Genomic DNA, 55665 nt, shown 5'->3' on the forward strand with positions numbered 1-55665 from the left:
GGGGTAAAAACAAGTTTTTCTTTTTTTATTTTTCTGCCGGTTTAGGAGCAGCTTTAATACATACAGGAGTAAATTATTATTATTTTAATGAGGGTATTCAAGCCTTAATGAGTGCCGGGATATCTGAAAACGAAATTTTTTCACTTTTAGAGCAAGGAAAATTTAACAGGGCTTGGTATAGTGTTGTAGATCCGGAGGTTATAGATAATTTTTTAAGCGCTTACATTACACCGGCAGTCGGAGCATCTGGTGCCATTTATGGTATATTGGTCGCTTTTGGGATGATGTTTCCTAATGCTGAGTTATTTTTAATTTTCTTCCCGATACCTATTAAAGCTAAATACTTTATACCTATTTTAATTGCATTAGACTTGTTTTCTGGTGTAACCGGATATTCTATATTTGGTTCGGGGATAGCGCATTTTGCGCACGTAGGAGGAGCATTATTTGGGTTTATAATGATGTGGTACTGGAAAAGAAATCAGTTTAATCAAAACCGATGGGATTCATGAGTAGTACAAGCTTACGATATAAATACTCGCTTTTAAATATTGCAGAAAAGCTAATTGTATTAAATGTTGCAGTATACATATTGCATGCACTGCTGGTTTTTTTATTTCAGCTTAACCCATCTACACTTATAATGCAATGGTTTGAGCTACCTAAGGCATTTTCAAATTTTATCACTCAGCCGTGGTCTATAATTACCTATTCTTTTTTTCATGGAGGCTTTTTTCATCTTTTTTGGAACATGCTTTTACTTTATTATGTAGGACGTATATTTTTAAACTTGTTTGATGGAAGGCGATTTCTAAATGTATATTTTTTAGGAGCAATAGCAGGCGGATTATTTTTTTTAATTAGTTACAATATTTTTCCGGTTTTTTTAGGAATTCAAACGGCATTGATTGGCGCTTCTGCAGCTGTAATGGCTGTATTAATTTTTATATGTACTTATATACCTAATCAAGAAGTTAGAATTATTTTCTTTACGGTTAAACTATGGTATATAGGTGCTTTTTTTGTTTTATTAGATTTAATACAGATTCCAATTAATAATCCCGGAGGGCATATTGCACATTTAGGCGGAGCATTTTTGGGCTATGTATATGCCAAACAATTATTTAATGGTAAAGATATAGGAGCTTGGTTTGCTAAGCTTATGGATACATTAGTTACTTTTTTTAAATTTAAAAAGAAATCGCCTTTAAAAGCGGTTCATAAAAGTAAAACAAAACATACCAGACAACAAAAGGTGCAAAAAAAATCTGAGCAGCAACAGCGTATAGATGAAATACTCGATAAAATAAGTAAGTCTGGATACGACAGTTTAACCAAAGAAGAAAAAGATTTCTTGTTTAAAGCTGGTAAAGATTAGCTTTTTAATTTTTTATGTTTTCTAAACTCCTTTTTTTACTTAATACTATATGCAGTGCAATACTTTTGGTGCTTTATGCATTACAACATTTTTATGTTAAAGGTTTAGTTGTTACCACATTACTTACTCCTATTTTCATTGTCATTAACATATGTTTTTTAGTGTATTGGTTAGTAAAACTAAACAGGAATGTAGTATTACCGTTTTTGGTGTTACTATTAGGCTATAATCAGGTAGTTAATAGTTATCGTTTTTTTGGAGTTACAGAACAGTTAAACGAGCCTACTTCTTTCAAAGTTATGTCATATAATGTAATGATGTTTGATAGATACGGTTTTATTGTAAACGATGATGGAAAACAACTCATTGAGCTTATAAAGAAAGAAAATCCGGATATTATTGCTATGCAAGAGTTTAGATACCAGAAATACCCTGAATTTAAACAATATTCTTATAAATATATTATAGACAAGGGCTCATCGGTTTCAAATAATCAGGTTTTTTTTTCTAGGTTTCCTATTATTAATCAGGGTAAATTAGGTTTTGAACATCATAATAATAATGCTGTTTTTATAGATGTAGCAATACACTCTGATACACTTAGGCTGTACAATATTCATTTAGAATCTTTTAGGATTATACCCAGCAAACAGGAGCTTAATCCGGAAAACTCAGATAGGTTATTTAAACGAATGACAACTACCTTAGATAAGCAAAAACACCAAATAGAAATTGTAAAAAAACACCAAAAACAGTCGCCTTATAAAACTATTATTATGGGCGATTTTAACACTACTCAATACTCATATATATACAGACAACTTTCAAAAAACATGAAAGATACTTTTAATGAGAAAGGAAAAGGATTTGGAAGAACACATCGTTTTAGATTTTTTCCATTACGAATAGATCATATTCTAGTTGATGAGAGCATTAATGTGCTTTCGCATAAAAACTATTCGCAATTATATTCAGATCATTTTCCGATCATGGCGCAACTTTCTTTACAATCTCATTAATATACAATCTGCTGTGTCTGCCAGAATATGAATAAGTAATCCAATGCCAATAAGCCTTGTCTTTTTAGGTATTAGCATAAAAAAATAGACGGCTATAGCCCAATAAGTATGTAAAAAATGATAGTTTATACTGCACCGGTTAGCATCAAAAATTGGTGTTGCAAGTAAATGATCAATATCTATTATAATTGCTGAAAGTAATATTAAAGTACTTTGCTTAAATTTTTTTCTGTAAAATAAATACGCTATAAGAACAGGTACTAAAAAATGTATACCATAATGAACAAAAAAGCGGAGCATAATGTTAAAGTGTATGCTGTTGCAAATAGTTAAGCGAGTTGGTGCCCTCGTTAAAGAGTAAATCTAAAATGCTAAGGTTGCTTATGTAGCCGTGCTTATTACTAAATACCTGAATGTATTCTTTAAAGCTAAAAGGTTTTTCTTGTTTAGCATTTACCAAAAATCTAAAATCAGAGTATTGGCTCAAATCTTTCTCGAATGACTCAGTAAATTTTAAAGCTGTTTCTAAACCAATGCAATCAGCAACAATTTCAATCGTTTTTAAGTTTAAATCGAATAAAAATTTTGGTTTATCTTGAAAAAGTGGTGAAAATTCATCTTCGTAAAATTCAAAAAAAGGCGAGGTTCTGTAGGCTGTTTCTAACGTTTTCCAATGTTGTTTTTGCCAATTAAAACTATAATCTATTTGAACATCTTTATACAATTGGTGTCCATCTTTACCGGTATGTTTTATAGGTATAGAAAGCATTTGCTTGCCATTGGGGCTATATAAATACATACGGTTTCTGTAGGTTTGTTTTTGGTAATTATCGTGTGATTCAAAAACAACATCGTTGTTTGCCATAACAACAAAATGTGCTATGGTAGGAAAATAAGTTGGATGAATAACTACCGTATTCATGAGGTTATTTGCTTGCTTTTTTTCGTTTCCTGATAAAATCAAAAATTAACCAACCAAATAGAATAATTAAAAAGTATTTAAAGTAAGAAACGGGTTTGCCGTTTCCACCAACTGTAGTAAATAAACGCTCCCATCTAATTTTATTCATAATCCCGGAAGCATTACTGTCCCAACTCATCCAAATAAAAACAGGCTTCCCAACTACGTGATTAAATGGTACAAATCCCCAAACTCTTGCATCTTCAGAATTATGACGATTATCACCCATCATCCAGTAATAATCTTGTTTAAAAGTGTAAGACTGTGTGGGAGTATTGTTAATATAAATTTGATTGTTTTTTACTTCTAACGTGTTGCCTTCGTACTCCTTAATTACTCGTTTGTATAGCGGTAAATTTTGTAAGTTTAATTGAATTGTTTCACCTGCTTTTGGAATATAAATCGGACCAAAATTATCTTGATTCCAGTTATAATTTGGATGCTGTGGAAAAATATTAGGGTTTCTAACACCTTTAGGCTCAATATTTTTACCGAGCCATGCTACATTAGGGTTGTGTTTTAACCTTTCAGCAGCTTCTTCTGTAACGGCAGTAAATAGCACTGTGTCTCTGTGTATTAAACCAACAGGATCTGTAATATCATAACGGTTTGCTAATAGCTGGCGTGTGAGGCCGCTACCTTTTAGGGTTGCTTTATAACTAAACTGTAATTTAGCTCTATCGGGTAAATTATTTTGTTTGCCATTAATAAAAACATAACCATTTTTAATCTCTAATGTATCACCCGGAATACCAACGCAACGTTTTACGTAATTTGATTTTTTATCTATTGGTTTAATTATTTTTTTGTCGGGGGTTTTAAAAAACTGTTGAACAGTATCTACCGGCCAATTAAATACCACAATATCGTTACGTTTTATTTTTTGAAAACCGGGTAATCTAAAATAAGGCAGTTGTGGCCATTTTAAATACGATTTAGTTTTAACAACCGGGATTGTATCATGAACCATAGGCATTGCCACTGTGGTCATTGGTGCTCTTGCTCCGTAGTGAAACTTACTAACAAATAAAAAGTCGCCAACTAGTAAAGTTTTTTCTAAAGATGAGGTAGGGATAACATATGGTTGAATAAAATATGTATGAACTAAAGTGGCAGCTACAACTGCAAATAATATAGAGCTAACCCATTCTCCTAAAGCCGATTTTGGTTTTAAGCTTCTATCGGATATGTAGGCAACATCTAATGCGTAATTCAGATAAAAAATATAAAAACCTAACGTAGCAACTACTAAAAGGGTGTCTAAGCGACTGTTTTTTCCAAAACTGCGAATGGTTTCTACCCAAATAACCGGAAACATTATTAAGTTTATTATCGGAATAAATAGCAATATTACCCACCATTTAGGTCTGTTTATAATTTGCATAAGCACAATGGCATTATAAACAGGTATAATTGCTTCCCATGGTTTTCGTCCGGCTTTTTTATAGAGTTTCCAGGTTCCTAAAAAGTGAATTATTTGAACAGCAATAAAAAACAATAACCATTGTGTTATGTTCATAATTAAAAATGTTTTTTGTTTTTAGTGTTTATACAACCAATAATGTTACGTGTTTAACCAATGTTTAACACATCTCTCATAGTGAAAACGCCTGTTTTACCAATTAACCATTCTGCAGCTATAATTGCTCCTAAAGCAAATCCGTCACGATTATGAGCTGTGTGTTGTATGTTTATAGAATCTACGTCGCTTTGGTAACTAACCGTGTGTGTTCCGGGAACATTCTCTATTCTTTTAGCCGTTATAGGAATTGTATTTTCTCCGGTATCCGTTAAGCTCCACTTTTCTTTATTTGTGTGTTTAATGATGCCTTCTGCTAAGGTAATTGCTGTACCACTTGGTGCATCTAGTTTTTGTGTATGATGAATTTCTTCTATAGCTACATTGTATTGTGATTGATTTTTTAATAGTGTTGCTAATCGTTCATTTAATTCAAAAAAAACATTTACACCTAAACTAAAATTAGAAGCATAAATAAAAGCACCGTTATGTTTTTCACAAAGAGCTACAGCATCATTATATTTATCTAACCACCCGGTAGTACCAGATACAACCGGAATGTTGTTTTTTAGGCAGTAACTAATGTTGTTAAAAGCAGCATCAGGCACAGAAAAATCTATGGCAACATCGGTATTTGTTAAGGAATGCTCAGTAATGTTATTTGTTATTTTGTGTGATATGGTATGACCACGATCTGCTGCTAATCGTTCAATGGTTTTTCCCATTTTACCATAACCTAACAACGCAATTTTCATAGCTAAAAATTAAAAGTTAACTGCATGCCGTAATGTACACGGGCGTCTATTTGATTTTGGTAAAGATACGGTTTAAATGTAAGGTCCGGATTAACATTATATTGCCTTAAATGCGCATCTACATTGGCATCTATAATGTTAAGCACATAAAGACCTATGGTAATAAGTAGCGAAAGGTCTCTATTACGCTGGTAAAATTCTTGAGCATCTCTTAGTGCGTCGTCACTTACATCTGGATTGCCTACAACAACACCAGAGTTATTAATATCGTAAAACTCATCGTCTGTATAACCGGCTAACCTTCTTTTATAGGCAGTTCTGTAGCGGTCGTATTGGTCTGCATTTTTTTTGTAAAAATAAACTCCTGTGCCTATGGCACCATAAACAATAGGTATTTTCCAGTATTTTTTGTTGTATGCTTGTCCTAAACCGGGCAATACAGCCGAATAAAATGCTGCTCTACTTGGGGCGAGCGGGTCTATAGAATGTTTTTTAATAATACGTTCTGTTGCAGTAGTAACTGTGCTATCTGTTTGCTGTTCTTGAGCAAAAGTTACAACTGTAACCCATAAAAAAAATACTGTTGCAAATTGTTTAATTCTCACCTGAGATTAGCTTTTTTAGGCGTTTAAAATCTTCTTCTGATTGAAAAGGAATGGTAAGTTTACCTTTTCCGTTCGAAGAAAACTTTACTGCAACCTTAGTGCCAAAATAGTTAGATAAAGCTTCTATGTCTTTCTTTACGTTTTCCGGAATTTGGGTTTTAGTAGTATTTTTTGATTGGTTTGAAGATGAGCCGTTTTGAAGGTTTCTAACCAACTCTTCGGTTTCTCTAACAGAAAGTTTTTGCGCTATTATTTTTTCGTAAATATCCAGCTGTTGGTTTCTGTTTTCAATATTAATTAAAGCTCTGCCATGTCCCATAGATATAAAACCATCACGCATTCCGGTTTGAATAATAGGGTCTAACTTTAATAATCTTAAGTAATTGGTAATGGTAGAACGTTTTTTACCAACGCGTTCACTTAGCTGCTCTTGTGTTAGCTGAATTTCATCAATCAATCGTTCGTAAGAAAGTGCAATTTCTATAGGGTCTAAATCTTGGCGTTGAATGTTTTCAACCAAAGCCATTTCTAACGATTCTTGATCGTTAGCAATCCTAATATAAGCAGGTATAGTTTTTAATCCGGCTATTTTAGATGCGCGCAAACGGCGCTCCCCAGAAACTAATTGGTATTTGTTAAAACCAATTTTTCTAACGGTTATGGGTTGTATTACTCCTAACTCTTTTATAGAAGTAGCAAGTTCGCTAAGAGCTTCTTCGTTAAAGCTGGTTCTGGGCTGATAAGGGTTAACATCAATTGCATCTAACTCGAGCTCTACAATGTTTCCAACAACCTTATCGGCATTTTTATCTGATGCAGATTTAATATCGTTATTTGGGTCTTTTAACAAAGCCGATAACCCTCTTCCTAGTGCTTGCTTTTTCGTTGCTTTTGCCATCTATACGGTTTGCTTGTTTTTTTCTAAAATCTCGTGCGCTAAGTTTAAGTAATTTGCAGCACCTTTACTGCTGGCATCATAATTAATTATACTTTCACCGAAACTTGGGGCTTCACTTAAGCGAACATTTCGTTGTATAATGGTTTCAAAAACCATTCCGCTAAAATGTTTTTGTACTTCTTCTACAACCTGATTAGATAATCGTAAACGAGAATCGTACATGGTTAATAAAAGCCCTTCAATATCTAAATCAGGGTTGTGAATTGTTTGAACACTTTTAATGGTGTTAAGTAGTTTGCCCAAACCTTCTAACGCAAAATACTCACACTGAATTGGTATAATTACTGAGTTTGCAGCTGTTAATGCATTTAGAGTTAATAAGCCTAAAGAAGGGGCGCAATCTATTAAAATATAATCATATTCTTCTTTTAGATTACCAATAGCTTCTTTAAGCATATATTCTCTATTGTCTTTATCTACCAATTCTATTTCTATAGCAACAAGATCTATATGAGACGGTATGAGGTCTACATTAGGAGAACTTGTTTTAATAATAGTTTCTTTGGCGTCTAGGGTGTGTTCTAACAGTTGATAAGTGCCAGACTCTACCGTTTCTACATCAATTCCTAATCCGGAAGTGGCGTTTGCTTGGGGGTCGGCATCAATTAACAAAACTTTCTTTTCTAATACACCCAAGGAAGCAGCTAAATTAACGGTTGTTGTAGTTTTACCTACGCCTCCTTTTTGGTTTGCAATAGCAATGATTTTGCCCATGTTTTGTAATAGATTTGTAAGAGGTAAAAATACAATTATTTATGGGTTAAAAAAATGTAATTTATTAACAGAAAGTGAATAAAAAATGTAATAATTACTTATTCTTTTTAGCTCTAATCATTGCTTCGAGCATATCCCACATTTGTTCAGGAACTTGCTCTAGTAGGTTAAATTGCCCAGCACCTTTTAACCATTCGCCTCCATCTATAGTTATCACTTCTCCGTTTATATATGCTGCAAAATCAGATACCAAATAGGCTGCTAAATTGGCAAGTTCTTGATGTTCTCCTACACGTTTTAACGGTACTTTTTTAGCTAAATCAAATTTCTCTTTTAAATCGCCCGGAAGTAGTCTATCCCATGCTCCTTTAGTAGGGAATGGTCCGGGAGCTATTGCATTAAAGCGCATACCGTATTTAGCCCATTCTACTGCAAGACTACGTGTCATAGCCAAAACTCCGGCCTTTGCTGTTGCACTTGGTACTACATACGCAGAGCCTGTCCAAGCATAGGTAGTAACAATATTTAAAACATTGGTGTTTTTTTGTTTGGTGTCTATCCAATGTTTACCGAAAGCTAATGTACAATTTTTAGTTCCTTTTAAAACAATATCTATTATTGTATCAAAAGCGTTAGCCGATAAACGTTCTGTAGGAGATATAAAATTACCGGCAGCATTGTTAAGCAATACATCAACTTTACCAAATGCATCTATAACTTGCTTGTGCATGGCTTCTACTTGATCATAATGCCTAACGTCACACTGTACGGGTAAACAAGTACCTCCGGTTTCTGCCTCAAAATCTTTAGCGGTTTGAGTTAATTTCTCTAAGTTTCTAGATGTAATAGCAACGTTGGCTCCTAACTCTAAAAAGTATTTAGTCATTGCTTTGCCAAGACCGCTTCCGCCACCGGTTACTACAATATTTTTTCCTTTTAATGCATCTTCACGAAGCATTTTTTGTGCATACATCATAGGTAATTGATTTTAGTTTTGATAAAAGTACACATAAAACCTAAAATAATATGCATGCATAATAAAAATTATGCTAGTCTAATAAAATTTCTAAAATGGTAATGGCTGCATCACTAATTTTTGTCCCCGGACCAAATACAGCAACAGCACCGGCATTAAACAAAAACTCATAATCTTGTTGTGGGATAACACCGCCAACAACAACCATTATATCATCACGATCATATTTTTTAAGTTCTTCTATAACCTGAGGAACAAGTGTTTTATGCCCACCGGCCAATGACGATACTCCTAAAACATGAACATCGTTTTCTACTGCCTGCTTTGCAGCTTCTGCTGGAGTTTGAAAAAGCGGACCGATATCTACATCAAAACCTACATCGGCATAGCCCGTTGCAACAACTTTTGCTCCTCTGTCGTGTCCATCTTGCCCCATTTTAGCAATCATAATACGGGGTCTTCTACCTTCTTGCTCTGCAAAGGTGTTGGCTAACTGTTTTGCTCTTTCAAAACTATCGTCTTGTTTAATTTCTTTCGAATACACTCCACTAAATGATTGAATGTTTGCTTTATACCTGCCAAATACAGTTTCTAGAGCACTGCTAATCTCACCTAAAGTTGCTCTCTCTTTAGCTGCTTCTATTGCTAAAGCTAATAAATTTTTATTGCCTGTTTTAGCTGCATCTGTAAGTTTTTGCAAGGCAGCCGATACTTTTTCTGAGTTTCTTTCTCTTTTTATTTTCTGTAAACGCTCTATTTGTTGCTGTCTAACAACATTGTTATCTACTTCGAGAATTTGAAGTGGGTCTTCTTTTGCAAGTCTGTATTTGTTTACTCCAACTATTATGTCTTGCCCACTATCTATTCTGGCTTGTTTTCTTGCGGCAGCTTCTTCAATTCGCATTTTAGGAATACCGGCTTCGATAGCTTTGGTCATTCCGCCTAAATCTTCAATCTCTTGAATAAGTTTCCAAGCTTTATGCGCTATTTCATGTGTTAAAGATTCTACATAATAGCTTCCTGCCCAAGGGTCTACGGTTTTAGTAATTTTAGTCTCCTCTTGAAGATAAAGCTGAGTATTTCTGGCTATTCTGGCCGAAAAATCTGTTGGCAATGCAATTGCCTCATCTAATGCATTGGTATGTAAAGATTGTGTGCCACCAAATGCAGCTGCAGCAGCTTCAATACAAGTTCTTGCTACGTTGTTAAATGGGTCTTGTTCTGTTAAGCTCCATCCACTAGTTTGGCAGTGTGTTCTTAAGGCTAATGATTTTGGGTTTTTAGGATTAAATTGCTTAACCAGTTTTGCCCACAACATTCTTGCAGCTCTCATTTTAGCAATTTCCATAAAATGATTCATCCCGATAGCCCAGAAAAAAGATAATCGTGGAGCAAAATCATCTATATCCATCCCGGCTTTTATCCCGGTTCTAATGTATTCTAAACCGTCTGCAAGTGTGTATGCCAACTCAATATCTGCAGTAGCACCAGCCTCCTGCATATGGTATCCAGAGATACTAATGCTGTTAAATTTGGGCATGTATTTACTGGTGTACTCGAATATATCGGCAATAATTTTCATTGATGGAGTAGGAGGGTAAATGTAAGTGTTACGCACCATAAACTCCTTTAAAATATCGTTCTGAATGGTACCAGAAAGTTGCTCAGGCTTAACGCCCTGTTCTTGGGCTGCAACTATATAGAAAGCCATTATAGGCAAAACGGCACCGTTCATAGTCATAGAAACCGACATTTTATCGAGCGGAATTTGGTCGAAGAGTATTTTTATGTCTTCAACCGAGTCTATAGCTACTCCGGCTTTACCCACATCGCCCACTACGCGTTCATGATCACTGTCGTAACCTCTATGTGTAGCCAAATCAAAAGCAACAGAGAGACCTTTTTGGCCGGCAGCTAAGTTTCTTCTGTAAAATGCATTACTTTCTTCTGCTGTAGAAAATCCTGCATACTGCCTAATTGTCCATGGTCTTCTAACATACATTGTACTGTATGGGCCACGTAAATAAGGAGGTATCCCGGCAGCAAAGCGCAAGTGCTCTGCTTCTTCAAGATTATTTACAGTATAAACCGATTTAATTGATATGCCTTCTGCTGTTATAAAGTCTTCTCCATTAGAAGCAACATTTTTAGCAGCTGTATTATCATTAGCTAAGGTAATATGTTGAATTTCTTTTCTACTCATTTTCTAAACGTTCTTGCTCTAACGCTTCGGCTAAGCGTTTTTCAATGATGGGTTCAACAATAGTTTTTCGAGTGTTCTTTTTAACAAATGGATGTAACTCTAATTCGTGTTTCATCCTATCATTTTCATTAGGATATTTATTAGTTCCTATTAACACTTCTTTTTTAGTATTGAAAGCTTCTTGTTCTGTTTTAGCACTTTCTTTTATTTTTTGTTGAATGGTATGTTCTTTAAGCTGATTTATAAATCCGCCTCCGGCTTCTATCTGCTTAAATATTTCTAAGGCTTTTTGAGCTAGTTGTTGTGTTAAACTTTCAATGTAATAGCTTCCGTCTGCCGGATTATTTACTTTATTAAAATAGCTTTCATGTTTTAATATTAGTAATTGGTTTCTGGCAATGCGCTCACCAAATTCATTGCTTTTGTGGTAAAGAGCATCGTAAGGCAAATTGTAAACCATATTAGCACCACCTAAAACAGCACTCATACATTCTGTTGTAGTACGAAGCATATTAACATTGTAATCGTAAAGCGTTTTATTGCGTTTAGAAGGTGTTGCAATTATTGTACAGTTTGCAGAGCAATTGTATTCTTTGGCAATAGTTTGCCACAACAAGCGCAAGGCTCTGAGTTTTGCAATTTCAAAAAAGTAATTGCTCCCAACGGCAACATGAAAAGTAATAAGATTGTTTTTATTATTTGATAGCAACGACGCATTATTTAGCATATTTAAGTACTCGTTTGCATGTGCAATACTGTATGCTAACTGCTGTACTATTGTAGCACCGGCGTTTTGATAAAGTGCAGCGTTTACAGATAAAAAAGTTGCGTTTTTTATATTTTTAGTGCCGGATAAAATATTTTTTAGTACTGTAAAGTCTTCCTTTAAATTGGCATGCCAGTTGCCTGTTTTGGCTAAATTGCCAACTACATCTTGTAATATATGATAGGTAGCGTTAGAGTGATTTTTGCTGAAGTAATTAGTGATTTTTGAAACATATTCTTCAGATAAAAATTCTAATTGAATATAGGTAGGATATTTAGTTAAATCTATACCGTTAAATAGTGTACTTAAATTAGTTTCTGCAGTTGGAATGGTAACTAAAATACTTTCTGCACCACGCTGTAAAGCATCTTTTATTTGATTATTGGTTGCATTGGCATCAGAGGCATAAAAAAACTGACCAACGAGCCAATTGATTGCTTTTGTTTGAATGTTTACAGCATTTTGGCCGTCTTCATCAGGATGATAAAATGGTTTTACATTTATACCTTCGGGAGTTTTCCAGATTAAAGTTTCATTATAATCTGCTCCTTTAAGGTCTACCTGAATTTTTTGTTTCCATTGTTTAGCCGAAACCGGCTCAAACTCATTAAATAGCAAATCACTCATTTTGCTGGTTTTTAATACTGTCTTTGTATTCTATTAAGTAAATCTCTTCGTTATCTTTTTTTAAATAATATTTTTCTCTTGCAAAATGTTCAATCCCTTCAGGATCTTTTAGTTTTTTAATGGTGGCTTTGTCTTTTTCTATTTCTTTTTGCAAGAAATCTATTTGTTTTTCTAGCTTGTTTATTTCTTTTTCTAATTCTCTGTGTGTTAAATAAGAATTTGTATCAAAAAAAAGCATCCAAACAATAAAAACAGCACTTACAATAACATATATATTGCTGGCTACAGCAAACCATTTTTTTGATTTAAGTGCTTTAAAATTCACGTTTAGTTAGTTTATTGATTATGATAATCTTTCGTTTATAATGGTTCTAACAATATCTATTGCAACAGTATTGTATTTGTTGTTTGGAATAATAATATCTGCATATTCTTTCATAGGTTCTATAAACTGCTCGTGCATGGGTTTTAGGGTAGTTTGGTAACGTGTTAAAACCTCTTCTATATCTCTGCCACGCTCACTTATATCTCGTTTTATGCGTCTTATTAATCGTTCGTCAGAATCGGCATGAACAAAAATTTTAATATCGAACATGTCTCTTAGTTTTGCCTTAGACATGATTAAGATTCCCTCTACAATCATTACTTTTCTGGGATGTGTTAAAATAGTTTCTTTTGTACGATTATGTTCTACAAAAGAATATACAGGTTGCTCTATTGGGTTGCCGTTTCTGAGTTCGGTTAAATGTTTTTTTAAGAGTTTAAAATCTATAGCTCTTGGATGATCAAAATTTATCTTAGTACGCTCTTCGTAAGTAAGGTGCGAGGTGTCTTTGTAATAAGAGTCTTGAGAGATTACTCCAACTTCATTTTCAGGCAAGGAGTTAATTATTTGATTAACAACAGTAGTTTTACCACATCCGGTACCTCCGGTTATTCCAATTATCAGCATAATACGTTTTGTTTTTGCAAATTTAAGAATTCAAAATACTTATGACGGATAAAAGATAACTCCACTTGAAGAATCTTTTTTAGCACCGGTAACAGATTTTAAACAATTAGTTTTGCCCTCTACACGTAAAACTCCCATAAAAGCAAATACAAGAGCCTCTTTATAGTTTATTAAAGTGTTATCTGGTACTATTACAATGCAGTTTTTAGGAAGTTTGCTTTTAAGCGTATTTATTAAAAAGGTATTGTAAGTACCGCCACCTGTAATCAATATTTTATTTTCTTTAGCTGGGTTTGCATGTAAGCTTATGGTATTGGCAAGCTGCGAGGCAATATGTAAAACTAAGGTGTTTAAAATATTATTGTGAGTGTCTGAGGTGCTGTTTAAAACAGGCATTATATTTTCTTGAAACCACTCAAAACCTAAAGATTTAGGGTGTTTTTTTTGATAAAAAGGCAAACTGTTTAATGTGTTTAATAGCTGGTTGTTGCAAATTCCGGTTGCTGCTATTTTCCCTTCATCATCATATGGTAAATTTATTTGTTCTGTAATGTAGCTTAACATCATATTTACCGGACAAACATCAAAAGCTATACGATTACCTTTTTCTGTGAAAGAAATATTAGCAATTCCGCCAAGGTTTAAGCAGAAATCGTACTCAGAAAACAGCTCCTTATCTCCAATTGGCACTAATGGTGCTCCTTGCCCTCCCAGTGCTACATCGAGCGTTCTAAAATCGCACACAACTTTTAACTCGCTTGCATTGGCAAGATGTTGCCCTGAGCCTATTTGGAAGGTTATGCCTTTTTGGGGTTGATGAAACACAGTATGACCGTGGCTGGCAATAAAATCTGCCTCAAGATTATGTTTTACAATAAATTCTTTAGTACGCTTTCCTAACCAGATGCCATAAAAATTATGCAACGCTAGCAAATCCGGTGCATTAACGTGTATGGCATTAGCCAAACTTTCTTTTAACTTGTTTGGATAAGGTATGGTAGTTGCTTTATTTATAGTAAAATTCCATTGTTTACCCGAATAAGTAAAACTACAGTGAGCAATATCTAAACCATCTAACGAGGTTCCAGACATAAGCCCTATAACATTGTATATTTTAGTACTCATTTAATTGAGAGATTTTATATGATGTATCACCTCTTTGGGGTGTTCTTTTTAATAAAACAACATTGCTTTCTTCTCTGTAAACATCTACCACAGAGAATGCAATGTATTTAAATTTTTTAATAGCTTTTTTTAAAATTGTAGCAGTAACAGTATTGTTTTGTACAGGTATTTTAGTAATTAAATATTGTACGTTTTTTTTTCTAATTTTTTTTTCAGAATTACTTACGTAAAATAACAGACTTCTAATCTTACTGCTATCATTTATTTTAAAAGTAAAGTTTATAGCTTTAGGTAAGTTTTTAATTGATATTAATTTAGGTTTGCTTGGTGGTTTTGTTTGAGTAAGTAAAGGAGATTTTGGAGTAAGAGATTGGCTGTAATATACTTTGCGTTTTATAAGATTAGTTACTTTTTGGTGTTTGTTATATAACGATTTAGCACTAAAAAATATATTACCTTTTACCTGTTTGTTTTCTCTTGCTAAGTTTAATTGTTTAGGCAACTGATATTTTTTATTCCAATCTTTATGATTTGCCGTTTTAACTCTGTATGCAGCATTGCCAATATATAAATTTGTGTTTTGAGTGTTTTTACTCCACCAGTCTATTAGTAAACTATGAGAAACTTTAGGATGTTTTATTCTCCAGTAAAGTTGAGGTGCTAAATAATCTATCCAACCGTTTTTCATCCATGTTAAAGGGTCTGCATATAAATCGTCGTAATTTGTTTGTCCGGCTTGTGTGTTAGAGCCACGCTCATCAACAGAAGCATTTCTCCAAACTCCAAACGGACTTATACCAAATTGAACATAGGGCTTGCTGCTCTTTATGGTTTTATGAATGTTGTAAATAAGCGAATCTACATTTGCGCGACGCCAATCTTCTATTGATTGATTTGGCAAGGCATAAAGCTTGTACGAAGTTGTATCGTTAAAAAATTCATCTTTAATTTTATACGGATAAAAATAATCATCAAAATGAATTGCATCTACATCGTAACGTTCTACAACTTCTTTAACAATAGCTGTTAAGTGTTTCTGCACTTGGGGTAAGCCGGGATTGTAATAATACCTGTTACCGTATTTAACCATCCAATCTCTGTGCACATAAAAATCGTGATTAGTACTAAGTTTAGTCGTATCTAAGCTCATGGTAGCTCTATATGGGTTTAACCATGCATGAAACTCTAAACCGCGCTTATGACTTTCTGTAATCATCCACTTTAACGGATCGTAAAATGGAGTAGGAGGGTTTCCCTGTTCTCCGGTAAGGTATTCAGACCAAGGCGCAAGTTTAGATGGGTAAAAAGCATCGCCGGCAGTCCTAACCTGAACAATTACAGCATTAAAATGCAAGCTCTTGTAATATTCTAATAATGCTATAAAGTCTTGCTGCTGTTTGCTTACCGCATCGGTTTTGTGTTTGGGCCAATCAATATTTACAACGGTAGCAATCCAGACCCCTCTAAATTCTCTTTTTGGGGTGTTTATTTTAGTTATTCCACAAGATAATAAGCTAAAGCATAAAAATAAGATAACAATGTTATGAATGCGCATAGAAGATTTATATAAAAAAACGGTAGTCACTTTTCAAATTTATACTTTTGTAACCAAAATAACTGTATATTAACCCCAATATGAGCAACTTTAAAAAAATAACAGAGCAACCTTCTCTTTACAACAATCTTGAAAAAATGTCTACAGAAGAGTTGTTGCTTTGTATGAATAAAGAAGATCAAAAAGTTGCATTAGCTGTTAAAAAAGTAATTCCGGCTGTCACAAAATTAGTGGATGCCTTAACCGAACGATTTAATGCAGGAGGAAGGCTTTTTTATATTGGAGCCGGAACTAGTGGTAGGCTTGGTATTTTAGATGCATCAGAGATACCACCAACTTACGGTATGCCACCTGATAGAGTTATAGGAATAATTGCAGGAGGTGATACTGCAATTAGAAAAGCTGTAGAGTTTGCCGAAGATGATACTAAACAGGCTTGGTTAGATTTAACAGCTTACGGAATTAATAAAAATGATGTGGTGGTAGGTATTGCAGCATCCGGCACAACCCCGTATGTTGTTGGAGGAATAAAAGATGCCAACAAGCATGGAATTTTAACAGCTGCAATTACCAATAATCCGGGGTCTCCTTTGGCTTTAGAAGCTAATATACCTATAGAAATTGTTGTTGGCCCGGAGTTTGTAACCGGAAGTACACGAATGAAAAGTGGAACTTCGCAAAAGCTTGTTTTAAATATGATTTCTACGGCTTTAATGATTAAAATAGGTAGGGTTAAGGGTAATAAAATGGTAAATATGCAGCTTAATAATAATAAGCTGGTAGACAGAGGAGTTAGATTTTTAATAGAAGAGTTGCAAATTACCCGAGAGCAAGCCCAGAAATTGTTAGATAAACACGGCTCTGTAAAACAAGCGCTAATAGCTTTTGATGAAGGTAAAAATTAACTTTTCACAATTCTAAAAATACCTTTACCTTCTACAGCTATGTAAATATAACCATCCGGTGCTTGAACTACATTTCTAACTCGCCCAATATCTTCAAATAATTTTTCGCGTTTATCAACTTTGTTATTGTTAATTACTAAACGTTCTAAATACTGAAAAGATAGCGAGCCTACCAGTAAACTCCCTTTCCAGTCTGAATAATAATCAGAAGTAACAAAAGTCATCCCACATGGTGCAATAGAAGGGGTCCAGTAATAAATAGGTTGCTCCATACCGGGCATTTCGGTGTTTTCTGTAATTATAGAGCCATCATAATTAACACCATATGTAATTACAGGCCATCCGTAGTTTTTACCTTTTTCTATAATATTAATTTCATCACCACCTTTTGGGCCGTGCTCGTGTGACCAAATTTTACCGGTTTCCGGGTGTACTGTTAAACCTTGCGGATTTCTGTGTCCGTAGCTAAAAACTGCATGTTTAGCTTCAGGATCACTAACAAAAGGATTATCAGATGGAATACTTCCATCATCATGTAACCTGTAAATTTTTCCTCCGTCTCTGTTAATATTTTGCGGGTTAACATCACGATTTCCTCTGTCTCCAACTGAAAAATACACATAGTTATTCGCATCAAACGCTATTCTAGAACCAAAATGTACACCGGCAGTTGTATTGGGCGTGGCCTTATATAAAACTTCTAAATTAGTTAAACTGCTACCCGAAAGTTTAGCACGTGCTAATGCTGTGTTACCACCAGAACCACCACCTTCTACAGAGGCATAAGTAAAGTAAATCCAACCATTGTTTTCGTAATCCGGATGAAGAGCAATGTCCAGCAATCCACCTTGTCCGTTAACATGAATATCTGGAAGTCCTGTAATAGTTGTTTTTGTATTGTTTTTATAATGAATTAATGTGCCGCTTCTTTCTGTTATTAGCATACTGCCATCAGGTAAAAAAGCTAATCCCCATGGGCTCATTAAATTAGTAACAACCTCTTCTAATGTATAATTTATTGTTTTAGGAGTCTCTATATTAGAGTCTTCTTTTCCGTTGCAAGAAACAAATAAATGCAATGTAGCAACAAAAAAAAGGGCGTGTAATTTCATGGCTTTTAAAATTTTAGGTTGAAGTTACAAAGACCACTCTAAAATTCCGAAATATTAGCATTTTTTTAATACATAAATTCTATATTTGCATCCTCAAAATTATGAGACTACAATTCGGGGTGTAGCGTAGCCCGGTTATCGCGCTTGGTTTGGGACCAAGAGGTCGCAGGTTCGAATCCTGCCACCCCGACAGAGTTTAATTTAAAAAACAAGATTAATTTAAAATCTTACTATAAAATTATTTAAACCAAGGCGCTAATGTTTTCATTAGCGCTTTGGTTTTTTAAGCAGATATTAGCTACTATATAATTTATCAAAATTGTATATTTGTCCGCCAGAAAAACAATGTACTTTTCTTAAAGGTTTTAACTTACTTTTTTTCGGGATGTGGCGCAGTTGGTAGCGTACACGCATGGGGTGCGTGTGGTCGCTGGTTCGAGTCCAGTCATCCCGACTTTTACAAATGAACCCTCGCACATGAGGGTTCTTCTTTTAAATAATTCTCTGCAGTATTTTTCACTAAATAAATTGTATCTTAGCTAAGAGCAGTTTGTTTATCCTGTTGAAAACTCTTAACAAAAATAGCGTAAAAGTCTGTTTTTCAGTACATAAATAGTTTATCTTTACCATAAGTTAAACCATAAAAATGTACTAAAATGAAAAAATTAGCTTATTTGATTATTGCCGCTTTTGTATTGAGTTTTTATTCTTGGAATGCACAATCTCCTATTGATGAAAAACAATTAACAGATCAGTATGCAACAGACAAAGACAAGACTTCAAGCCCCGGAGATAAAGACGGAAGCGGACATCCGCACAAGCCACACGAAGTGGAGAATTAAAAATATTGTTTATATACTGGCAACGGCTGCAATAGCCGTTGCCTTTTTAACACACATTTATCTTCCGGTACATGAACCCGAAGTTGTAGAAGCTTCCCAGAAAATTGGTAACAATAATCTTTTAATTACCAAACACAGGGACAGCCTGGTAGACTTAACTATGGCCTACAAAGAAGGCAAAATGAGTCAGGAAATATTTTTCTTAGAAATAGACAAGCATATAGGGCTTTTAAAAATTTTAGAAGCTAATAAAAAAACCCTCGAACTTTCATATAGCCAAGTTTATAGTAATGCTTCTGTTTTTGGCTTTCCTTCACGCCATAAATTTATCTGGAATTTTGGGATTGCTCTAATTATTTGTGCTTTAGCGATAGAAATATTGGTAAGTGCTAATGCCATAAATGTGCCTAACGGTATAAAAAAAGCCAAAACCTTTTTTGGTATAACAGCAGGAACTATAGGCGGATATTTTATGACATGGATATTTTTTCCGCAAACAGATTTACCACATTACACATACATTTACATAATGATAGCCATTGGATTTTTGGCATCGCTTTCTGCATATTACTTTATTAAACTAAAAGCAGATAACTTAAATAAAATGCGTAATTATGTTAAATATCTTACAGACATAGTTGTGGTAAAAGCCAGGCAACATGCTAAAGATGACGATACATATGTTAGAGAGGTAATAATACCTACTGTTGATAAGCTAGACGAACAAACGTAGCAATTAATCTAACCTTTTATAATTTTCAGAAAAGGTTCGGTTACCGTTTTCATCTACTGTTATTTGTCTAAAGTAATTTTTACCAAGTTCTAACTTAAACTTAAATACACGCATTGTATCAATAATTTTCATCATAGAAGCAGAACCATACTCTAATGTTTCAACAAGGGTAGAATCTGTAGCTTCGTAAGAACCATATCCAAACCACTCTACAGAATCTTTCGGTACATAACGAGTCCACATTACCTTACCATTATTAAACATTTTAATTTGTCTGTAACCATAAGTTGGTTTTATAGTGTCAGAAACTTCGTTGTTGGTATATAGGTAGTGGCCAACCAATTCCCAAGTACCATCTAAAGATACTTGTTGAGTGTCTTTTTGTGTTTTAATAGGAAATACGATGAGAAATAATAAAACAAAAGCAGGGAGAAAAGTTTTCATAATGTATTGATTTTGCGTGTTGTTATCATTAAAGTTACAAAAAAAATTAACACTTTTTAACAGTTCATAAATACGCAGAGTAATTAAAATAAGGTCTGTTTATGCAGTCATAATAACTTTTGATAAATTGGCGGTAAGCTTTTGGCTAAAAAAACTACATTTGTTGTGTAGTAAATACAATTTAAAGATTAACAATACTATGTCAGAAAAAATAGAACATGTAAAATGCCTTATAATAGGATCTGGTCCGGCAGGTTATACTGCAGCAATATATGCATCTAGAGCTAATATGAACCCGGTTTTATATCAAGGGTCTCAACCTGGAGGGCAATTAACTACTACAAACGAAGTAGAGAATTTTCCCGGATATCCGGATGGTATTACCGGCCCTCAAATGATGGAAGAATTTAGAAAGCAAGCCGAGCGTTTTGGTACAGATGTTAGAGATGGTTGGGTTACAAAAGTAGACTTTACCGGTCCGATTCATAAAGTATGGATAAACGATACAAAAGAAATTCATTGCGATACCGTAATTATTGCAACAGGAGCTTCTGCTAAATATTTAGGAATACCATCTGAGCAAAAATATTTAAAGCTAGGAGGTGGAGTTTCTGCTTGTGCCGTTTGTGATGGTTTCTTTTACAGAGGTCAAGAAGTAGTTATTGTTGGTGGAGGTGATTCTGCTTGCGAAGAGGCTCATTACCTTTCTAAATTATGTAAAAAAGTAACTATGTTGGTAAGGAGAGACCAATTTAGAGCCTCTAAAATAATGGAAGAGCGTGTACGCAATACACCAAACATAGAAATCTTATTAAATACAGAAACGGTAGAAGTTTTAGGAGACGGACAAGTAGTTACCGGAGTTCGTGCTAAAAACAATGTAACCGGAGAGGAGTTTGATATTCCTGCTACTGGTTTCTTTGTAGCAATTGGTCATAAACCAAACACAGATATTTTTAAAGATTACTTAGAGTTAGACGAAACCGGTTACATTAAAAATATTCCCGGTACTACTAAAACAAATGTAGAAGGCGTATTTGTTTCTGGTGATGCTGCCGACCATGTTTACCGTCAGGCTGTAACAGCAGCCGGCACAGGTTGTATGGCAGCTTTAGATGCAGAACGTTATTTAGCATCTATAGAAAACGTAGCAAAAGTATAAGCATACAAAATCCCGCTTTTAAGCCACCTTTTTAGGTGGTTTTTTTAATTTTTAACGTTTCTTAAATAAATTTTTTGGTATTAATTGCGTTAACTTTAACCCAACCTTAAAAGAGGCTAGTTCTACAATGAAAAAAGGCTTATTATTAGTAGCATTATTTGTGATTAACACTTTGTCGGCTCAAATTTTAAAACCGGTAAACTGGGAAACTTCTGTAGAAAAAATTTCTGATTCAGAATATGTTTTAATCACCAATGCCTACATTGATGCCGGATGGCATTTATATGCACAAGATGTGCCGGAAAATGGGCCAATACCTACTTCTTTTATATATGAAGAAACCAAAGATTACTCGTTAGTAGGAAAAACAGAAGAAAAAGACGGGAAAATTATAGATGATCCTGTTTTTGGAATGAAAATTAAGTTTTTTAAGGATAAGGCTACTTTTAAACAAAAAATCAAATTAAATAACACAAAGCTTTCTACCATAAAGGCAGAAGTAGAGTATATGGTTTGTGATGATGAACGATGCCTTCCACCCGATGTAGAACAATTAACTTTTATACTTAATAAAGAAGCCGCTTTACAAAACAAAGAGACAACAGTTACACTTACAGAAAATGATATTAAAAAGAGTGAAGCATTAAACTTAAATATTACAGGATGGAGTGAGTATGAAAAAGAAACAGTAAGTAAAAAAAGTAACTTTTCTATTTTTATATTGGGCTTTGTAGGTGGTTTAATAGCCTTACTTACTCCGTGTGTTTTCCCGATGATTCCTTTAACGGTTTCCTTTTTCACAAAAGGAAACGATACTAAGAAAAAAAGAGGTGCCTCTAGGGCAATTTTATACGGGTTCTTTATTTTTTTAATCTATGTACTATTAAGCATTCCTTTTCATTTAATAGATTCTTTAGATCCTGAAATCTTAAATAATATTTCTACTAATGTAGTTTTAAATATTATTTTCTTTTTGGTGTTTTTGTTTTTTGCATTCTCCTTTTTTGGTTATTACGAGCTTACATTACCGGCTTCCTGGAGCACAGCATTAGACAATAAAGCATCTAAAGTAGGAGGGGTAGTTGGCGTGTTTTTAATGGCACTAACCTTAGCGATAGTATCTTTTTCATGTACCGGACCAATTTTAGGAGGTTTATTAGGAAGTACAACATTAGCCACAGGAAACATTGCTACAAAATTAAGTATGGGAATGGCAGGTTTTGGTTTGGCTCTTGCCTTACCTTTTTCTGTATTTGCAATGTTCCCAAATTGGTTAAACTCACTGCCAAAATCGGGAGGGTGGTTAAATACTGTAAAAGTAGTTTTAGGGTTTATAGAATTAGCATTAGCATTTAAATTCTTATCTAATGCAGATTTAGTAGAACACTGGGGAATATTAAAACGTGAAATTTTTATAGCCATTTGGGTAATAATCACGTTACTAACAGCTATATATCTTTTTGGAAAAATCAAATTCCCGCACGATAGTCCTATTCAAAAATTAAGTAAGGGGCGTATTGGTTTTACTCTACTTTTTGTTGCAATTACTGTGTACTTAATACCCGGTTTAACTAATACTAAATATGCAAACCTAAAACTTTTAAGTGGTATAGCTCCACCAATGTTTTATAGTATTTACAATAAACCATCAGACTGTCCTTTAGGGCTAACTTGTTATAAAGATTTAGACGAAGGGCTTGCAGCAGCCAAAAAACTTAATAAACCTATTATTTTAGATTTTACGGGGTGGGCCTGTGTAAATTGTAGAAAGATGGAAGAACATGTGTGGAGCACAAGTACAGTATATAAAAAGTTAAGTAACGACTTTGTTTTAATATCATTATATGTAGATGATAGGAAAGAGCTTCCGGAAAACGAGCAGTTTAAATATTTAAAACCCGGAGGAAAAGTAAAAACCATCAAAACCATTGGTGATAAGTGGTCTACCTTACAAACCATAAATTTTAACAATAATTCGCAACCGTATTATGTGTTGCTAGACCATAACATGAAGCTACTAAATCATCCAATAGCATATACACCGGATGCCAATGAATATGCTACTTGGCTTACTAATGGATTACGCAACTTTAAAAAATTAAGTCTTAATAAAAAAACCGATTAATTAATTGGGCTAACATTTTGCAATCGTTTGGATTGTGATGAGCACTTATCACAATGCGTTGTACTGTTTTTTCTGTATCATTGGGGTAGTTAAAATTGGTAATTACAACCTTGTTTTTTTCCAGATAAGTAGTTAGCTCTTCATTGTTAAATGAAAAAGCAGGATAGTTTTTCATGTATGTAAATAAATCAGCTTTGTTAAGTTCCTTTAAAAAAACGGAAATATTTTCTTGTAGTTTTTCTTGTTGAAGTTTGTAAAGTGATTGTGCATAAACAAAAGTTTGCATTGCAGCAGGAGTAGCAGGACTTGAGGCAGCAAACATTTTACTTTCTTTTAGCTTGTTAATGATACTTTCTGCTCCGGCAACAACACCGGCTTGTATACCAAATCCTTTGCCTAAGGAGCCACAGATTATTATTTCTTTGGGATTAAAAGCTTGTAAAGTATTATGAATTTCACCGCTTTCAACTACTCCTATTCCATGCGAATCGTCTGCAACAAGGATAACATTTTCTAGCGAAACATCTTTTAACCACCTATAATCCGGATAGTTTTTTCCGGAAAAATCTATAGTGTCTAAAAATAAGACTACTTGTTTTTGTTGTCCTAATGCAGTATTAATATCGGCAATAACGTTGGTATAGGTTAAATGGTTTTTAGTATTATAACCATGAAACGCCACATGTGTATTGGGAGCAAATACACAATGATATTTTTTAGCAGTAAAATAATTGTAGATTAATTGACAACTTAAAAACCCGGACGAAAGCGTAAAACAAGATTTGGTAGTAATAAAATCTGCTAATAATTTCTCTGCTTCTTCATAAACTGAAAACCGTACATTTGCTATTCTAGATGCACCATAATTTGTGCCATATTTACAAATGCTTTTTTTAAAGAGCTCCTGAAAGGTTTTGTTAGTTTGTAATCCCAAATAAGCTGTTCCGCCAAAATAAAAATACTCTTGGCCTTTGTAACTAAAAGTTCTTCCCGGGAAAGCATCAATTATATACATAACTACAATAAAGTTACACCGCTTCCCGGAATCTCAGGAAATTTTAACTCGCCATTTTCTTTAATTTTTATGCCATCTGCAATGTCGTGTTTTAACAGCATAGCACCATCCATATCTACATAATCCAGCGTAGGAGCAATTTGTGCAATTGCTGATATACCAACGGTAGATTCTGTCATGCAACCCACCATTACTTGTAAGCCTAATTGTTTTGCCTCGGTAATCATTCTTCTTGCCGGCGTTAGCCCTCCGCATTTAACAAGTTTAATGTTTATACCATGAAAATGGTTGGCGCATTTTGCAACATCATCTTCTACAATACAACTCTCGTCTGCAATTACAGGTAGGGCACTTTTTTTATACACCTCTTTCATTCCATCCCAATTATCTGCTTTAAGAGGCTGTTCTATAAATTCTACTCCAAGATTTTTTAGTTTTTTAGAGTTTTCTATGGTTTCATCTACACTCCAAGCACAATTAGCATCTACTCTAAATGTAGCACTAGTAATTTCTCTGAGCGCTTTAACAATTTCTACATCATGATCGGTACCTAATTTTATTTTATAAAGGGGCCAGGGTTTCTCGGAAATTTTGGCCTTCATTTTTTCTATTGTATCTATACCGATTGTGTAGTTTGTAATAGGATAATTTTTAGGGTTGTATCCCCAAATTTTATAAAGAGGCTTACCGATTATTTTTCCGTATAAATCATTTGCTGCTAAATCTAAAGCACAAGTAGCAAAAGAGGTAAGCTTTAAAGTACTTAAAAAAGCATGAAAATTTTCCGGAGTAGTAAAATCAAACGACTCTATATCTAATTTTACCCGCTCAATTTCGTTGCGCATTGAATTTAAAGAGACGTTGTAATAAGGGTTTGCGGTAGCTTCACCATAACCTGTTTGGTTTTTGTGATGTAGTGCAACTATTAAACTGTCTTGCACATCATGAGATTCTCTTGAAATTGTAAACGTATGAGCCAGTTGCAATTTGTACTCGTGTAGTTGTATTTTCATGTACTTTTTTATTTAATCAACTAAGGTAAACAAAAGGTTGAAGTAAAAAAATAGGGCACTTAAATTTAAGTGCCCTTGGTTGGTTAGTTTAGTTTAAAATTAATTTTTTCTGACGCTTCCTGATGATGATTTATTTGTGTTTACAACCGGATTTCCGGTATATTTTATGTCGGCACCACTACTGGCATCTGCCGTAAGTTTATCGGTAACATTAACCGAAATATCTGCTCCGCTACTGGCGTCTGCGTTACATTCTTTAACCTCTAAATTTCTGGCTTTAATATCACTTCCGCTACTGGCGTCTGCTTCTAAAAAATTTGCTTTACCAGATAGTTTTATATCGGCACCACTTGAGGTTTCTGCTACTACATAGTTGGCTTCTATTTTAGCCTCTATATCAGAACCGCTGGTAGCCTCTAAGGTAATTTTGTCTGATGTAACTACACCGTTAGTGTATAAATCTGCACCACTTGAGCTTTTTAAAGCAGTGATGTTTGGAAGACTTACATAGATGTTTTTTGTAGCTCTTCCTATATTTTTTTCTGTATGAATTACTAGAACATCGTTTTTAACTTCGGTTACTATTAAATCTATTACATTTTCATCGGCTTCAACTCTAATAGAGGTTTTATCGTCTTGTGTTACAAAAACGTCTAATCCTTCTGTGGCCTTAACTGCTGTAAAGTCTTGACCAACATTTCTGTTCTCAGAAACTACATTTCCGTTTCCTTTTTTGCCCTCAAAACTCATATCAAACATGCACGAGGCAAATAATAATGAGCTTAAAAGAGCTACTACTAATTTTGTTACTGTATTCATAGCTGTACAATTTTGTATAAGGTGTTATTAAATAATTTTAATTAATTGGTTTTTACACGGATACCATCGCTGTTAATTTGCATTTTAAATTCATCTCCGTCTTCGTCTTTAACATCTATGTCTATACCGTCTTCGTCTATTTTAATTTTACCTGACTCTAAGTCTACATCATTATCATCAAAACAATTTAAGCATTTAAGCTCGCCGTCCTTGCCCATTTTCCAGGTATATTTTACAATGCCACTTCGGTAAAAACCCTTATCGTTAGCAATTCTTCTGCCAACATGACCATATGTAGAGTCATCAAACTTAACTACAGTTCCTTCCGGAATGTAAATAGTAGCCATGACTTCTAGGTCTCTATATTTGTTCTTTATAGGTGTGGTTAAAAACTCATCTAATAATAATGTGTTACCGCTTAGTGTATAGTTATATGCAATTTGTTCTGCTCTGTTTTTGGCTTCTTTAGGCGATCTGCCGTTAGCATCTTTCCTTATTTTCACAGAAATTAAAGAATCATTTGCTAAAGCAATGCTAAAACGTACGTCTCTAGAATAAATAGTTTCTTGGTCATTGTCATCTACAAAAATATTTACCCCAAAATCTGAATGATACCTATAGTTTTCTAATTCTTTTTCGTTCATTTTAATTAGTAGTGTATCTGTACTAAATGTTACAAGTTGTTCTGTTTTACTAATGCTTCCGGTATAGGCATGTTCTGCTGCCTGACGTGCTGCTAGTACAATTATACCTGTAACAGATAATAACCAGACTGCTATTAGTGTGTATTTAGCAACTTTGCCGATAGATTTTAGATTGCTAACCAATATTTTCAGTCCTAATAAGAACAAGAAAAAGAAAGGGATACCAATGGCAAAGAATAATAAAATAGACATTACCCATAATGGTGCGCCAGAGGTGTTAACCATATCTACAAAATCTATTCCCGGAAAATGTACAGCATCTACAATGCCAACAGTAAATAGTCCTACAAATAAGCCAATTAGGGTAGAGGCACCTATTATAAGTAATATTATACCTATAAATTTTGCGAATACTTTAAATATGAATAGAATGATATCTCCTAAAGTGTCAAAAAAAGTTTTTGAGCTGGATTTAACTTTGTTGCCAACCTTATCGTAATCTACGTTTTTTACTTTTTCGGCAACTTCATCAATACCTTCTTTTACTTTTTTTTCGATATTACTAATATTAACAGGCTCTCCGGTCATGTCTAACTTTTGAGCCGTTGTAACAGCCTCCGGAGCTAAAATCCAGAAAAGAATGTAGGCTACAATACCAAATCCGCTAAAAATACCAAATAGCAAGAATAGCAACCTTACCCATACAGCGTCTATACCCAGATAATGACCCAATCCGGCACAAACACCACCAATGTATTTGTTGTCTATATCTCTGTAAAGTTTTTTACCGGTTTTTTTGTGTGATTTTTGTTTGGGAGCATCTCCAAAAATTTCTTCATCTACCAAATAATCTTCCGGTTGCCCCATTATGGTAATAACTTCGTCTACTTCTTTAATAGAAATTACTTGTCGTTCGTGCTGCATGCGTTCAGTGAAAAGCTCAGCAATTCTCGCTTCTATATCGGCTATAATTTCGTCTCTTCCTTGCGAATTTGTAAACGAGCGTTTTATAGCGTCTAAATAGCGTTGAAGTTTATTATAAGCCTCTTCGTCTATATGAAAAAACGTGTTGGCTAAATTTATGTTTATAGTTTTATTCATGGTTAGTTATTTTTTCTTTGTAACTAAATTAACTGCATTTTGTAGATCGCTCCAGGTTTTATGAAGCTCTTTTAAGAATATTTTACCCGTTTCTGTTAGGGTGTAATATTTCCGTGGCGGTCCAGAGGTTGATTCTTCCCAACGGTAGTTAAGCAACCCCGCATTTTTTAATCGAGTAAGTAATGGGTAAATAGTACCCTCTACTACTAGCATCTTGGCGTCTTTTAGCGTATCGAGTATTTCTGATGCATACTTGTCTTCTCCATCAAGAATAGACAATATGCAGTACTCGAGTACTCCTTTACGCATTTGTGCTTTTGTGTTTTCTATATTCATGGGTTCATAGTGCTTTAAATGTTAATTAAACTGTTCGTTTTTTGATTGATTTTATTTTGATTGATGATGATTTTTTAGTGGTTAACAAAAACCACAAAAGCTTAAAAATGTTAGTACTACAAACAAAATAGTTTTGGCTAGGCTAATCATGATTACTTTATAAATTTTAATGTTACAGGATATTTATAGTAATCACCTTCGTTGGTTTTTAAAGCTCCTTGTATGGTGCAATAAATGTCTAAAGCAAATAAACAAAGTCCTAATAAACCAGAGATTCCTAAGAATATCCATCCTTTAGAGAATTTAAAAAAATCGTTAACGGTAATGTGTACACTATGTGTATTGTGTTCTATAATATCGTACCACCCAATAAAATCCCAGGCAGAAACAAAAAAGAAAGGAACGGTAATGATACCTATAACTATACTATACAGCAATAAACTTATTTGAAAGTTTAAAACTTGTTTACCGTTATAATCTACAAAGTCCGATTGATTTTTGTTAGATACCCATAATATTAAGGGTACTATAAAGTTGCCAAAAGGAACAAAGTATTTAGAGAACGTTGCAATGTGAATGATTGCGCTTAAATTTTTTTCGTGTTTTGTGATTGATGAATCCATTGCATATTATTTTCTTATGCAAATATATATCTAAAAAAAGGTATTATGCAATACAAAGTACTAAATATTAACAAATATTTAACATTTATAACTAATCAAACTAACCAAAAAAAATGGCTAACTTGGTCAGGAAAATTATAATAACTATGCAGATAACACCCAGAAAACTCAACCTATTTACGCTCTTTAAGTTACCTTTAGTTTGGTTTAGTGGTATAAGAGTGGTTTATATAGATAACCAGAGGTGCTTGGCTACTGTTTCGCACCGATGGATAAACCAAAATCCATTTAAATCTATGTTTTGGGCAGTACAAGGAATGGCTGCAGAGCTTACAACCGGAGCATTAGTTATGAAAGAAATTAAAGAAAGTGGCAAAAACATCTCTATGCTTGTGGCTAATAATAAAGCTAATTTTTCTAAAAAAGCCACCGGAAAAATCACCTTTACTTGCACAGATGGAGCTAAAATTAAAGAGGCTATTACTGCAACAGTTGCAACAGGAGAGGGGCAAACTTTTTGGATGGAATCTGTTGGTATAGATGAGGCAGGAGATATAGTTTCTACATTTAATTTTGAGTGGACTGTAAAATTAAAAGCCTAAACACCGTTTATAAAAAGGGTGGTGTATAGCTATACATCACCCTTTTGATACTACATTTTTTTAAATACTTCTTCAGAATAGATTTCAGAACTGTTACCAGACTTACAATCGTCTTCACTTCTTAAAACTACGGTGTTGTTATTATCTTTAAACTCAACTATATAAATTTCGAAATCATCCGGATCAAAATTATCATATCTTATATATAGTTTGTTGTCTTTAGATAACTCCCAAGTCCCTGCATATGTTTTTATTTCACCGTCATTGTTTTCGGTTGTTGTAAACGTGCCATTTTTTGAATATTCAAAAATAAATTCACTGCTGGCAAAGCTTTCAGAATATAACTCGTTAGTGTTACAATAATAATTGTGGTCTGATATAAAAAGCCATTTAGCAATCAATACTTTTTCTTGAGAGGTAAGACCATCTGAACTATTAGAACAACTGCTAAACATAAAACAGTAAGCTAAAGTTACACAGTATAGTAATACAAGGCTATGTTTTTTCATTATGTGTTGGATATTAATAAGTTGTTTGTTTAAAGAACGATATAAATAGTATTTTTATTACAAACTCTTTAAAACTTTATTTTGTAACAAAACCAAAAAAAGTTCTACCAATAAACACAAACTTTAAAAATAAAAAATATGAATGCACACGAAATAGATTACCATATTTACGGAGAAGAAATGCAATTTGTAGAAATAGAGCTCGATCCGCAAGAGGCAGTTGTAGCCGAAGCAGGGAGTTTTATGATGATGGATAATGGTATTAAAATGGATACCATTTTTGGAGATGGCTCTAACCAAGATAAAGGCGTTTTGGGTAAAATATTTTCGGCAGGAAAACGAATTCTTACCGGAGAAAGTTTATTTATGACAGCTTTTTTAAACGTAGATGCCGGAAAACGTAAAGTTAGTTTTGCATCGCCTTACCCGGGTAAAATTGTTGCTATAGATTTAACTCAGTACGGAGGTAAATTTATTTGCCAGAAAGATGCCTTTTTATGTGCGGCAAAGGGAGTACGTGTAGGGATAGAGTTTTCTAAACGTTTAGGAAGAGGTCTTTTTGGAGGAGAAGGATTTATTATGCAAAAACTAGAAGGAGACGGTATGGCATTTGTACATGCAGGAGGTACTATGGCTAAAAAAGAACTGGCTGCAGGAGAAGTTTTAAAAGTAGATACCGGTTGTATAGTTGGTTTTACAAAAGATGTAGATTATGATATTGAGTTTGTAGGCGGAATCAAAAACACCGTTTTTGGAGGAGAAGGCTTGTTTTTTGCAACCTTAAGAGGTCCGGGTACAGTTTATGTACAATCGTTACCATTTAGCCGACTGGCAGACAGAGTGTGGGCTGCAGCACCAAAAGGTGGCGGTAAAGACAAAGGAGAAGGAAGTATATTGGGTGGTCTGGGAGATTTATTAGATGGCGATAACCGTTTTTAAAAACGGTTGTGAATTTCTAGTAATAAATTGGCAATATCTTGCCTAATATTGCTGGAAGGTACTCTAAAATGATTAGCCATATAGCTAAATATTAGTGTTTTGCCAGATTTAGTTATTATGTAACCACTTAAACAATAATTATTACTCATAGAACCCGATTTGGCAAACACATAAGGAGTGCTTGCTCCGTACCAATTTTTTAAGGTACCGGAAACACCTCCCACAGGAAATAAATTAAATAATTTTTCTTGTGGGATGTTTTTATTTAATTCATTTAAAACATAAACCATGCTGTTGGGTGTAAAAAGGTTATACCTAGATAACCCGGAACCATCTACCCATCTCGGTTTTTCGGGTAATGCTTTTAAATTGTTTTTTAGCACATGATTTATTGACTTTTTTACACTTAAAGAATCAAATAACAACCCCGAAACCATTACATGTATTTGTTCTGCAAGAAAATTGTCACTCTCTACCATCATTATTTTTAACAAAGAATCTGTAGGCACACTATATAATGTGTTTTTATTGTTAAAGGCTAAATTGTCTGTAAGTCTTACGGTTTTAGATGTTAGTTTTTCTAATATTTTTTTAGTGATGGTGTCAGATACTATAAAAGGTGTAAATAATGTGTCTTTTTCTGTAGGTTCAATGTAAAATTTATTTTGATTTAAATCTCGTGGATAAGGATTTTGTGCTACAACAACACTATCTTTAAAAAGTATCGGACTAACATTTAAACTATCTTCTTTAAAAAATAAACTTACCAAATTGCCGTGTATAGGGAATGCACTTCGTTGGGGCATATAGTAATATGCATAATCATCCCAAGACCATCCCGGAGCATAAGCATCATCATAAAAAGCATTGTTTTGTATAACAACGGTTTTGTAAGGATGGTTTTTTAAAAATAGAATAGTGTTATCATTATAAAGATTAGGATATAGCAAGGTAGGATCTCCGGTGGGCTGCACAAAAATTGTGTCGTTTTGAGTATTATAATGTAAAGCAGGAATAGTGTCTGGCAAATACATTAAGCCTGTATATAATGTAAATATTTTGGTGTTAGAAGCAGGTAAAAAGTATTTGTTGGCATTGTATGAGTAAATTGTTTTTTGGGTAGTAGGATCAAACAACTTAAAACCAACAAAATGTTTTTGTTTAGTTACTTCTTTAAAAGTTTTTGTTAACAATGCTCGCTTACCTGTTACGCAACTTAAAACCAAGAAAGCTAACACCAGTAATCCTGCAAATTTTCTCATAATAACAAGTATTCTTGTAAAGTACGTTTAAAAAAATCAAATAAAAAAATTAACATTAAACGAGGTGTTTTAGTGAAAAATTAACCTTTTTAGGGTGAGAAAATTTTCAAAAAAATTCTTATTTTTAGGAACCTAATTCAACAAAAACTAAACATAAATCATGGCTAGAGCTATGTTTGAGTACACTAAAACAGTGCTCCAAAAAGTAAGCTTTGACCCCGCCTTGTTTTGCAAGGAGCTTGAAAAAGCTGCACAAAGATTATTACCTTACGAGCTAGATGAACTTAGAATTTGGGTAAACCAATATGTTAGAGAAAAACCAGAATTAACGCAGTGTTTGGTTTACTTAAAAGATACCAAAAAAAGCCTCCAGTATTAAGGAGGCTTTTTTATGTTTTGTTTATAGGACTTATTATTTGAACATTGCTAAATGCAATGGCTCCTCTTATTATACCCGAAATTACATCTTTTAACGCTTCTATAATGTGCAGTTTTAACTCACTTTTATGGTAAATTAAACTAACTTCTCTGGCTGGGGTAGGTTCTGTAAAATAATGCAAATACTGTTTTTCAGACTCTTTAAGCTCTAACGTGTGTAAATAAGGAAGAAGCGTCATTCCCAACCCTTCGTTGGCTAACTTTATCATGGTTTCAAAACTACCGCTTTCTAACTGAAAATGTTCATTGTTAAGTGCTTTATCAGATTTACACAGATTAATTACACCATCTCTAAAGCAATGTCCGTCTTCTAACAAGAGAATATCATCTATAGCTAAATCTGAAGTGCTTATTTTTTTGTGTTCGTGCAATCTGTGGTTTTCTGGAATATAAGCTACAAAAGGTTCATAATATAACGGACGCTCTTTAATTTGTTCGTGTTCTAAGGGTGTAGCAGCAATGGCAGCATCTAAATGTCCGTCTACAATATTGTTTATTATAGACTCTGTGTGTAGTTCTTTAATTTTTAAGTTTACCTCCGGATATTTTTTAATAAACGTCTTTAAAAACATTGGCAGTAGGGTAGGCATAATGGTTGGTATAATTCCCAACGAAAATTCGCCACCAATAAATCCTTTTTCTTGGTCTACAATATCTTTAATTCTGGTACTTTCATCAACTATATTTTTAGCTTGCGCTACAATTTTTTTTCCTACTTCTGTAAGTTGAATAGGTTTTTTACTTCTATCAAAAATAAGTACGCCCAGTTCGTCTTCTAATTTTTGAATTTGCATACTTAAAGTAGGCTGGGTAACAAAGGTTTTTTCGGCAGCAAGCGTAAAGTTTTTATACTCGGCAACAGCAAGTACGTATTGAAGCTGTGTGATTGTCATTTTCTTATAGTTTTAGATGATAAAAATATAAAAACTATCAATAAATCTTATAGTTAAAAAGCATAAACTTAGCAGTATTTTTACAGTATAATAATAAATGCTAAATAATATACAAATGAAAACAAACAGCTTAGGACTTAGTATAGAGAAATCTAAACATATAAGTGGTTTATTAAATAAATTACTTGCTAACTTTCAAGTTTATTACCAAAACTTAAGAGGAATACACTGGAACATTAAAGGAAAGCGCTTTTTTGAACTTCATTTAAAGTTTGAAGAGCTTTATACCGATGCAAATGTAAAGGTAGATATGATTGCAGAACGTATTTTAACGTTAGGAGACACTCCTTTACATACATTTACAGAATATGCCAAAACCGCAACAGTACCTGTTGGGAAAAATGTGGTAAACGATGAAGAGTCTGTAAGGTTAATTTTAGCTTCGTTAAAAGAGTTATTACTAATTGAACGCGAAATACTTGAAGCAAGTGATGAAGCTAATGATGAAGGTACAAATGCCATGATGAGCGATTTCATTACCGAGCAAGAGAAAACAATCTGGATGATGAAAGCATGGTTAAACGAAAGTATTTAATAAAAAAGGGATGTATTAACATCCCTTTTTTTACTTTAAAACCGTATCGTAAAATTTAGATTAGTGTTTTTTACCTTAAATTTAGCAGAGCTAAATAAAGGTGGCCCCATACTCATATCGTTGTTAGAGGTACCATAACTCTCAATAGGCATACCTGAAGCTTCAAAATCCATCTGATTATTTTCGTTTTCATCATGTAATGCTAAAATGGCATACGTACCTTCAGGAACATCTTTAAACTCTACGGTTGCAACACCGTTATCAATAGTGGTTTTAGCATTCATAATTCCCGGGCCTTTTAAAAACGTTTCTTCAGTATGTAAAGAAAATATGACCGCACCGTTATTATTTTTAACGTTATTTACAGTAACAGTAATTGTTGCGTTTTCTTGAGCAAAGCCTAAAGCAGAGGCAAGCATAAATGTAAGTGTAATGATTAATGATTTCATGACTTTGTTGTTTGTTTTCATCAAAAGTCTAAATATGATTGTTATTAAAACACTATTTCTTACCCAATTGTAAATTATGCAAGACCAATTGTAAAACATACAGTTAAAGCATATGTTTTTACTACTTTTGGCACGTAAAAATTGTATACATGTTTTTTTATACGTTAGATTTAATCGGAACCTTTGTTTTTGCAATTTCGGGTGTACTAGCAGCTTTGAATAAGAAATTAGACCCGTTTGGAATTTTTATAATTGCATTTGTAACAGCAGTAGGCGGAGGTACTTTAAGAGATATTTTAATAGGAAGAACTCCGGTAGGATGGATGTTTGATTTAAATTACATTTATACTATTGCAGCAGGAGTAGTATTTGCAATATTATTTAGAAGAAAAATTGATTATTTACGTACTTCTTTATTTTTATTTGATACTATCGGACTTGGGGTTTTTACCTTAATTGGAATAGAGCTTGGTGTTAAGGCACAATTGCATCCAATAATTTGTATTGCTTTAGGAGCAATGAGCGCATCGTTTGGTGGCGTTATTCGAGATATACTTTGTAATGAAATTCCTGTAATATTCAGGAAAGAAATTTACGCAACTGCCTGTATTCTGGGTGGGGTTGTTTACTTTGTTTTAGATACACTTGTAGCAGAAAACCTATTGTACATAGCAACAGCAATGGTGGTAATTATTGTTAGGGTTTTAGCTGTTAGGTTTAAGCTTCAGTTGCCTGCTATTCAATAACTTCTGCTTGCATTACAATATTCTGTAAGGGCCACTCGCCATCATCGGTAGGCTGGTTATTTATTTTATCTACCACATCCATCCCTTCAATAACTCTTCCAAAGGCAGTGTATTTTCCATCTAAATGGTACGAGCCCGGTTTGGTTACTACAATAAAAAATTCGTACGGTGAAGCAAGTTTATGTGGGTTATCTATTTCGCTACTAGGCATAGAAACTGTTCCTCTGTGATGTTTATGACCTTTTCTTGTATCGGGTGGCAATAAATACCTTCCAATTTCGCTTCTTTTTCTGGCTGTAGCTTTATTATCTGCATTACCACCTTGTATAATAAAGTTTTTAACTACCCTATGAAAATAAGTCCCGTTAAAGTATCCTTTTTTTGTTAGGTATATAAAATTAGCCCGATGGTAAGGTGTGTTATTAAAAAGTTCTATAACAAAACTGCCAAATTGCGTGGTAATTTTAACCTTATTTTCTTTATGCTTTTGAGCGTATTCGTAAAAGAAAGGGATTGCATTATCTTCTGTTAATTTAAACGGCACAGAATCTTTTTCTTCTTTTTTTAAAACAGTATCTTTTTTAACAACAGCAGTTGTGTCTTTAGTAGCTTTACTTTGGATTGTTTTTTTAGGTTGCTTTGTAGTGCAACCCATCATAAAAAATAGTAGTATTATTGTACAAGTATTTAGAAGCGTTTTTTTATGCACTACGATGATTTTTTAAAATTGATTTCAAAAATAAAAAATCTGCCTTTACCGGGCGAAGAAGCGCATTATAAAATGACTCCAAAAGTGCGCATAAATGAGCTAAAAAGCATAGATGTTGATGCTAAAAAGCCAAAAAAAGCAGGAGTTTTATCGTTGTTTTATCCGTCAGAAGATTATACGGCACATTTACTGCTAACACTCAGAAAATCTTATAAAGGAGTTCATGCCAATCAAATAAGTTTTCCCGGCGGAAAAATAGAAAGAACAGATGCCAGTTTGTTAGATGCTGCATTAAGAGAAACACAAGAAGAGGTGGGAGTAAACCCCAATTTGGTTACAATTATAAAACCGTTAACACAAGTATATATTCCGCCAAGTAATTTTAAAGTGCAGCCTTATATTGGCGTAGCCAAAACTACGCTTAGTTTTACAAAACAAGAGGAAGAGGTAGCAGAACTGGTACAGGTGCCTGTTGTTAATTTTTTAGATGATCAGGCTGTTTTTTACCAAACATTATCTACTTCGTACGCAAAAAATATTAAAGTACCTGCCTTTAACTTAAACGGTTACACGGTTTGGGGAGCTACTGCTATGATGCTAAGTGAAGTTAAAGAGCTATTTAAGCAGGTGCTTTAAGCATACTTTTGTACTTTTGTAGCTCGCCAAAAAAATTAAGTAAACATATGGGTTTATTTAAAAGAAATCCTTTTGGACATATTCTTTTTCTAAAAAAATGGCTAATTAGAATAGCCGGGGTTCTCACACACAGACGTTACAGAGGTTTTAACGAACTAAAAATTGAAGGTTCTGAAGTAATAAAAAACCTACCCGATACAGGTGTTTTGTTTGTTTCTAACCATCAAACTTATTTTGCCGATGTAGTGGCAATGTTTCATGTTTTTAATGCAAGTTTAAGTGGTAGAATAGATAGTATTAAAAATGTTGGGTACTTGTGGAATCCTAAATTAAATATTTATTACGTTGCTGCTAAAGAGACAATGAGCTCTGGTTTATTGCCTAAAATTTTAGCATATGCAGGTTCTATAAATGTAGAGCGTACTTGGCGAGAGGCAGGTAAAGAAGTAAAGCGCCAGGTAAAATTTAGCGACATATCGAACATTGCAAAAGCATTAAATGATGGTTGGGTAATTACATTCCCACAAGGTACTACAAAGCCTTGGAAACCTATCAGAAAAGGTACGGCACACATTATAAAACAATACAAGCCTATTGTTGTACCTATTGTAATAGATGGTTTTAGGCGTTCTTTTGATAAAAAAGGATTGCGAGTAAAGAAAAAAGGTATTCTACAATCTATGGTAATTAAAGAGCCGTTAGATATAGATTATGAAAACGATACAATTGATGATATTGTAGAAAAAATACAGTACGCAATAGAGCAACATCCATCATTTTTAAAAGTAATCCCCGAAGAACAAATAAAAGAAATGCAAGAGCTCAACGAACTCAGAAAGTTTTAAACTTCCATTTGTTTGAGCTCTTGGTAGTTTTTATGTAATCGTTTTAATAATATTCCATAAATTAATCTGTATAATAACCAAATTAAAGCAGCTACTACTACAGAGAAAACAAATACAATACCTATAAAAGCAGCTATAAACATAGATTCTTTACCATTAGCTGCTGCTTTACTTATACCTTCTGCAATTTCGGTATCGTAATTTAGTTGTATTACAGCAACAACTAAACTAGATATTACAAGGTAAATAATATTAAACCATACATATTGTTTAACAGTTTTTCTTGTTTTTATAATGTTTTTCATGAGCGTTTTGGCATCGTCTGTTACCGATATTTTTTTGTAGTTCATAAAAAACATGTATATAAAATAAAATAAGATTAGGTAGCCTACAATCATTAAAGGCAAGTATATGTGGTCTGCATTGTAGCTGTCAAAACGTTTCATTCCCTCTGTGTCTTTTAGTAAATAAGAGAGAATAGACCAAAACGCAAATTCAATAAGACTTATATAGAAAATCCACTTTACGATTGATGATGATTTTTTCCATAACATATTATAGATTTCATCATACGATAGTTTGGGTAAAGTTTTTTCCCTCTTTTTCCAGTCTTTCTTTAAAATATCTAACTCTTCCATATATTTTAGGGATTCAAAATAGTTTTTAATTTCGTTTTAATTCTGTTCATTTTAACTCTGGCGTTAACTTCTGTAATACCTAATGTTTCTGAAATTTCTCGGTAATCTTTATCTTCTAAATACAAAAAAACTAATGCCTTTTCTATATCGCTTAATTGCTTAATTGCTGCGTACAAGAGCTTTAATTGTTGGTCTTGCTCATCATCATAAGGCTCTGAAGATATTTTAAAATTAACCGATTCAAAATCTTGAGTTTTTATACCTCTTTTAGATTTTCTGTAGAGTGTAATAGCCGTATTTAAAGCCACTCTATACATCCAGGTACTAAACTTAGCTTCGCCTCTAAACTTAGGGTAGGCTTTCCAAAGCTGAATAGTTATTTCCTGAAACAAATCATTATGCGCATCTTTATTATTGGTGTAAATACTACACACTTTATGCACTATATTTTGATGTTTTTCTAGTTGGCTTACAAAACTATGTTCTAGTTCTTTATTCAAAACAGTTAGCTTGCTTTAGTAGTAAGTATCAAATATTACAATATTGTTACAGTTTTTAAAATTATTATCCTAAGATTTTTTTTACCCTGTTATTACTTTTATTTTTGTTATTACAAATAGTTTTATATGAACATCCCCAGAACAAGTTTTCCCAGAATTGTTATTATTGGAGGTGGTTTTGCTGGAATTTCTTTAGCCAAGCAATTAGGAAAACAAGATGTACAAGTTGTACTACTCGATAAAAATAATTATCACAATTTTCAGCCTTTATTATACCAAGTTTCTACCGGAGGATTAGAGCCGGACTCTATTGCTTATCCAATCAGAAAAATTTTAAAAGATTATCCTAACTTCTTTTTTAGGCTGGCAAATGTTACAGAAATAGATACTCAAAAAAATAAAGTAGTTACAGATATTGGAGCACTTAAGTTTGATTATTTGGTGATTGCAACCGGCTCTAAAACAAATTTTTACGGAAATGATTCCATAGCCAAAAACAGTATGGCTATGAAAACTATACCACAATCACTTAATTTAAGGAGTTTAATTCTTGAAAATTTTGAAGATGCATTGCTAACAAGCGATTTAAAAGAGCGCGATGCCTTAATGAATTTTGTGATAGTTGGAGGAGGGCCTACGGGAGTAGAACTAGCCGGAGCATTAGCCGAAATTAAAAAAGGTATTTTACCGAAAGATTACCCGGATTTAGATACCAGAAGAGCACAAATTAATTTAGTGCAAAGCGGCGATAGAATTTTAAATGCCATGAGTGAAAAGGCTTCAGAAAAAGCCGAAATGTTTTTAGAAAAATTAGGGGTAAATGTCTGGAAAAATGTTAGAGTATTAAACTACGATGGTAAAATAGCCACTACTAACACCGATCTTGTTTTTGAAACAGCCACCCTTATTTGGGCAGCCGGCGTGAAAGGAGCTACAATTAAAGGAATTGACGCAAAAGATTTATTGGTTAAAGGCAACAGAATAAAGGTAGACCAATACAATAGAGTTATAGGTTTTAATAACATCTTTGCTGTTGGTGATGTTGCTTGTATGCAAACCGAAGCGTTTGAAAATGGCCATCCAATGATGGCTCAGCCTGCTATACAGCAAGGAAAACAATTGGGTAAAAATTTACTCAGACTCATAGAGAACAAGCCGCTAAAGCCATTTGTGTATAAAGACAAAGGTTCTATGGCTACTGTTGGCAGAAACAAAGCTGTTGTAGATTTACCAACGATTAAATTTCAAGGTGTTTTTGCTTGGTTTGTTTGGATGTTTGTTCACCTGTTTTTTTTAATAGGTTTCAGAAACAGAATGGTAGTTTTTGTTAATTGGGTTTATAATTATGTTAGGTTTGATCGTGAAGCCCGTTTAATAATCAGACCGTTTAAACGTAATAAAAGCATTATTCAACCGGAATAATTTTCTTCTCTTTAATAATTCCAAAAGTTATTAAGTATTGTGCTATAGCATAAGTACTTAATATAAAAATGCTTGATAGAGGTATGTTGTAATAAAATTTGTTTATTGCTAAAATAGTATCAGAAAGCATAAAAAATAGGGCCCCGTAAAACACAAGCGTAAAGCTTATTTTATTTACACTTCCTTTTCTTAGGTAAGCTAACAATCCCATGGTTAAAATTACAAGCATGTATATAACTACCGGTACTAGCATATTGGATAAATAATCTTTTAAAACTAAAAATATTAAAGAACCATAAACACTAAATAATATCAGAGGTTTAAGAATGTTTAGCTTTTTATTACGATTTTTTAAAAACAAGAAGCAGTACATAATATGAGCAATTAAAAATGCAACCAGACCCAATATAAAATAGGTTTCAGAAATAGCATCGAACATTAAAAAAGTATCACCCAAAACAGAAAATAGTAGTGCTAAACAAAGTGTAATATAGTTGGGTTTAAAATTGGTTTTAAACAGGTAATACACCAGTAAAGAGCTTACTAAAAGTGGTTTAAAAAAGTAATGTGCATAATGCAATGATGTAAATAAACTTGATGTGATTACTAAACAAGCAATAAGTGTATAAGTAATTGTAAACCAATTGTTTTTCAAAAGAGTATGTTTTTATTCGTTAATATTATAATTTTTTCTTGGATGAAATTTAATTAAAACATCTGCTAAATGCTTTCTATTTACATGTAAATAAACTTCTGTAGTTGTTATACTCTCGTGGCCAAGCATTTGTTGTATGGCTCTCAAATCTGCTCCGTTTTCAAGTAAATGTGTTGCAAAAGAATGTCGTAATGTATGCGGGCTTACACTTTTTTTTATTCCGGCGTTTTCGGTAGCTCTTTTAACAATTTCAAAAATCATAGCTCGCGTGAGTTTTTTGCCCCTTCTGTTTAAAAAAATAAAATCTTCATGTCCTTTTTGTATAGCAATATGATTTCTGATTTCGTTAATATAAATCCCAATATATTTTTGGGTAATACTAGCTATTGGTACAAAACGTTGTTTATTGCCTTTACCAACAACCTTTATAAAACCTTCTTCAAAAAATAAATCAGATAACTTTAAATTAAGTAATTCAGACACTCGTAAGCCACATCCGTATAAAGTTTCTAAAATAGCTCTGTTACGCTCTCCTTCCGGTTTACTTAAATCTACTGCAGCAATAAGGGCATCAACTTCAGGCTTAGATAATGTATCGGGGAGTTTTTTACCAATTTTTGGAGCTTCAATTAATTCTGTAGGATCATCTTGCCTGTAATCTTCAAAAAGTAAATAGTTAAAAAAACTTTTTAATGCAGAGAGCAATCTGGCTTGCGATCTGGCTTTTAGTGTTTTGGCTTGCTCGTAAATAAATTGTTGTAGGGTGGTAGTAGTAATTGTAATTGGATTTTGGGTGATATCATGCTCAGATAAATAAGCTATTAATTTTTTAATATCTCTGGTGTAACTATTTATAGAGTTGGTACTTAAACCACGTTCTATTTTTAAAAAATGCTGGTAATCTTTAAGTGTGTCAATCCACTTCATAATGTAAATATACATTTTAAGCTAACATATTGTTATATAAACCAAAATGTACTTTTAACCGTATATAATTATGAAAGTTTGAAAAAAATCTTTCAATATTTATAAGATTAGTATTGTAATTAATTAAAAATCAAAACATTACGTTATTAGAAAATTATTTATTGCTTTGTTATTAACTATTGGTTTTTGCATTACAACCACAGCACAAAATGCCAATAATGGTCAAACCAGCAAAGGAAATTGGCTTTTAGAAGCTAACACAGGAACATGGGCTACCGGTAACACGTCTTTCTCTTTAACTTCTATAGATGGTAATACAGCATGGTCTATAGGTGCAGAAGCAGGATATTTTGTTGAGGATAATTTAGCTATTAAATTAGGATTGGGATATTCTGATTTAGGTGATTTTTTTGATGGTAGCTTTGTTTATAAAGTGGGAGCCAAGTACTACATTGACAGTCAGTTTCCGGTAGGAGTTGATTTTACAGGAGCTTCTAATGATGGTAACGGAGCAAATTGGTTAGGATTACAAGGAGGTTACGCTATATTTTTAAGCGATAATGTAAGCTTAGAACCTGCAATTAGATATAACTTAACGTTAGATGAAGAAGATGCCGAAAGTGCTTTTCAGGCATTAGTAGGGTTTGTTATCCATTTATAATAGTGTTCTTTTTTACTATATATAAGCCGGTACTATTGCCGGCTTTTTTATTTTTGGTTATATAGTTTGTTATATTTACCAAAACATTCTGCATGAAACTCATAATAATAAACGGTCCAAATTTAAACTTGTTGGGTAAAAGAGAGCCGGAAATTTATGGTAACAATTCTTTTGACTCTTTTTTTTCTGAACTACAATTTAAGTTTAAAGATATTGAGCTTGCTTATTACCAAAGCAATGTAGAAGGAGAGTTAATTAATAAACTTCACGAGGTAGGATTTAATTATGATGGGATTATTTTAAATGCTGCAGCTTACACACACACTTCTGTAGGAATTGGTGATGCGGTAAAAGCTATTAGTGCACCCGTTGTAGAGGTTCATATATCAAACACCTATGCAAGAGAACCTTTTAGGCATAACTCTTATATTGCGCCACATGCCAAAGGAGTTATTATTGGCTTTGGTTTACAAAGCTATGAGCTTGCTATACAAAGTTTTAAAGCATAAAAAAACGCCTAAGAATTTTCTTAGGCGTTTTTACTATTGTGTGTATTATTTTATAAGTGTATAACCTCATCGTATGCATCTGCAACAGCTTCCATAACAGCTTCACTCATTGTAGGATGCGGGTGTACTGCTTTTAAAATTTCGTGTCCGGTAGTTTCTAATTTTCTTGCAACTACAGCTTCAGCAATCATATCGGTTACGCCGGCACCAATCATATGGCAACCTAACCATTCTCCATATTTAGCATCAAAAATCACTTTCACAAATCCATCTGGAGTGCCTCCAGCTTTTGCTTTACCACTCGCAGAAAATGGAAACTTACCAACTTTAATATCGTATCCTTGCTCTTTGGCTTGTTTTTCGGTTAAACCTACCGAAGCAACTTCTGGAGAACAATAAGTACAACCCGGTATGTTACCATAATCTAATGGCTCTACATGCATACCGGCAATTTTTTCTACACATAAAATACCTTCTGCAGAAGCCACGTGTGCTAGGGCAGGACCAGGAGTAACGTCTCCTATGGCATAATATCCGGGAATATTAGTTTGGTAATAATCGTTAACGAGAATTTTGTCTTTATCGGTAGCTATACCAACATCTTCTAATCCGATGTTTTCTATATTGGTTTTAATACCGACTGCAGATAGTACAATGTCTGCTTCTAAAACTTCTTCTCCTTTTTTGGTTTTTACAGTAGCTTTAACACCATCTCCAGAAGTGTCTACTTTAGTTACTTCTGCAGAGGTCATAATTTTTATACCGCTCTTTTTAAAGCTTCTTTCTAACTGTTTAGAAACTTCTTCGTCTTCTACCGGTACAATATTTGGCATAAACTCTACAATGGTAACTTCTGTCCCCATAGAGTTGTAAAAATAGGCAAACTCAACACCAATAGCACCACTACCAACAACAATCATTTTTTTAGGTTGCTCCGGCAGGGTCATTGCTTCACGGTAGCCAATTACTTTTTTACCATCTTGAGGTAAGCTTGGAAGCTCTCTGCTTCTTGCTCCGGTAGCAATAATTATATGGTTTGCACTGTATTCTGTAGTATTTCCGTTTGCATCGGTTACAGCAACTTTTTTGCCGGGTTTTAGTTTACCAAAACCTTCAATAACGTCAATTTTATTTTTTTTCATTAAAAATTGAACGCCTTTACTCATACTTTCTGCAACCCCACGACTTCTTTTTATTACTGCACCAAAATCTTTGTCGGCTTCTTTAACTTGTAAACCGTAGTCTTCGGCATGTTTTAAATATTCGAATACTTGAGCTGATTTTAGTAAGGCTTTAGTGGGAATACACCCCCAGTTTAAACAAACGCCTCCTAAGCTTTCTTTTTCTACCACTGCTGTTTTAAAACCAAGTTGAGAAGCTCTAATAGCTGTTACATAACCACCAGGCCCGCTTCCCAAAACTATTACGTCGTATGCACTCATATTATATTCTGATTTTTGGTGTATTTTTTTAGAGGCACGAAGTTACGCAATAAGTTTTTAAAGCGTAAATTTTTAATGAAATTTAAGTAGTTACCATTATTTTGTTAATGTTTTGGAGGTGATGTTAAGTAATTGTCTGATTCTCCTTTTGGAATTGAAAGTGATTGCCATTGTTCTGCCTTAATTAATTTAGCAATGTATACCATTTGCCCCACATGGTAGGAGTAGTGTGCTAATTGTCTGTTAAAGGCTTCAATTAAGGTGTGGGGTTCTTTTCTAATGTAAATGGTTTCTAATAACTCTTCTTCAGTAGTATTTTTTAATGCATTAAACAAACATTGCCATCCTTCTTCCCAATAAGCAATAACTTCTTCTTTAGTGTTAAACTTATTTATAAATTCTTGATCTCTGTTTCGCCATGGTTTCTCTCCATCTTCAGTTTTAAAATTTGTCCACCGAGAAAGCATATTGCCAGCCATGTGCTTAGCAATAATTGCAATACTGTTATTATGTTCTGTAAACCAAAATAACTCACTTATAGATAACCTGTTAAGAGTAATATCTCCAATATGTTTGTAACGTTTTAACTGTTGAGTAAGACTTGCTAAATAAATTTTTGCTATCAATTTTTAATTGTTTTAGGTTTAAATACTAAAGCTGCAGAATTTATACAGTGCCTTTTGCCGGTTGTATTTTTTGGACCATCATCAAAAACATGTCCTAAATGCCCTCCACATGTTGCACAATGCACTTCGGTTCTGGCGTAACCAATTTTATAATCTACATCATAAGCAACATTACCTTTTATGGCCCTATCAAAAGAAGGCCAACCGGTACCGCTATCATATTTGTGTTCAGATTTATATAGTGGTGTTTTACAGCCAGCGCATAGGTAGGTACCCTGACCTTTAAAATTGTGATATTTGTTAGCAAATGGCGGCTCTGTTCCGGCGCGTCTTAACACATAATAAGACATGTCTGATAATTGCTCACGCCACTCTTTATCGGTTTTAGTTACTTTAAATGCTTTCTTTTTAGTTTGTTTTTCTTGAGCGTTTCCTTGACAATTTATCAAGAATAGTACAGATATAATAAAGAGAATCTTTTTCATTGGTACAGTTTTTATTAAGCACCTATTTTGTCTTAAAGCTACTAAATCCTTACAAAAAATGCCTGCAATTGCAGGCATTTTAGCTTAATGAAATATGTAGTGCGTTTAATTTAAAGAAATAGATTGTATGTTTTGGGCGCTTATATTTAGTGCTCCTAAAACTTGATTCATATTATTAATATCTATGCCTGATGCTGCATCTGCCGGGATAATTGCTACTCTAAATGTTTTGTTATCTGTAAAATCTTCAGGGAGCGAATTAAAATCTACAGTGCCGTCTAAAAATACGTTAACATCAAAGTATGTATGATCAAAAGTGTAAAGCAAAATATCATCACCTAAAAAGAGTGTTTGTGGCAACGGTTCCCAAATATCTGTTCCGTTATCTACCCCTACCAGCGTATAAACCATTACCAAATCGGTATCAAAAACTTCAACAGAATTAGGAAACTGAAAAGACAATAAATAATCATTATTGGCATTAAAAGTTCCGGTAAACTCAAAAACAGATCCTAGAATATTTACACCATCCAATCCGTCAACACCTGGAGGTCCGGGAGGGCCTTGCGGGCCTTCGCATGCTGTTAAAAAAACCGTAGCAACAAGCAAAAGGGTACAAATTTTTTTCATATCAAAAAGGGTTTATGGTTTTATATATTTACAAATGGTATCAATAACCGTTCCATTCCCCAAAATCTTTTTATGTCCAAGTCCCTTTGTGATGTATAGCTCCCCATTTTTTAAATGTTTGTGAATGTTTACAGCCGATGATACCGGAACATCTTTATCGTCTTCATCATGCACAACTAAAACAGGAATAGTAACACTTTTAGCAGCTTCAGAAGCAGAAAAAGCATTCATTTCTTCGCCTATTTTTTTTTGATAATATTCCTGAATTTTTTTTGCAATAATTGGTTTTAACTGAATGGTGTTAACAAAATCACTAACTATATCGCTAACAATATCACCACTTCCAATAATTACTAACTTCTGTAATGATAAACCGCGCTTTATGGCGTTTAATAAAGACATTCCTCCTAACGAGTGCCCAATGGCAGCTGTAAAAGGGCCATAATGTTTTTCCAGAAAAAGAATACTCTCTATAAATTCTCCCATATGGGTTATTTTACCCCGTGCCTTACCATGCGCCGGAGCATCAAAACTTATAGTTTGATAACCAAGCGCTACAAGGGCATCAGCAATTTTTACAAGTTGAGTTCCGCGTCCGCTCCAACCATGTACAAGTAATATTTTTTTAGTACTTGGCTTACCGTATTCGTAAGCCACAATTTCTTTGTTTATACTAGGTATAATAAACCTTTTTTGTACACTTTGCTCGTTCATGTGCCATTCTCTTTGTGGCATAGGATATTTTATGGGAGTAGCAAATATTCTTGCAGCAAATTTTGTAGCCCAATTTAATGATAGGGCTTGTAAAACTTTACCGGTATACAATATGGTTTTTGGGATTTTAAGTTCTTGAATGTACGGTTCTTTACTTGATTTTTTGGGCATTTTTTATATACTATTATTAAAAGCTTAAATTTCTATTACGGTATGCAAACATAAAAATATTGTCTGATTAACCGGATTGTTAAACCGGTTATCTAAGTTTGTACGTAAATATGATAAAGAAATTAAAAACGCATTAAAAGTTTGTATTTTTAAAGTAAAGCTAAAAAACATTGAAAATGAGAAGAATATATTTAGTAGTAACTGTTTTATTAACTGTTTTTTTAATAGAGAGTTGCGCTACCAATCCGTTTACAGGTAAAAAAACAATGGCATTAGTACCAAACTCTCAATTATTACCAACTGCTTTTGAGCAATACAACCAATTTTTAAATGAAAACAAGGTTGTTAATGGTACTGCAGAAGCCGAAATGATTAAGCGTGTTGGAAAGCGTATAGCTACTGCAGCAGAGAGATGGCTAAATGCTAATGGTTATCAAGGGTATTTAAAAGATTACAGATGGGAATTTAATTTGGTAGAAGATAAAGCTGTAAATGCATGGTGTATGCCGGGAGGAAAAATAGTTTTTTATACTGGTATTTTACCTATTACCAAAAACGAAACAGGGGTGGCCGTAGTAATGGGGCACGAAGTAGCACATGCACTTGCAAACCACGGTCAGCAACGTATGAGTGCCGGACTATTACAACAAATAGGAGCTGTAGCCGGGAATTTAGCAATTAAGGACGAAAAATCTAGAAATGCATTTAATCAAGCTTACGGTATAGGTACTACAGTAGGGGGTATCTTACCGTTTAGTAGAAGTCATGAAACCGAAGCTGATAAAATTGGACTGTACTTAATGGCCATTGCCGGATACAACCCAGACGAAGCATATAAATTATGGGAACGAATGAAAGCTGCTTCCGGTGGTCAAGCTCCACCAGAGTTTTTAAGCACGCACCCATCAACAGATTCTAGAATACAAAACTTAAAAGAATTGGCACCAAAGGCTAAAGCCGAAGCTAAGAAATTCGGGATAACATCTTTTAGAGAATAGCTTAAAAAATTTATTGTTACTTTAGAAGCTGCTGTTTTTAACAAGCAGCTTTTTTAATTGTAATAGTTTATGAGAGAAGCATTAGCCAAAGGAAGTAAAAAATTACTAAATGCTTGGGCATTTTATGATTGGGCCAATTCTGTGTATAGTTTGGTAATAGCATCTGCAATATTCCCAATTTATTACGGAGCATTATTTAGAATGGCCGATGTAGAAAAAATAGAAATATTTGGTGGTACCATTGCAAGAGCACCTTTAATAAGTTATGTTACTTCTGCTGCTTTTGTTGTAATAGCATTTATAACCCCGTTGCTTTCCGGAATTGCAGATTATTTAGGTAATAAACGCTTTTTTTTAAAGCTGTTTTGTTATCTGGGAGCACTATCTTGTATAGGGTTGTATTGGTTTACGTTAGAAAGTATTTACGTTGGTCTTTTATTTTATTTCTTGGCCCTTATAGGTTTTTGGGTAAGTTATGCATTTAGCAACTCGTACCTTCCGGATATTGCTTACCCGGAGCAACAAGACAGAATTAGTGCTAAAGGATTTTCTCTTGGGTATATTGGGAGCGTTATTTTATTGCTGGTTAATTTATCGATGGTTTTAAAGCCTGATTTTTATGGAATTACAGATATAGGTGAGCCTGCAGAAATTAAAGCTATGAAGTACTCTTTTATTTCTGTTGGAGTCTGGTGGATGCTATTTAGTCAATACACATTTTACTATTTACCCAAAGGCAATAAACAAGGCAATCCTACTACAAAAGTTTTGCTAAATGGTTTTAGAGAATTAAAATCGGTTTGGCAACAATTAAAAAAACAAACCAAACTTAAACGTTATTTAGCAGCCTTTTTTGTTTACAGTATGGCGGTACAAACTGTAATGTTGGTTGCTACCTATTTTGGAGAAGAAGAAATTGCTTGGGGCTCTGATTCAGAACGCACAATGGGTCTTATTATTAGTATTTTAGTAATTCAGTTAGTAGCTATAGGCGGAGCAACTATTACCGCGAGAGCATCAGAAAAATTTGGTAATATCATAACACTTATAGCAATTAATTTAGTATGGATTAGTATATGTATTTATGCCTACTTTGTTAAAACTCCAACACAATTTTATATAGCTGCAGGATGTGTGGGTATGGTAATGGGGGCTATACAGGCATTGTCCAGATCTACCTATTCTAAATTTTTACCCGAAACTAAAGACACTACATCATTTTTTAGCTTTTTCGAAGTATCAGAAAAAATAGGAATAATTATAGGTACTTTTTTATATGGTTTAGTAGCGCAACTTACCGGAAGCATGAGAAACTCTGTGCTGTTTTTAGGAATATTTTTTATGCTTGGCGTAGTATTGCTTTTTAGAGTAAAAAAGACCGAAAAAGCAGCTTAAAAATTAAGTTACTCGCTTTTTTATGAAGTTAAACGATTAATTTTAACATAGTTAGTAAAAAAATGGGTAAGTTTATGGTCGAGAAAACTATATGAAATGACCACCAAAACCTATTGGTTAAGCTTAATTATTGTAATTGGCTTAACAATTACTTCATGCTCGTCTGATTCTGTAGACGAAGAACTAACCAATCAAACCTTAAAAAAAAGCATTTCTTTTGAAGCTAAACTAAACGGAATACCCTTTAAAGCAGACGAGGTAACAGTAACAATAGATAATAATATTATACATATTGTTGCCAAAAGAATAGAAAATAATCAAACAATATTTTTAACAGTAGCAACAACAGAAGGAAACCATCTTAAATTAGGAGATTCTGATGAGAACCCAAACAATAATGTTGCAGGCTTTTTAGTAGATTCTGAAGGGTTTGTAACCAGTAATGTTAATGCTACAACAGGAGAAGTTAACTTTTTGGTAAACAATAGTAAAGAGCAATTATTTGAGGGAACATTTTTCTTTGCTGCCAGCAATGTAAACAATCAGTACATTACTGTTACAGAAGGTAAGTTTAAGAAAGATTAATAGCACTATAATCCTTCAAAGTGAAAGAAACCGCTTCTAATTTAGAAGCGGTTTCTTAGTTTTTAATATTCTGAAACGTCTCCAGAGCCTGAAACTTTGGCATCTTTGCGTTTTGGGTTTCCCTTGTAAGTTATATCTCCCGAACCCGAAACGCGAGCAACTAACTCATTAGATACATTTACACTAATATCTCCCGAACCCGCAACGGCAGCTTCTACATTTTCGGCTTTTAGATCGAGTGCATAAATATCTCCAGACCCAGAAATTTTGGCGTTAAGAGTATTGGTGTTTCCGTTAAGTTTAATATCCCCTGAACCGGCTACACCTACCTTTACATTTTCTGCATCTATAGCTAACTCAATATCTCCAGACCCAGCCAAACTTGTTTTAAAATTTGAAGCTTTAATAGGAGCTTTGCCAATAACATCTCCTGATCCTGCTAAAGATACGCTGCTTAAGCTTGTAAAAGGTACAGTTACTGTTATTGTTTTATTCCAACTTGGACGTAAATTATAACCTTTTTCTACTTTAATTTTTAGAACGTTATTTTCTACTTCGGTAATTAAATGTTCTAATAAATTTTCTTCTCCTTTAACGGTTATTGTGCCCTCATCACCACTTACTAAAAGTACATCAAAAAAACCTGCCACAGCAACACCGTCATAATCAGGTGTATTTCTGTTTTCTGTAATTACTTTGCCGTTGCCTTTTACTTTCTTTCCTCCCCAAAATTGTGCACTGCTTATGTTTGCTATAAAGAGAGCGATTATTAAAATTGATATTTTTTTCATTTTTATATAGTTATTTAGTTTTTATATAGTGTTACACCGCCATAAGAGCTTTTAATAGTTACTGTATTATTGTTTTTACTCTTGTAATAACCTTCGTATTTTTTGTTGTTATATTTTTCGTAACGGTTTATGTACTCAAAATCATTTTCACCATTAAAACCACCATAACTTAATTGTATGTTAAACGAAAAGCTATAATCAGGGCTAAAGCCAATTTTAATACCGGTATATTCTGATTGAATAGTTACATTACCGGCAGCTGCTGTAAGCTGTTGTATTTTTAAAGAACCATAATCTGCGTTTATAGATACATTACCAGAAACAGTTCCTAATCGAGTGGTTAGGTAATCTCCTTGTCCTTTAATGTTATTAAGCGCATCTACTTTCAAGCTACCGTAATCACAGTTATACTCTAGGTTTTTTACGCTGTTAATTTTAGAGCCTGTATAGTCTGCATTAAGTTTAATGTTTTCGGCTTTTTCTATGGTAAATCCGGAATAGTCTGCATTAATGATAGCGCTTTTCACATATTCAATTATACTGTTAGAGGTATAATCAAAAGATAATGTGTTGTTGTCTGCCATTAACGATCCTATGTCTAATTTACCGTAATCACAATTAATGTTTGCTTTGCCTTGTAATTTGTTTAAATGAATTGCACCATAATTATTATCTAAATCAACACTATTAGTTACCGGAACTTTAACAGTATAGTTAATTTTCATGCTTACATTATTATTTTTACTCCATCCCCAATTCTTTTTTTCGAAAACGGTTTTAGCGCTAACCATACTTTTAGAAGCATCAAAAACTATGTCAATTTCATCTAATTTTTTCTTGACTTTCTCTTCGTTGTTACCATTAGTTTGAATATGAACTTCTATAACCACTTTATTTTCTGTCCATGAGGTTACATGTAAATTTCCGTAGCTGTTATTAATTTTTAAAAGGGCATCGGCATTTACGTTATACTCTTTTTTAATTTTTTTCTCTTTAGTGTATTTTCCTTTAAATCCATTGTTGGCAATAGCTAAAGAAGGAATAAAACACGCAATAAAAAGTATGTTAGATAGTATTGTTTTCATCTGTTTCGCTTTTTAATTGTTTAACTTGTTTAATGTTTTCTAAAACATCTTGCAATAAATTTATTCTAGTTTGAAAGTTGGTAATCATAGCATTCAGTAATAATTGTGGATTACCGCCATTAGCTAAATCTTGTTCTAATTTTTTGTAATCTGTTTGTAGTTTTTGTAAAGATTTTATAGCATCTGCAACTAAAACTTGAGTTTCTGGTGTGGCTTCTGCTTTAATTTGCTCTAACTGTTGTTCTATTTGAGCTGTAAAGTAATACTCTGCCTGAACAACTTCTGACGGAGCAGTTGTGTCTAAAGTATTATCATTGTTTATAAATGTACTTAAGCCGGCAGTTATTAATAAAGCAACAGATGCTGCTATTGCTAAATAGGTTACCCAAGTTCTCTTTACCCTGTTAGTTCCGTAACTTTTATTGGTGTTGAGCTTTTGCAAAAACCGTTCTTCGTGTCCCTTTTGGGGCTCGGCAAAATCAAAATGCTCATTCAGCTCGTTAAACAGGTTATGTAAATTGTCGTTATTCATGATGTTAATACTTGTAATTTTTTTCGTAAATGTTCTTTAGCCCGAGAAATTGTTGTTCTGCAGTTGGCGTAACTAATCCCCATTATTTGTGCAATTTCTTCATAATCATATCCTTCAATTAAATGCAAGGTCAAAGAAACTCGGTAGTTATCTTTAAGTGTATTCATAATCTGTAAAACCTTTCGAGCCTGAACGTCTGCAGATTCATCACTCAAGTTAACAGCTTCGTTTTCTTCAACCTTGTACATTATGTGCTCTAGTGGCACTACATTGTATTTACTTTTTTTACGATACTGCTGTATACTGTTATTAATAACAATTCGTTTTAGCCAAGCTCCAAAAGAAACTTCTCTACTAAAAGAGTGCAACTTATTAAAGGCGCTTAAAAAAGATTCTTGCATTACATCTTCGGCTTCTAATTCATCTTTTACAATTCGTAAAGCTGTATTGTACATTGCTTTATAATACCTTTTATATAGCTGCATTTGTGCACTAGTATTGTTTTGCAAACACAACTCTATTAGCTGGTTAGTATTTTCAGTATCTGGGCTCAAAAGGTGTAATTTGTTATAAAGATGACCAATTTTTTGCTTTGTTACACTTTACTTTAAAAAATACAGAAATCTAAGTGAGTATAAAGGCTTAGTTGGCATAACTATTGCAAAAATAAAGAGTACTATAAACAAGAAATAACTGTAAAATAGCTGGTTAGTGCATGTAGCAGAGCTTTTAATAGAAGCTACCTGTTTGTAATAGCTTATTTTACAGTGACAGAATGACTGAAAAAGAACCTATGAAAAAAACTAAGTTTTTAAATATTGACACATTGTCATTTCAATCAATCGATCAGGAAGCAGACTTAATCCCACTAATGACGCCAGAAGATGAAGCAGAAATGAACAACGAACAATTGCCAAACACATTACCCATATTACCGTTAAGAAACACTGTATTATTTCCGGGAGTAGTTATACCAATTACAGCCGGAAGAGATAAATCTATTGCATTAATAAAAGATGCTAACAATGGTAGTAAGGTAATTGGTGTTGTTTCTCAAAAAGATGAACGAGTAGAAGACCCTTCGGTTGAAGATATTCATACCTTAGGTACTGTAGCACGTATTTTAAGAGTGTTGCAAATGCCCGACGGTAATACTACTATTATAATTCAAGGAAAAAAACGATTTGAAATAGCCGAAGTACTTACTACAGAACCTTATATGAATGCTACCATAAGAGAGGTAGAAGAAACTAAACCCGCTCAGGATGATCGTGAGTTTAATGCTATAATAGAATCTATAAAAGATTTGGCGCTTCAAATCATTAAAGAAAATCCTAACATACCGAGCGAAGCCGCATTTGCTATAAAAAATATAGAAAGCAACTCTTTTTTAATCAATTTTGTGTGTTCTAACATGAACCTTTCGGTTCAAGAAAAACAAGAGCTTTTAGCTATAAACGATTTAGAAGAACGTGCTCTTGCAACATTAAAGCACATGAATTTAGAGTTGCAAAAGCTGGCTTTAAAAAACGATATTCAATCTAAAGTTCGCCATGATTTAGATCAGCAACAGCGTGAATACTTCTTGTATCAACAAATGAAAACCATTCAGGAAGAATTAGGAGGTACCTCGTATGAGCAAGAAGTAGAAGAAATGCGTGAAAAGGCTAAAACTAAAAAATGGAATAAAAAAGTAGCAGAGCATTTTGATAAAGAACTAGCCAAGCTACAGCGCATGAATCCGCAAGTAGCAGAATATTCAATTCAGCGTAATTATTTAGAGTTGTTTTTAGATTTACCATGGAATGAATATTCTGAAGATAATTTTGATTTAAAGCGAGCTCAGAAAATTTTAGATAGAGACCATTACGGGTTAGAAGACGTAAAAAAGAGAATTATAGAATATTTAGCTGTGCTAAAACTAAGAGGCGATATGCGTTCGCCAATTCTGTGCCTTTATGGTCCTCCGGGTGTAGGTAAAACATCCTTAGGAAAATCTATTGCCGAAGCTTTAGGTAGAGAATACGTTAGAATGTCTTTAGGAGGTTTGCGCGATGAAGCCGAAATACGAGGACACAGAAAAACATATATTGGTGCAATGCCGGGAAGAATTCTTCAGAACATGAAGAAGGCTGGCACCAGCAACCCTGTTTTTGTTTTAGATGAGATAGATAAATTAAGCGTAAGCCATAGCGGAGACCCATCGTCTGCAATGCTAGAGGTGTTAGACCCTGAGCAAAACACAGAATTTTACGATAATTTCTTAGAGATGGGGTATGACCTCTCTAAAGTGCTTTTTGTTGCTACGGCAAATAACCTTTCTACAATTCAGCCGGCATTGCGCGACAGAATGGAAATTATAAATGTTACCGGTTATACCATAGAAGAAAAAGTAGAGATTGCTAAGCGACACTTACTACCAAAGCTCCTTAAAGAACACGGCTTAACAAAAGAACATTTAAAAATCAGAAAAGCGCAATTAGAAAAAATAATAGAAGGGTATACCCGTGAGTCTGGTGTGAGAGGGCTAGAGAAGCAGCTGGCAAAAATGGTGCGCCATGCAGCAAAATCAATTGCCATGGAAGAAACCTATAATGTTACAGTAACAGACCAAGACATTAAAGAGGTTTTAGGTGCACCAAAATTAGAAAGAGATAAATATGAGAACAACGAGGTAGCCGGTGTAGTTACCGGGTTGGCGTGGACAAGTGTTGGGGGCGATATATTATTTATAGAATCTATATTATCTAAGGGAAAAGGTAATTTATCTATTACCGGAAACTTAGGCCAAGTAATGAAAGAATCTGCTACAATTGCCCTTAAATACATAAAATCTAATGCAGAAAAACTTGGTATAAACCCAGATGTATTTAGCAAGTATGATGTACATATACATGTGCCGGAAGGAGCTACACCAAAAGATGGTCCGAGTGCCGGAATTACAATGCTAACATCGTTAGTTTCTTTATTTACTCAACGTAAGGTTAAAAAGAGTATAGCAATGACCGGAGAGATTACTTTACGTGGTAAAGTATTACCGGTTGGTGGTATTAAAGAGAAAATTTTAGCTGCTAAAAGAGCCAGAATAAAAGAAATTATTTTGTGTGAAGAAAACAGAAGAGATATAGAAGAAATTAAACCAGAATATATTAAAGGACTCAAGTTTCATTATGTAACCGAAATGAGCGAGGTGATAGATATTGCTGTTACAAAACAAAAGGTAAAAAATGCCAAAAAATTATAAGGGTATTTAGTACTTTGCAATCTTATTAATTTAAAATCTTAAATG

63 protein-coding genes and 2 tRNA genes (2 of these 65 running past the window's edge) are annotated in these 55665 nt (G+C 33.7%); 25 read left to right on the forward strand and 40 right to left on the reverse strand.

The features are described 5' to 3' along the window. The 3 genes in view from ACZ5CF_RS06670 to ACZ5CF_RS06680 are tightly spaced (at most 14 nt apart) and all read left to right on the forward strand, a layout consistent with a single transcriptional unit that may run on beyond the window. Positions 1-512, forward strand: partial view of a rhomboid family intramembrane serine protease gene (locus tag ACZ5CF_RS06670; protein WP_464578402.1) — the 3' portion only. The gene continues 235 nt to the left of window position 1, outside the view; the window shows 512 of its 747 coding nt (coding positions 236-747); the start codon falls outside the window, past its left edge; its stop codon occupies positions 510-512. After that, on the forward strand, positions 509-1378 hold the full coding sequence (locus tag ACZ5CF_RS06675; protein WP_464578403.1) for a rhomboid family intramembrane serine protease: 870 nt from the start codon (positions 509-511) through the stop codon (positions 1376-1378). Before ACZ5CF_RS06670 ends, ACZ5CF_RS06675 begins: the two co-directional genes overlap by 4 nt. A 14-nt stretch (positions 1379-1392) precedes the next feature. After that, a complete protein-coding gene (locus tag ACZ5CF_RS06680) occupies positions 1393-2397 on the forward strand; it encodes an endonuclease/exonuclease/phosphatase family protein (RefSeq protein WP_464578405.1) in 1005 nt (334 codons plus the stop codon). Here the strand turns inward: ACZ5CF_RS06680 and ACZ5CF_RS06685 are convergent. From ACZ5CF_RS06685 to ACZ5CF_RS06750, 14 genes are all read right to left on the reverse strand, one after another. Then, positions 2383-2697 carry a DUF6122 family protein gene (locus tag ACZ5CF_RS06685; RefSeq protein WP_464578406.1) on the reverse strand — a complete coding sequence of 105 codons (315 nt, stop codon included), beginning with the start codon at positions 2695-2697 and terminating at the stop codon, positions 2383-2385. The two genes, ACZ5CF_RS06680 and ACZ5CF_RS06685, sit on opposite strands and share 15 nt — an antisense overlap. Positions 2698-2701: 4 nt before the next feature. Beyond that, complete coding sequence (locus ACZ5CF_RS06690) at positions 2702-3319, reverse strand: WbqC family protein (RefSeq protein WP_464578408.1); 618 nt, start codon at positions 3317-3319, stop codon at positions 2702-2704. A gap of 4 nt (positions 3320-3323) precedes the next feature. Next, entirely contained in the window at positions 3324-4877 is a 1554-nt protein-coding gene (gene lepB / locus ACZ5CF_RS06695; protein ID WP_464578409.1) for a signal peptidase I, read from the reverse strand. Between the two features lie 53 nt (positions 4878-4930). Next, entirely contained in the window at positions 4931-5632 is a 702-nt protein-coding gene (gene dapB / locus ACZ5CF_RS06700; protein WP_464578411.1) for a 4-hydroxy-tetrahydrodipicolinate reductase, read from the reverse strand. Between the two features lie 2 nt (positions 5633-5634). Continuing rightward, positions 5635-6237, reverse strand: a complete 603-nt coding sequence (locus tag ACZ5CF_RS06705) for a DUF5683 domain-containing protein (RefSeq protein WP_464578412.1) — start codon at positions 6235-6237, stop codon at positions 5635-5637. Further along, the gene (locus ACZ5CF_RS06710) at positions 6227-7135 is read right to left on the reverse strand and encodes a ParB/RepB/Spo0J family partition protein (RefSeq protein WP_464578414.1); all 909 of its coding nucleotides are present in this window, start codon (positions 7133-7135) and stop codon (positions 6227-6229) included. The genes ACZ5CF_RS06705 and ACZ5CF_RS06710 overlap by 11 nt, the downstream gene beginning before the upstream one ends. After that, positions 7136-7909 (reverse strand): ParA family protein, encoded by a 774-nt coding sequence (locus ACZ5CF_RS06715; protein WP_464578415.1) that lies wholly within the window; start codon positions 7907-7909, stop codon positions 7136-7138. It lies immediately after the preceding gene. A 94-nt stretch (positions 7910-8003) separates the two neighbouring features. Beyond that, entirely contained in the window at positions 8004-8885 is an 882-nt protein-coding gene (locus tag ACZ5CF_RS06720) for an SDR family oxidoreductase (RefSeq protein ID WP_464578417.1), read from the reverse strand. 73 nt (positions 8886-8958) lie between these two features. Then, on the reverse strand, positions 8959-11088 hold the full coding sequence (gene scpA, locus ACZ5CF_RS06725) for a methylmalonyl-CoA mutase (RefSeq protein ID WP_464578418.1): 2130 nt from the start codon (positions 11086-11088) through the stop codon (positions 8959-8961). Continuing rightward, entirely contained in the window at positions 11081-12481 is a 1401-nt protein-coding gene (locus ACZ5CF_RS06730; RefSeq protein WP_464578419.1) for a methylmalonyl-CoA mutase subunit beta, read from the reverse strand. Before ACZ5CF_RS06730 ends, scpA begins: the two co-directional genes overlap by 8 nt. Beyond that, on the reverse strand, positions 12474-12806 hold the full coding sequence (locus ACZ5CF_RS06735; RefSeq protein ID WP_464578420.1) for an FtsB family cell division protein: 333 nt from the start codon (positions 12804-12806) through the stop codon (positions 12474-12476). The genes ACZ5CF_RS06730 and ACZ5CF_RS06735 overlap by 8 nt, the downstream gene beginning before the upstream one ends. Positions 12807-12824: 18 nt before the next feature. Further along, positions 12825-13433, reverse strand: coding sequence for a uridine kinase (gene udk, locus ACZ5CF_RS06740; RefSeq protein ID WP_464578422.1), 609 nt, complete (start codon positions 13431-13433; stop codon positions 12825-12827). Positions 13434-13472: 39 nt separating this feature from the next. Further along, positions 13473-14558: an anhydro-N-acetylmuramic acid kinase gene (locus ACZ5CF_RS06745; RefSeq protein ID WP_464578423.1), complete on the reverse strand. Its 1086-nt coding sequence runs from the start codon at positions 14556-14558 to the stop codon at positions 13473-13475. Beyond that, positions 14548-16113, reverse strand: a complete 1566-nt coding sequence (locus tag ACZ5CF_RS06750; protein ID WP_464578425.1) for a glycoside hydrolase family 10-like protein — start codon at positions 16111-16113, stop codon at positions 14548-14550. Before ACZ5CF_RS06750 ends, ACZ5CF_RS06745 begins: the two co-directional genes overlap by 11 nt. A gap of 80 nt (positions 16114-16193) precedes the next feature. Here ACZ5CF_RS06750 and murQ point away from each other — a divergent pair, with 80 nt between their 5' ends. Then, a complete protein-coding gene (murQ, locus tag ACZ5CF_RS06755) occupies positions 16194-17018 on the forward strand; it encodes an N-acetylmuramic acid 6-phosphate etherase (protein WP_464578426.1) in 825 nt (274 codons plus the stop codon). Here murQ and ACZ5CF_RS06760 read toward each other — a convergent pair. Continuing rightward, positions 17015-18130, reverse strand: a complete 1116-nt coding sequence (locus ACZ5CF_RS06760; protein ID WP_464578427.1) for a PQQ-dependent sugar dehydrogenase — start codon at positions 18128-18130, stop codon at positions 17015-17017. The two genes, murQ and ACZ5CF_RS06760, sit on opposite strands and share 4 nt — an antisense overlap. A 115-nt stretch (positions 18131-18245) precedes the next feature. Here ACZ5CF_RS06760 and ACZ5CF_RS06765 point away from each other — a divergent pair. The 4 genes from ACZ5CF_RS06765 (at position 18246) to ACZ5CF_RS06780 (ending at position 19705) form a co-directional block, all read left to right on the forward strand. Further along, positions 18246-18320, forward strand: a tRNA-Pro gene (locus tag ACZ5CF_RS06765). Positions 18321-18511: 191 nt separating this feature from the next. Then, a tRNA-Pro gene (locus tag ACZ5CF_RS06770) sits at positions 18512-18584 on the forward strand. Between the two features lie 202 nt (positions 18585-18786). After that, positions 18787-18972 carry a hypothetical protein gene (locus ACZ5CF_RS06775; protein WP_464578428.1) on the forward strand — a complete coding sequence of 62 codons (186 nt, stop codon included), beginning with the start codon at positions 18787-18789 and terminating at the stop codon, positions 18970-18972. Positions 18973-19132: 160 nt separating this feature from the next. Beyond that, positions 19133-19705, forward strand: a complete 573-nt coding sequence (locus tag ACZ5CF_RS06780) for a hypothetical protein (RefSeq protein ID WP_464578429.1) — start codon at positions 19133-19135, stop codon at positions 19703-19705. A gap of 3 nt (positions 19706-19708) precedes the next feature. On the opposite strand, the gene ACZ5CF_RS06785 is transcribed toward ACZ5CF_RS06780, so the two are convergent. After that, complete coding sequence (locus ACZ5CF_RS06785; RefSeq protein ID WP_464578430.1) at positions 19709-20149, reverse strand: hypothetical protein; 441 nt, start codon at positions 20147-20149, stop codon at positions 19709-19711. Positions 20150-20348: 199 nt separating this feature from the next. Between ACZ5CF_RS06785 and trxB the strand changes: the two genes are divergently transcribed. Both trxB and ACZ5CF_RS06795 read left to right on the forward strand, forming a co-directional pair. Further along, the gene (gene trxB, locus ACZ5CF_RS06790) at positions 20349-21311 is read left to right on the forward strand and encodes a thioredoxin-disulfide reductase (protein ID WP_464578431.1); all 963 of its coding nucleotides are present in this window, start codon (positions 20349-20351) and stop codon (positions 21309-21311) included. Positions 21312-21438: 127 nt separating this feature from the next. Next, a complete protein-coding gene (locus ACZ5CF_RS06795; protein ID WP_464578432.1) occupies positions 21439-23436 on the forward strand; it encodes a protein-disulfide reductase DsbD family protein in 1998 nt (665 codons plus the stop codon). Here ACZ5CF_RS06795 and ACZ5CF_RS06800 read toward each other — a convergent pair. The 6 genes from ACZ5CF_RS06800 to ACZ5CF_RS06825 form a co-directional block, all read right to left on the reverse strand. Further along, positions 23417-24451: an aminotransferase class I/II-fold pyridoxal phosphate-dependent enzyme gene (locus tag ACZ5CF_RS06800; protein ID WP_464578433.1), complete on the reverse strand. Its 1035-nt coding sequence runs from the start codon at positions 24449-24451 to the stop codon at positions 23417-23419. The genes ACZ5CF_RS06795 and ACZ5CF_RS06800 overlap by 20 nt on opposite strands. 2 nt (positions 24452-24453) lie before the next feature. Next, positions 24454-25464, reverse strand: a complete 1011-nt coding sequence (locus tag ACZ5CF_RS06805; protein ID WP_464578435.1) for a dipeptide epimerase — start codon at positions 25462-25464, stop codon at positions 24454-24456. A 99-nt stretch (positions 25465-25563) separates the two neighbouring features. Continuing rightward, positions 25564-26283, reverse strand: coding sequence for a head GIN domain-containing protein (locus ACZ5CF_RS06810; RefSeq protein ID WP_464578436.1), 720 nt, complete (start codon positions 26281-26283; stop codon positions 25564-25566). A gap of 41 nt (positions 26284-26324) precedes the next feature. Beyond that, a complete protein-coding gene (locus ACZ5CF_RS06815) occupies positions 26325-28028 on the reverse strand; it encodes a PspC domain-containing protein (RefSeq protein WP_464578437.1) in 1704 nt (567 codons plus the stop codon). Positions 28029-28034: 6 nt separating this feature from the next. Next, a complete protein-coding gene (locus ACZ5CF_RS06820) occupies positions 28035-28364 on the reverse strand; it encodes a PadR family transcriptional regulator (RefSeq protein WP_464578438.1) in 330 nt (109 codons plus the stop codon). Positions 28365-28516: 152 nt separating this feature from the next. Next, a complete protein-coding gene (locus tag ACZ5CF_RS06825; protein ID WP_464578440.1) occupies positions 28517-28987 on the reverse strand; it encodes a DUF4870 domain-containing protein in 471 nt (156 codons plus the stop codon). A gap of 146 nt (positions 28988-29133) precedes the next feature. Here ACZ5CF_RS06825 and ACZ5CF_RS06830 point away from each other — a divergent pair, with 146 nt between their 5' ends. Continuing rightward, on the forward strand, positions 29134-29589 hold the full coding sequence (locus tag ACZ5CF_RS06830; protein ID WP_464578441.1) for a DUF4442 domain-containing protein: 456 nt from the start codon (positions 29134-29136) through the stop codon (positions 29587-29589). Between the two features lie 50 nt (positions 29590-29639). Here the strand turns inward: ACZ5CF_RS06830 and ACZ5CF_RS06835 are convergent, their stop codons facing one another. Further along, the gene (locus tag ACZ5CF_RS06835; protein ID WP_464578442.1) at positions 29640-30044 is read right to left on the reverse strand and encodes a hypothetical protein; all 405 of its coding nucleotides are present in this window, start codon (positions 30042-30044) and stop codon (positions 29640-29642) included. Between the two features lie 192 nt (positions 30045-30236). Here ACZ5CF_RS06835 and ACZ5CF_RS06840 point away from each other — a divergent pair, with 192 nt between their 5' ends. Continuing rightward, positions 30237-31037, forward strand: coding sequence for a TIGR00266 family protein (locus ACZ5CF_RS06840; RefSeq protein WP_464578443.1), 801 nt, complete (start codon positions 30237-30239; stop codon positions 31035-31037). On the opposite strand, the gene ACZ5CF_RS06845 is transcribed toward ACZ5CF_RS06840, so the two are convergent. After that, positions 31034-32299 (reverse strand): D-alanyl-D-alanine carboxypeptidase/D-alanyl-D-alanine-endopeptidase, encoded by a 1266-nt coding sequence (locus tag ACZ5CF_RS06845; protein WP_464578445.1) that lies wholly within the window; start codon positions 32297-32299, stop codon positions 31034-31036. The two genes, ACZ5CF_RS06840 and ACZ5CF_RS06845, sit on opposite strands and share 4 nt — an antisense overlap. Positions 32300-32459: 160 nt before the next feature. Between ACZ5CF_RS06845 and ACZ5CF_RS06850 the strand changes: the two genes are divergently transcribed. Continuing rightward, positions 32460-32678, forward strand: a complete 219-nt coding sequence (locus ACZ5CF_RS06850; protein WP_464578446.1) for a hypothetical protein — start codon at positions 32460-32462, stop codon at positions 32676-32678. A gap of 10 nt (positions 32679-32688) precedes the next feature. On the opposite strand, the gene ACZ5CF_RS06855 is transcribed toward ACZ5CF_RS06850, so the two are convergent. After that, positions 32689-33630 (reverse strand): LysR substrate-binding domain-containing protein, encoded by a 942-nt coding sequence (locus ACZ5CF_RS06855; RefSeq protein WP_464578448.1) that lies wholly within the window; start codon positions 33628-33630, stop codon positions 32689-32691. A gap of 115 nt (positions 33631-33745) precedes the next feature. Between ACZ5CF_RS06855 and ACZ5CF_RS06860 the strand changes: the two genes are divergently transcribed. Further along, complete coding sequence (locus ACZ5CF_RS06860) at positions 33746-34225, forward strand: Dps family protein (protein ID WP_464578449.1); 480 nt, start codon at positions 33746-33748, stop codon at positions 34223-34225. A gap of 35 nt (positions 34226-34260) precedes the next feature. On the opposite strand, the gene ACZ5CF_RS06865 is transcribed toward ACZ5CF_RS06860, so the two are convergent. Further along, complete coding sequence (locus ACZ5CF_RS06865) at positions 34261-34674, reverse strand: DUF2141 domain-containing protein (RefSeq protein WP_464578450.1); 414 nt, start codon at positions 34672-34674, stop codon at positions 34261-34263. Between the two features lie 149 nt (positions 34675-34823). On the opposite strand from ACZ5CF_RS06865, the gene ACZ5CF_RS06870 reads away from it, so the two are divergent. Next, positions 34824-35420, forward strand: a complete 597-nt coding sequence (locus ACZ5CF_RS06870; protein WP_464578452.1) for a trimeric intracellular cation channel family protein — start codon at positions 34824-34826, stop codon at positions 35418-35420. Here the strand turns inward: ACZ5CF_RS06870 and ACZ5CF_RS06875 are convergent. Further along, positions 35410-36078: a peptidylprolyl isomerase gene (locus tag ACZ5CF_RS06875; protein WP_464578453.1), complete on the reverse strand. Its 669-nt coding sequence runs from the start codon at positions 36076-36078 to the stop codon at positions 35410-35412. The two genes, ACZ5CF_RS06870 and ACZ5CF_RS06875, sit on opposite strands and share 11 nt — an antisense overlap. Before the next feature lie 69 nt (positions 36079-36147). On the opposite strand from ACZ5CF_RS06875, the gene ACZ5CF_RS06880 reads away from it, so the two are divergent. Then, entirely contained in the window at positions 36148-36765 is a 618-nt protein-coding gene (locus ACZ5CF_RS06880) for an NUDIX hydrolase (protein WP_464578455.1), read from the forward strand. Positions 36766-36812: 47 nt separating this feature from the next. Then, complete coding sequence (locus ACZ5CF_RS06885; protein ID WP_464578457.1) at positions 36813-37610, forward strand: lysophospholipid acyltransferase family protein; 798 nt, start codon at positions 36813-36815, stop codon at positions 37608-37610. Here ACZ5CF_RS06885 and ACZ5CF_RS06890 read toward each other — a convergent pair. Together ACZ5CF_RS06890 and ACZ5CF_RS06895 are read right to left on the reverse strand one after the other, a co-directional pair. Next, complete coding sequence (locus tag ACZ5CF_RS06890) at positions 37607-38248, reverse strand: hypothetical protein (RefSeq protein ID WP_464578458.1); 642 nt, start codon at positions 38246-38248, stop codon at positions 37607-37609. The two genes, ACZ5CF_RS06885 and ACZ5CF_RS06890, sit on opposite strands and share 4 nt — an antisense overlap. A 5-nt stretch (positions 38249-38253) precedes the next feature. Then, positions 38254-38748: an RNA polymerase sigma factor gene (locus ACZ5CF_RS06895; protein ID WP_464578459.1), complete on the reverse strand. Its 495-nt coding sequence runs from the start codon at positions 38746-38748 to the stop codon at positions 38254-38256. Between the two features lie 126 nt (positions 38749-38874). Here ACZ5CF_RS06895 and ACZ5CF_RS06900 point away from each other — a divergent pair, with 126 nt between their 5' ends. After that, complete coding sequence (locus ACZ5CF_RS06900) at positions 38875-40170, forward strand: NAD(P)/FAD-dependent oxidoreductase (RefSeq protein ID WP_464578460.1); 1296 nt, start codon at positions 38875-38877, stop codon at positions 40168-40170. Here the strand turns inward: ACZ5CF_RS06900 and ACZ5CF_RS06905 are convergent. Beyond that, positions 40154-40825: a lysoplasmalogenase gene (locus ACZ5CF_RS06905; protein ID WP_464578462.1), complete on the reverse strand. Its 672-nt coding sequence runs from the start codon at positions 40823-40825 to the stop codon at positions 40154-40156. The two genes, ACZ5CF_RS06900 and ACZ5CF_RS06905, sit on opposite strands and share 17 nt — an antisense overlap. Positions 40826-40837: 12 nt before the next feature. Next, positions 40838-41752 (reverse strand): site-specific tyrosine recombinase XerD, encoded by a 915-nt coding sequence (gene xerD / locus ACZ5CF_RS06910; protein WP_464578463.1) that lies wholly within the window; start codon positions 41750-41752, stop codon positions 40838-40840. A gap of 166 nt (positions 41753-41918) precedes the next feature. On the opposite strand from xerD, the gene ACZ5CF_RS06915 reads away from it, so the two are divergent. Further along, complete coding sequence (locus ACZ5CF_RS06915; RefSeq protein WP_464578465.1) at positions 41919-42413, forward strand: hypothetical protein; 495 nt, start codon at positions 41919-41921, stop codon at positions 42411-42413. A 92-nt stretch (positions 42414-42505) separates the two neighbouring features. After that, positions 42506-42922 (forward strand): type II 3-dehydroquinate dehydratase, encoded by a 417-nt coding sequence (aroQ, locus tag ACZ5CF_RS06920; RefSeq protein WP_464578466.1) that lies wholly within the window; start codon positions 42506-42508, stop codon positions 42920-42922. A gap of 50 nt (positions 42923-42972) precedes the next feature. On the opposite strand, the gene lpdA is transcribed toward aroQ, so the two are convergent. The 5 genes from lpdA to ACZ5CF_RS06945 all read right to left on the reverse strand — a co-directional run bounded on the left by lpdA (position 42973) and on the right by ACZ5CF_RS06945 (position 46990). After that, the gene (lpdA, locus tag ACZ5CF_RS06925; RefSeq protein ID WP_464578467.1) at positions 42973-44364 is read right to left on the reverse strand and encodes a dihydrolipoyl dehydrogenase; all 1392 of its coding nucleotides are present in this window, start codon (positions 44362-44364) and stop codon (positions 42973-42975) included. A 104-nt stretch (positions 44365-44468) separates the two neighbouring features. Then, positions 44469-44990, reverse strand: a complete 522-nt coding sequence (locus tag ACZ5CF_RS06930; protein ID WP_464578469.1) for a DUF1572 family protein — start codon at positions 44988-44990, stop codon at positions 44469-44471. Further along, positions 44987-45475 carry a peptide-methionine (R)-S-oxide reductase MsrB gene (gene msrB / locus ACZ5CF_RS06935; RefSeq protein ID WP_464578470.1) on the reverse strand — a complete coding sequence of 163 codons (489 nt, stop codon included), beginning with the start codon at positions 45473-45475 and terminating at the stop codon, positions 44987-44989. The genes ACZ5CF_RS06930 and msrB overlap by 4 nt, the downstream gene beginning before the upstream one ends. Before the next feature lie 105 nt (positions 45476-45580). Further along, positions 45581-46105, reverse strand: a complete 525-nt coding sequence (locus ACZ5CF_RS06940; protein WP_464578471.1) for a collagen-like protein — start codon at positions 46103-46105, stop codon at positions 45581-45583. Between the two features lie 12 nt (positions 46106-46117). Next, the gene (locus tag ACZ5CF_RS06945) at positions 46118-46990 is read right to left on the reverse strand and encodes an alpha/beta fold hydrolase (RefSeq protein WP_464578473.1); all 873 of its coding nucleotides are present in this window, start codon (positions 46988-46990) and stop codon (positions 46118-46120) included. A gap of 176 nt (positions 46991-47166) precedes the next feature. On the opposite strand from ACZ5CF_RS06945, the gene ACZ5CF_RS06950 reads away from it, so the two are divergent. The 3 genes from ACZ5CF_RS06950 to ACZ5CF_RS06960 all read left to right on the forward strand — a co-directional run bounded on the left by ACZ5CF_RS06950 (position 47167) and on the right by ACZ5CF_RS06960 (position 49968). Further along, positions 47167-47988 (forward strand): M48 family metallopeptidase, encoded by an 822-nt coding sequence (locus tag ACZ5CF_RS06950; RefSeq protein ID WP_464578474.1) that lies wholly within the window; start codon positions 47167-47169, stop codon positions 47986-47988. Between the two features lie 69 nt (positions 47989-48057). Beyond that, positions 48058-49383 (forward strand): MFS transporter, encoded by a 1326-nt coding sequence (locus tag ACZ5CF_RS06955; RefSeq protein ID WP_464578475.1) that lies wholly within the window; start codon positions 48058-48060, stop codon positions 49381-49383. 96 nt (positions 49384-49479) lie between these two features. Next, positions 49480-49968, forward strand: coding sequence for a DUF6252 domain-containing protein (locus ACZ5CF_RS06960; protein ID WP_464578476.1), 489 nt, complete (start codon positions 49480-49482; stop codon positions 49966-49968). Positions 49969-50030: 62 nt separating this feature from the next. Here ACZ5CF_RS06960 and ACZ5CF_RS06965 read toward each other — a convergent pair whose 3' ends face one another. The 4 genes from ACZ5CF_RS06965 to ACZ5CF_RS06980 are packed head-to-tail and all read right to left on the reverse strand — an operon-like array spanning position 50031 to position 52861. Then, entirely contained in the window at positions 50031-50759 is a 729-nt protein-coding gene (locus ACZ5CF_RS06965) for a head GIN domain-containing protein (RefSeq protein ID WP_464578478.1), read from the reverse strand. Positions 50760-50773: 14 nt separating this feature from the next. Beyond that, positions 50774-51844: a hypothetical protein gene (locus ACZ5CF_RS06970; RefSeq protein ID WP_464578479.1), complete on the reverse strand. Its 1071-nt coding sequence runs from the start codon at positions 51842-51844 to the stop codon at positions 50774-50776. After that, positions 51825-52376, reverse strand: a complete 552-nt coding sequence (locus tag ACZ5CF_RS06975; protein WP_464578480.1) for a hypothetical protein — start codon at positions 52374-52376, stop codon at positions 51825-51827. The genes ACZ5CF_RS06970 and ACZ5CF_RS06975 overlap by 20 nt, the downstream gene beginning before the upstream one ends. After that, the gene (locus ACZ5CF_RS06980; RefSeq protein ID WP_464578482.1) at positions 52373-52861 is read right to left on the reverse strand and encodes an RNA polymerase sigma factor; all 489 of its coding nucleotides are present in this window, start codon (positions 52859-52861) and stop codon (positions 52373-52375) included. The genes ACZ5CF_RS06975 and ACZ5CF_RS06980 overlap by 4 nt, the downstream gene beginning before the upstream one ends. Before the next feature lie 308 nt (positions 52862-53169). Between ACZ5CF_RS06980 and lon the strand changes: the two genes are divergently transcribed. Next, positions 53170-55620 (forward strand): endopeptidase La, encoded by a 2451-nt coding sequence (gene lon, locus ACZ5CF_RS06985; protein ID WP_464578484.1) that lies wholly within the window; start codon positions 53170-53172, stop codon positions 55618-55620. Positions 55621-55662: 42 nt separating this feature from the next. After that, positions 55663-55665: the 5' end (the start) of a (d)CMP kinase gene (cmk, locus tag ACZ5CF_RS06990; protein ID WP_464578485.1), read on the forward strand. The gene runs 696 nt beyond the window's last position; 3 of the gene's 699 nt are visible here — the first part of the coding sequence; it begins with the start codon at positions 55663-55665; its stop codon lies beyond the right edge, outside the window.

The organism is Lutaonella thermophila, from assembly GCF_055387725.1.

What these genes read in the sequence shown, in the direction of transcription:
- ACZ5CF_RS06675 (WP_464578403.1), top strand. Translation starts at nt 509, where the DNA reads ATGAGTAGTACAAGCTTACGATATAAATACTCGCTTTTAAATATTGCA.
- ACZ5CF_RS06680 (WP_464578405.1), top strand. Translation starts at nt 1,393, where the DNA reads ATGTTTTCTAAACTCCTTTTTTTACTTAATACTATATGCAGTGCAATA.
- ACZ5CF_RS06685 (WP_464578406.1), bottom strand. Translation starts at nt 2,697, where the DNA reads ATGCTCCGCTTTTTTGTTCATTATGGTATACATTTTTTAGTACCTGTT.
- ACZ5CF_RS06690 (WP_464578408.1), bottom strand. Translation starts at nt 3,319, where the DNA reads ATGAATACGGTAGTTATTCATCCAACTTATTTTCCTACCATAGCACAT.
- lepB (WP_464578409.1), bottom strand. Translation starts at nt 4,877, where the DNA reads ATGAACATAACACAATGGTTATTGTTTTTTATTGCTGTTCAAATAATT.
- dapB (WP_464578411.1), bottom strand. Translation starts at nt 5,632, where the DNA reads ATGAAAATTGCGTTGTTAGGTTATGGTAAAATGGGAAAAACCATTGAA.
- ACZ5CF_RS06710 (WP_464578414.1), bottom strand. Translation starts at nt 7,135, where the DNA reads ATGGCAAAAGCAACGAAAAAGCAAGCACTAGGAAGAGGGTTATCGGCT.
- ACZ5CF_RS06715 (WP_464578415.1), bottom strand. Translation starts at nt 7,909, where the DNA reads ATGGGCAAAATCATTGCTATTGCAAACCAAAAAGGAGGCGTAGGTAAA.
- ACZ5CF_RS06720 (WP_464578417.1), bottom strand. Translation starts at nt 8,885, where the DNA reads ATGATGTATGCACAAAAAATGCTTCGTGAAGATGCATTAAAAGGAAAA.
- scpA (WP_464578418.1), bottom strand. Translation starts at nt 11,088, where the DNA reads ATGAGTAGAAAAGAAATTCAACATATTACCTTAGCTAATGATAATACA.
- ACZ5CF_RS06730 (WP_464578419.1), bottom strand. Translation starts at nt 12,481, where the DNA reads ATGAGTGATTTGCTATTTAATGAGTTTGAGCCGGTTTCGGCTAAACAA.
- udk (WP_464578422.1), bottom strand. Translation starts at nt 13,433, where the DNA reads ATGCTGATAATTGGAATAACCGGAGGTACCGGATGTGGTAAAACTACT.
- ACZ5CF_RS06745 (WP_464578423.1), bottom strand. Translation starts at nt 14,558, where the DNA reads ATGAGTACTAAAATATACAATGTTATAGGGCTTATGTCTGGAACCTCG.
- ACZ5CF_RS06750 (WP_464578425.1), bottom strand. Translation starts at nt 16,113, where the DNA reads ATGCGCATTCATAACATTGTTATCTTATTTTTATGCTTTAGCTTATTA.
- murQ (WP_464578426.1), top strand. Translation starts at nt 16,194, where the DNA reads ATGAGCAACTTTAAAAAAATAACAGAGCAACCTTCTCTTTACAACAAT.
- ACZ5CF_RS06760 (WP_464578427.1), bottom strand. Translation starts at nt 18,130, where the DNA reads ATGAAATTACACGCCCTTTTTTTTGTTGCTACATTGCATTTATTTGTT.
- ACZ5CF_RS06775 (WP_464578428.1), top strand. Translation starts at nt 18,787, where the DNA reads ATGAAAAAATTAGCTTATTTGATTATTGCCGCTTTTGTATTGAGTTTT.
- ACZ5CF_RS06780 (WP_464578429.1), top strand. Translation starts at nt 19,133, where the DNA reads ATGGCCTACAAAGAAGGCAAAATGAGTCAGGAAATATTTTTCTTAGAA.
- ACZ5CF_RS06785 (WP_464578430.1), bottom strand. Translation starts at nt 20,149, where the DNA reads ATGAAAACTTTTCTCCCTGCTTTTGTTTTATTATTTCTCATCGTATTT.
- trxB (WP_464578431.1), top strand. Translation starts at nt 20,349, where the DNA reads ATGTCAGAAAAAATAGAACATGTAAAATGCCTTATAATAGGATCTGGT.
- ACZ5CF_RS06795 (WP_464578432.1), top strand. Translation starts at nt 21,439, where the DNA reads ATGAAAAAAGGCTTATTATTAGTAGCATTATTTGTGATTAACACTTTG.
- ACZ5CF_RS06800 (WP_464578433.1), bottom strand. Translation starts at nt 24,451, where the DNA reads ATGTATATAATTGATGCTTTCCCGGGAAGAACTTTTAGTTACAAAGGC.
- ACZ5CF_RS06805 (WP_464578435.1), bottom strand. Translation starts at nt 25,464, where the DNA reads ATGAAAATACAACTACACGAGTACAAATTGCAACTGGCTCATACGTTT.
- ACZ5CF_RS06810 (WP_464578436.1), bottom strand. Translation starts at nt 26,283, where the DNA reads ATGAATACAGTAACAAAATTAGTAGTAGCTCTTTTAAGCTCATTATTA.
- ACZ5CF_RS06815 (WP_464578437.1), bottom strand. Translation starts at nt 28,028, where the DNA reads ATGAATAAAACTATAAACATAAATTTAGCCAACACGTTTTTTCATATA.
- ACZ5CF_RS06820 (WP_464578438.1), bottom strand. Translation starts at nt 28,364, where the DNA reads ATGAATATAGAAAACACAAAAGCACAAATGCGTAAAGGAGTACTCGAG.
- ACZ5CF_RS06825 (WP_464578440.1), bottom strand. Translation starts at nt 28,987, where the DNA reads ATGGATTCATCAATCACAAAACACGAAAAAAATTTAAGCGCAATCATT.
- ACZ5CF_RS06830 (WP_464578441.1), top strand. Translation starts at nt 29,134, where the DNA reads ATGCAGATAACACCCAGAAAACTCAACCTATTTACGCTCTTTAAGTTA.
- ACZ5CF_RS06835 (WP_464578442.1), bottom strand. Translation starts at nt 30,044, where the DNA reads ATGTTTAGCAGTTGTTCTAATAGTTCAGATGGTCTTACCTCTCAAGAA.
- ACZ5CF_RS06840 (WP_464578443.1), top strand. Translation starts at nt 30,237, where the DNA reads ATGAATGCACACGAAATAGATTACCATATTTACGGAGAAGAAATGCAA.
- ACZ5CF_RS06845 (WP_464578445.1), bottom strand. Translation starts at nt 32,299, where the DNA reads ATGAGAAAATTTGCAGGATTACTGGTGTTAGCTTTCTTGGTTTTAAGT.
- ACZ5CF_RS06850 (WP_464578446.1), top strand. Translation starts at nt 32,460, where the DNA reads ATGGCTAGAGCTATGTTTGAGTACACTAAAACAGTGCTCCAAAAAGTA.
- ACZ5CF_RS06855 (WP_464578448.1), bottom strand. Translation starts at nt 33,630, where the DNA reads ATGACAATCACACAGCTTCAATACGTACTTGCTGTTGCCGAGTATAAA.
- ACZ5CF_RS06860 (WP_464578449.1), top strand. Translation starts at nt 33,746, where the DNA reads ATGAAAACAAACAGCTTAGGACTTAGTATAGAGAAATCTAAACATATA.
- ACZ5CF_RS06865 (WP_464578450.1), bottom strand. Translation starts at nt 34,674, where the DNA reads ATGAAATCATTAATCATTACACTTACATTTATGCTTGCCTCTGCTTTA.
- ACZ5CF_RS06870 (WP_464578452.1), top strand. Translation starts at nt 34,824, where the DNA reads ATGTTTTTTTATACGTTAGATTTAATCGGAACCTTTGTTTTTGCAATT.
- ACZ5CF_RS06875 (WP_464578453.1), bottom strand. Translation starts at nt 36,078, where the DNA reads ATGATGGGTTGCACTACAAAGCAACCTAAAAAAACAATCCAAAGTAAA.
- ACZ5CF_RS06885 (WP_464578457.1), top strand. Translation starts at nt 36,813, where the DNA reads ATGGGTTTATTTAAAAGAAATCCTTTTGGACATATTCTTTTTCTAAAA.
- ACZ5CF_RS06890 (WP_464578458.1), bottom strand. Translation starts at nt 38,248, where the DNA reads ATGGAAGAGTTAGATATTTTAAAGAAAGACTGGAAAAAGAGGGAAAAA.
- ACZ5CF_RS06900 (WP_464578460.1), top strand. Translation starts at nt 38,875, where the DNA reads ATGAACATCCCCAGAACAAGTTTTCCCAGAATTGTTATTATTGGAGGT.
- xerD (WP_464578463.1), bottom strand. Translation starts at nt 41,752, where the DNA reads ATGAAGTGGATTGACACACTTAAAGATTACCAGCATTTTTTAAAAATA.
- aroQ (WP_464578466.1), top strand. Translation starts at nt 42,506, where the DNA reads ATGAAACTCATAATAATAAACGGTCCAAATTTAAACTTGTTGGGTAAA.
- lpdA (WP_464578467.1), bottom strand. Translation starts at nt 44,364, where the DNA reads ATGAGTGCATACGACGTAATAGTTTTGGGAAGCGGGCCTGGTGGTTAT.
- msrB (WP_464578470.1), bottom strand. Translation starts at nt 45,475, where the DNA reads ATGAAAAAGATTCTCTTTATTATATCTGTACTATTCTTGATAAATTGT.
- ACZ5CF_RS06940 (WP_464578471.1), bottom strand. Translation starts at nt 46,105, where the DNA reads ATGAAAAAAATTTGTACCCTTTTGCTTGTTGCTACGGTTTTTTTAACA.
- ACZ5CF_RS06945 (WP_464578473.1), bottom strand. Translation starts at nt 46,990, where the DNA reads ATGCCCAAAAAATCAAGTAAAGAACCGTACATTCAAGAACTTAAAATC.
- ACZ5CF_RS06950 (WP_464578474.1), top strand. Translation starts at nt 47,167, where the DNA reads ATGAGAAGAATATATTTAGTAGTAACTGTTTTATTAACTGTTTTTTTA.
- ACZ5CF_RS06955 (WP_464578475.1), top strand. Translation starts at nt 48,058, where the DNA reads ATGAGAGAAGCATTAGCCAAAGGAAGTAAAAAATTACTAAATGCTTGG.
- ACZ5CF_RS06960 (WP_464578476.1), top strand. Translation starts at nt 49,480, where the DNA reads ATGACCACCAAAACCTATTGGTTAAGCTTAATTATTGTAATTGGCTTA.
- ACZ5CF_RS06965 (WP_464578478.1), bottom strand. Translation starts at nt 50,759, where the DNA reads ATGAAAAAAATATCAATTTTAATAATCGCTCTCTTTATAGCAAACATA.
- ACZ5CF_RS06970 (WP_464578479.1), bottom strand. Translation starts at nt 51,844, where the DNA reads ATGAAAACAATACTATCTAACATACTTTTTATTGCGTGTTTTATTCCT.
- ACZ5CF_RS06975 (WP_464578480.1), bottom strand. Translation starts at nt 52,376, where the DNA reads ATGAATAACGACAATTTACATAACCTGTTTAACGAGCTGAATGAGCAT.
- ACZ5CF_RS06980 (WP_464578482.1), bottom strand. Translation starts at nt 52,861, where the DNA reads ATGCAGCTATATAAAAGGTATTATAAAGCAATGTACAATACAGCTTTA.
- lon (WP_464578484.1), top strand. Translation starts at nt 53,170, where the DNA reads ATGAAAAAAACTAAGTTTTTAAATATTGACACATTGTCATTTCAATCA.